The organism is Telluribacter roseus (assembly GCF_017355915.2).
Classification (GTDB): Bacteria; Bacteroidota; Bacteroidia; order Cytophagales; family Spirosomataceae; genus Telluribacter.
In genome coordinates, this window is record NZ_JAFEUV020000001.1 from 288,358 (window position 1) to 346,028 (window position 57,671).

The window sequence follows — 57,671 nt, forward strand, 5'->3', positions numbered from 1 at the left end:
AAACCTGCTCCTGCGGGATGGCAGCGGACACATCGATGATCCGTACTCGGGCTTCGTGGATGTACTCCTTATTGCGGAGACCCTGTGAGGCAGGCGTATCGGGTTCGGGCTATTAACCTGCCTGATGTAGTAAAATATTCATCAGCCATACTGATCCACACCAACTATGAACGCTATATCCACATCTGCTCCCGAATCCTGCGTACATATCGGGGGCTATACACTCGTAGCAACCGACGAAATCATCTTCTGCCAGGCCGACTGCAACTACACCCAGGTGCATCTTCTTAAAAAGAAGAGAATTACGGTAGCTACTACGCTGGGGATACTGGAAGGACGACTCAGCCCGAAGGGCTTTGTCCGGGTAAGCCGGTCGGAACTGATCAACAGGTCATACATCGAAAGCTACGATGGCTACTACATCACGCTGGTCAATGGTACTACGTTGCCGATTTCGCGGAGAAGGCGTAAGGAAGTGCAGCGGTGCCTGGGTACCTACCCTGACCCATATAGGGAGCAGGAGGTACAGTACGCTTAATCAGGTGGCAGATGAGGAGCCAAACGGAGATCTGCGGCAGGAAATAAAAATAATTCCGAAAAAAAGCAGATCAGGCGTTTCCCGACGAAGCCGAACAGACGACTAACAGGTAGTTAACTAATCACACAGCATCTATTAGCCATTTCATTCTATGCAACGTGACTTACCCATTGTACCTGGTAGCGGCGGTTGTTAAATCCGCCCCCAGACCTACCCACAAGTTCCGCGCCGGACTCTCCGCCTTCTAACGTGCCACAGTCAGTACCTTCACCCACGAGCTGGTAAGATAAGTAAGCAGCTACTGCCTGGTATTCAACGAATCGTCTCCGTGTTTTTGCCTTTGGTCGGCTGGGTTACACCTGCCGAAGCAGACTTCTACTGCCCCATCATAGTACCACTACCTATAATCCACCAGAAGTATCCAAACCATGAGAAAGCCACAAACTTACCCGCTAGCGCTACTCCCTTTACTAGCAGTAGCCCTTGTCAACTGCGACAAGACAACCGAACCCGAGCCTGGTACTGCCAGCGGTATCACAATTACGGCCATCACTCCGGCCGCAGGAAATACCGGAGATCGGGTAATGATTACAGGATCTGGTTTCTCGGCAAACCTGGCCGACAATACCATTCGATTTGGAGATGTAGATGCCTACCTGGACTCGGCTTCGGCTACCTGCCTGGTTACCCGGGTACCCAAAGATGCCGAAAACTGCCAACTGGGCGTAAGTGTGAAAGGCAAGCGAGTACTTTCGACAGCGTACTTCAATGTACATCAGATTGCTCCGGCTTTTAATACGACCGGTACCAGTGCCAACGAAATGGATAATCTTACTTCAAGCTTTGTCAGAGTAGCCTCTACGCTGGATATAGTGGGAAGCAGAACTATCGTGGAGCATGGTCATGTATGGAGCAATATTGTGTCGCAACCACTCATCAACCAAAGAGGAGATCTGTCAATGGAGCATCCTGACTATAATGCCTATGATGGCCAGACGGAGAATGGTATCGTGTCGGCCAGTGATGGACATCCGTACCGGTTTGCTTCCTACATCCAGAATCTGAAACCAGATACCGAGTACACGATACGTGCCTACGTAACCACCAAGTCAGGAATGACGTACTATGGTCCGGCCAGTACGTTCAGAACCAAGAGGAGAAACTAGTACCGTGTATCTAACGTAAAGGGCCAGGCTCCCAACAGTAGTTTTTAAACTTCTGCTGGGAGCCTGGCCTGTTTATTCTTCTCTATATCTATACAGTGCGTAAATCCTTTTATTTTCGCTGCTTCTCCCGGATGGCTCTAAACTCCGATCCCTCTTTCCAGCCTGGCCATTTTTCTTCGTAGGCCAGACGCTTACCGATCTGGAAGAGTAGCTTGAGCTCACTAATGGCTCCGGCCATGGTCCAGGTGGCGGCATCGTACTCGTCGGAAGGCTTATGGTAGTCTTTCTCGGTGTACTCATCCTGTAATCGTTGACCGTACTCTTTGCCTTTGCCTACTACATCAATACCTGACTCGAGGTACAGGGCCGGAATACCTACCTTGGCAAAGTTGAAGTGGTCGGAGCGGTAGTAGTAGCCGGCTTCGGGATGTGTCTCGGCTGAGATATAGCCTCCCATCTTCTCGACTACCTCTTTGGCGTATTCTTCAAGTTCCGACTGTCCTTCGCCTACCAGTACCATGTCTTTAGTAGGTTCAAAGCGGTTAAGGCCGTCCATGTTGATATTAGCTACGGTCCTATTGACCGGGTAAATCGGGTTCTGAGCATAGTAGGCTGACCCCCACAGCCCCTGCTCCTCGGCGGTCACGGCCAGGAACACAACAGTACGCTCGGGTTGCTTGCTCAGGCTCTTAAAGGCGCGGGCCAGTTCGATGAGGGCGGCGGTGCCGGAGGCATTGTCGAGGGCGCCGTTATAAATGGAGTCGCCCGTGGCGTCGGGCGTACCGATACCCAGGTGGTCCCAGTGGGCAGTGTAGATTACTACCTCATCCGGGCGCTCAGTACCGGTGATCTTGCCGATGACGTTGTGGGTCTTGTTGTAGGTAGTCTTCACCTGCATGGTAGTACTCAGCTTCAGACCCAGCGGTACAGCCTTGAATCCGCGCTGATCCGCTTTGGTCAGCAGGTCGGTTCCCTGGCCCGCTTCCTGCATCAGGCGGGTAGCTACTGCTTCCGGCATCCAGCCGATCACGTCACAGTTCGGGATAGTCTTGCCGCGGTTGTCCAGCTGCAGACGGGAGGTGTTGAAGTTGTTCTGCTGCACGGCGAAGGGGTACCCGGCGGCCTCGGTGCGGTGGATAATGAGGCAGCCTTTGGCACCCTGGCGAGCGGCTTCTTCAAACTTATAGGTCCAGCGGCCGTAGTAGGTCATCTCCTTGCCCTTAAACAAGGTAGTATCGCCCGACCAGAAGCCCGGGTCATTGACCATTACCATTACTACCTTGCCTTTTACGTCCAGGCCAGCGTAGTCGTTCCAGTTGTATTCGGGAGCCACTACGCCGTAGCCCGCAAATACCAGCTCGCTGTTGTCGAGGCTGAGGGTAGGCTCGGTACGGTCGGTCCAGATCACGTAGTCGGTAGGGGCATTGAGGGTAATAGTACCCTTGGGCGAAGTAACCTGCATGGTAGGTGCGGCGGTGGCCTGGATATTGACCATGGGTACTTCCTGCAGGTAGCTGGTGCCGTTGCCGGGCTCCAGCCCCACGGCGCGGTACTGCTGCTGCAGGTAGTTAATGGTTTTGGTTTCGCCTTCGGTAAAGGGCTTTCGGCCCATAAAAGCATCTGAGGCCAGTATGGCTACGTGCTTTTTGAGGCTGTCGGCGCTGAAGGCGGATAATCCTTCATTGTCGTCAAGGACGCTTTCGCTGGTACTACAGGCTGTTACAAAGGCCAGAAGTAATAGGGAGTACGCTTTGGTAAGATGATGCATATAATGGAATGGTAATGGGGTAGGGTTGGTTACGAACAACACGATTGGGTTAACTGCTGAAATATAATGAATAATCCGAAATCAGCGCTCCAGTACCGGATAGGGGTAGGATCATAAGAAGTACTTGTGGTACTATTCGCCCGACTTAGTTAACGGTATTACCTCAATGTTAAATTATGCCGGAAAGAACGGTGAAAATGGCATTGTTGACTGCCAGTACCTTAGTGGTTACAATTCCTGATTAAATACAATTGAAGGTATGACTCCTGCCCAAAAACCGCCTCCGGCAGAGTCAGTACCCTTATTTTGTGTACCTGATGGTAACAGTTTGGTAACGAAAGCTCCCCCTGATCCTGCCTAATTTTGTGGTAAACACAAACTATTTTTTATGCATCAACATGTACGAATTTTTTACAGGCTACTACTGAGCTTGTTGCTGCTCGTTCCACTGGGAAGGGCATGGGCGCAGACAGCAACTGACGTTGTTATCAGCCAGATCTATGGTGGAGGAGGTAATTCCGGAGCTACTTACAGGAATGACTTTATTGAACTCTACAACCGCGGCAGCATGGCCGTTAGCCTTGAGGGCTGGAGTGTACAGTATGCCAGCGCAACGGGTACCAGCTGGCAGGTCACGCCACTGACCGGCTCCATACTAGCCGGAGGCTATTACCTGATCAAGCAGGCACAGGGTACAGGTGGTACTGTAGACTTACCTACGCCCAATGCAACGGGTACTATCCCGATGTCAGGAACGGCCGGTAAAGTAGCGCTGATGAGCTCTACAACTGCTCTTACCGTTTCATGTCCACGCGACATTTCCGTAGATTTTGTTGGGTTTGGTACGACAGCCAACTGCTACGAAGGAACAGCTCCAACGGCAGCTCCCAGTAACACCACCGCCGTACTGCGTAGGTCGAACGGCAGCGTGGATACGAACGACAACCGGGCTGACTTCGAAACAGGTGCACCCAATCCGCGCAACTCCGTTGTAACACAGGCTACTCTCGCGGTGGCTCCTGCTACGTTATCCGGCTTCACTACTACACCGGGTGTAGCCTCGGCCAGCCAAAGCTATACTCTGACGGCCACAGAATTGTCAGGTACTATCGCTGTTTTGGCTCCGGCGGGAGTGGTGGTAAGTACTGACAATGCTACTTTTAGCTCTACATTAACTTTACCACAGTCCACTACTTCGGCTACACTGTATGCCCGCCTGACGGGTGCTACTGCCGGACCTGTGAGCGGAACCATCACGCATACCAGCGGCAATCTTTCGGCCCATGTGGAGGTAAGCGGTACCGTAACGGCTCCTACACCCATTACCAGTACAGTGGTGATTAGTCAGGTGTACGGTGGAGGCGGTAACTCCGGTGCTACGTATAAAAATGATTTTATTGAATTATATAACCCGGGTACTGCGGCCGTGGACCTGTCGGGCTGGAGCGTACAGTATGCTTCCGCTACGGGAACCAGCTGGCAGCGGACTAACCTGAGCGGTACTATACCGGCTGGTGGTTATTATCTAATCCAACAAGCCGCCGGATCGGCAGGTACTACGGATCTTCCTGCTCCTGATGCCATAGGTACTATTGCAATGGCGGCAGCATCAGGTAAAGTAGCGTTGGTAAAGTCCACAACGGCTTTGTCAGGTGCTTGTCCTACGGATGAACTTATAGTTGACCTCGTTGGATTTGGCTCGGCCAACTGCTTTGAGGGGACCGGTGCTACTCCTACACTGAGCAGCACTATCGCCGCTCTGCGTAAGTCGAACGGCAGTGTTGATACGGATGATAACCGGGCTGACTTTGAAACAGGTGCGCCCAATCCGCGTAACTCTACTCCGGTAGGGCCTTCTATTGAGACAAATCCTGCCGCTCTGACCGGAACAAATGCCCTGTACTACGTGGAAGGATGTGGCCCCGCCAGCAAAACCTTCACGGTTACAGGCAGGAACTTCTCTGTTGAATCAGGTAGCATCACTATCGCTTCTTCCAATCCGCTGTTTACGGTATCCACCACTACTATTCCTTTCAGTGGTTCAGGCGTTTCGGGGGCTGAGGTAACGGTACAACTGGCCGCCGGCTCATCCGAAGGTACTTATTCGGGAACCATCACCCTGACGGGCGGCGGGGCTACCCTGGAAGTACCCGTAAGTGGTATTGTCAATTCAAACAGCCCTTTTACAGCTATCAATATTGCCCGCGCTGGCGTTGGGCAGACCTTCACCATTGCCGGCCGCGTAACAGTAACTAACCAGCTTGGTGCCCGGCAGATCTACATCCAAGACAGAACGGGTGGTATAGTCGTGTACAGCGGCCCCTCTGGTCCCGACTTTACTACGCTGGTTGAGCTGGGTGACTCCGTGCAGGTGACAGGACCCATCTCAGTGTACAACGGCTTTACCGAAATAACCGGTACCAATAACTTTACCGTAGTGGACGGAGTACCTAACCGAATACCCGCTCCCAAAACCATTACGCTTGATCAATTGTCCAGCCACCAGGGGCAACTCGTTACCGTTACTGACGCTACCATTACACCGGCCGGAGCTACCTTTACGGGTAATACCAGCTATACCATCACCGCCAGCAATCAGTCGGCTACGCTGCGTATCAATGCCAATTCACCACTGGCTGGTGCCGGCCGTCCGGCCAATCCGGTAACCGTAACCGGTATCGCCGACCGCTTTGTGTCGGGTTCGACTACTTCGGGTACCAATGGACTGCAGCTGCAACCGCGTATTCTGGAAGATATTCCCGGTTCAACGGCTGCGCAGGACCTGGTATGTGAAGTGGGCGGTAGTACTACCACACTGACGCGTGACCAGACGCTGGACATCTCGACCTGGAACATGGAGTTTTTTGGTGCCGATGCGGGTACGATCAATTGTCCCAGAGGCCCTCTGAACTACAACGACATGGGGCCGCTCAATGAAGACCTGCAGCAGGCTAACGTTATCAAGGTACTCGAGAAGCTGAATGCCGATATTATCGCGGTGCAGGAAATGAGCAGCATTGAGCGTCTGTCGGCTACCGTAGCCGCCATACCCGGTGGTAGCTACAGCTACATCTGCTCGGACCGATTCTCCTATTACTTCCAGGATGAGTGCGATCAGGTACCTACGGGCAATCCGCCTACCGTATTTGGTCCTACGTCGCTGGCCCAGAAGGTATGTGTGATCTACAATACCGCTACGGTGACGCCGGTACTATCCGAAACCAAGCCTCTGCTGGATGGTAAGTACAACTATCCTTCGGGCAATGGCTGGTCGTCGGGACGTTTGCCCTTTATGTTTGTGGCTGACGTAACTCTACAAGGGGTAACGCGTCGTGTACACGTGGTCAATATCCACGCCAAGTCCGGTAGCGCTACTACTGATTACAATCGCCGCAAGCAGGACATTCAGGACCTCAAAACTGCGCTGGATGCTGAATATCCTGATGCTAACATCATCCTACTGGGTGACTACAATGACAAGCTGAATGGCTCTATCGCGGCCAACCAGCCCTCGTCGTACCTGCCGTTTGTATCGGATGCGTCTAACTATTCAGCCATTACATTGCCGCTCGAAAATCAAGGCTGTTCTACCTTCAATTCATCGGCCAGCTTCATTGATCATATGATCGTGTCCAGTGAACTGTCTTCGGCGTACCTTGATAAGTCGGCCTATGTACTGCAGCCATTCAGCATTCCGAACTATGGCAATACTACATCGGATCACAATCCGCTGGTGGCTCGTTTTGACATTACCAAACTGGCTGCTCCGGTTACGCCACTGGCTATAACGGTAGCTGCCAATCCAACGGCGATTCTTTCTAACGAATCTACTACCCTGACGGCAACTGTCTCAGGTGGTACAGAGCCATACACCTACGAGTGGAGCGGTGCAGGTACCATCACCAACGGTACCAGCGCTACGGCTACGGTATCCAACCTACCGGCTGGTGAGCACGTATTTACCGTAAAAGTAACGGACGCCACTGCCCCCGAGAAGCAGACCATCACCGCAACGGTTACGGTGCAGGTGACTCAGGCCAATCTGGCTCCGGTAGCTTCGACCATAGCGGATCAGTCGGCTACGGCTGGTATTGCTTTTGAATTGGATGTTACGACTGCCTTCCAGGATCCGGAGAACGAGCCGCTTATCTACACAGCTACCGGCCTACCGGCAGGACTGACCTTGACCAATGGAACCATCAGTGGTATGCCAGCGGTTACCGGTAGCTTTGTGGTAACCGTTACGGCTACCGACCCCGCAGGTCTTTCGGCTAATGCCAGCTTTACACTGACCGTAGGAGCCGGACCGCTGAAGATGCTGTCGCCTGACTATGACTGCAGCACCGGTCGCCTGACCATCCGCACCATCGCGGGTAACGGCAATGCGGTAGAGTACCAGGTACCCTCAGTGACTACCGGCTGGACTACCCAGCCTACTCATATCCTGGAAGCCAAGCACATCAACCGCGACCTCAAGCTACGCGCCCGCCAGCGCCGCAGCGACAATAAGGGCTATGATGAAGTAGAGGTAGCCTTTACGCCAACGGCTTGTGGTAGTGCCGCCGCCCGTATCGGAGTAGCCGAGCCGGAAGCCGCCGCTGAGCTAAGCCTGCAGGTACTGGGTAACCCGGTAGCGGATATGTTGACGGTGGATGTTCGTGGTGCCGCAGGTCAGGCGCTGCAGTTGCACCTGATCGACCTGAAAGGACGCATCATTGAAGCGCGCCGCATCGAGTCAGCCGGTGAGGTAGAGCATCATGCGTTTGATGTACGTCGTCAGCCAGCGGGTATTCTGCTGTTGCAGGTGTCAACGATCACTCAGCAGAAGGTAGTTAAGATCGTGAAGAACTAAGTAGCATCTGTTTCTATATACACTGCCCCCTCCAGTCCGCTTGTCGGTCAGGAGGGGGCAGTTTTTTATTCCCAGTACTTTTTCATCAACTGGTAGCCCTCGGGGTCAAACTCCCGCAACTGTTCCCGGTTAAAGGGATAGTAGTCGTTTTGGCCCAGGTAGGCTTCGCTCAGCTCCGCAAAGTACTCATCCACCGAGTTGAGGGCGTAAGCCCGGCGGGTACCTCCCAGGTTATAGGCTACTTCGTCGTATTTCCTGCTTTTTACCGCATTGTGGTACACTTTATCCACCTCGTTGGTTTGGGGATGAATGGTCAGGTCAAAATAGGCGTGCGCCAGCTCGTGCAGCACCATGTAGGGCTGATTCAACTTCTGCCAGTCCACAAAATTCCGGATATTACTTACCTCTACGCTTTTGGCTTTCTCAGGCATGTACCCATTGGCCTTCAGCCAGTCCCCCGACCGATGGTACCACATGGCTCCTTTGGGTAGTAGCTCCCACTCCATCCAGATAGGTACCTGTTTCAGGAGTTTGAGTTGAGCGGGCTTCACCAATTGGTTTACTTCAACCAGCTTAGCGTCCAGCATAGCTAAGGCTTCCTGCGTTTCCGGGTGGGCAAATGCCTCCTCCCTGACCAGTACCTTATAGCCCTGTATGTGCAGGGTGCGGTAGGTGGAGTCGGCTGCGGAGTAGGTATGAGTCAGCTCCTGAGCCGTAGCCGGTGACGAGGGTGCAACTGTGGGATACAGATAGGTAATCAGGTATAAGAGGGGGTAGATCATGAGGAGTAGGGGAGAGCGCTTTAACAACAGGGGATCAATACACAGAACCAAGGGGGAAATTACTTCTTTTTATCCTCCTCATCCGGGGGCAGCAGCGGGTCAATGCTGGCTTCGGTGTCGCGGTAGTGGCTGTATGAGTCCAGCATCTTGCGGTTAGCCTCGGTTAGCTGCATATCAATTTTCCAGTTCATCAGGCCGGCCAGCTGGTAGATCATAAATTGTACCTGGTTGTTGGCGATGCGGGGGAGGTCGCTTTGCAGTGCCTTTTCGTTCATGGTCTGCTTGGCCTCGGTCAGGATATTGGTGTAGTCGTCGCTCTGGAAGCGGTTGATCCATCCCTGCTCTATGTCGTAAAACTTGTAGTCGGTATCCATGGACAGGATTTCCGGCTCGGGAAAGTACTCGATGATCATCCGGCGGTCGTCTTCGGAGAGGCGAAACCGCATTTTCCGGAAGTCGTAGCCGACCAGTACCTTCGCCTTGGCTATGACCAGCGCTTTTTTCTTGTCATTGAACAGGTGCCAGTAGTCTTTGTTCTGCTGGTAGTTGTAGATTTCGGTAAAGTACCCTTCGGCCATCACCACCTTAAATACCTTCTCGATCCGTTCCAGCAGAATGGTAGCCTCGCGGGTGGGCTCGGAAGATTTGCGGTGCCTGCCCGACCAGAAGTAGTACACACCGGCTCCGACCATTCCTCCCAGCAGGAGGGTCAGCAGAAAAAAAACCAGACTATTGCTGTCCATGATGTCTATTTTTGCGGTTCTAATATGCGTATATAAACTGAATAATACCAAAAGTGGCTGATAAGTACCTCATTGTGATAGCCGGCCCCACGGCAGTTGGAAAAACAAATCTGTGCCTGCGGCTGGCCGAAGGGTTGCAGACCGTGATCGTTTCCGCCGATTCGCGGCAGGTATTCCGGGAGCTTAACATTGGTACGGCCAAGCCCAGTCCGGCCGAACTGGCCCGGGTACCTCACTACTTTATCAATTCTCATTCCATCGCCGAGCCCTACAGCGCCGGGGACTTTGAGCGGGATGCACTGGCCCTGCTGGATGAGCTTTTTCAGGAAAGAGATGTGGTCATTATGACGGGAGGATCGGGACTATACATCAAGGCGGTCTGCGAAGGACTGGACGACCTGCCCCAACCCCTGCCGGGCCTCCGCGAAGAGCTAACCCTGCGCCTGCAGGAGGAAGGGCTCGAAGTACTACAGGTAGATGCCCTGCACGTAGACCCGGAGTTTGCGGCTACGCCCGAAATCCAGAATCCGCAGCGGGTCATCCGGGCGCTGGAGGTATTTTATACTACCGGCAATACCATTTCTTCATTTCAGAAAAAGCAGGTGGCCCAACGCCCCTTCCGGCAGGTACTCATAGCCCTGGACCGGGACCGGGACGAACTGTACCAGCGGATCAACATCCGGATGGATGCCATGCTGGCTGCCGGACTGGTAGAGGAGGCGCGCTCCGTGGCCCAGTACCGTCACCACCACGCCCTGCAGACCGTAGGGTACAAGGAAGTATACGGGTATCTGGATGGGGAGTACGGGGAGGAAGAAATGGTACGCCTGCTCAAACAGAACTCCCGCCGCTACGCCAAGCGTCAGTTGACGTGGTTCCGGCACCAGGGCGACTTTAAGTGGTTTCACGCGGAGGATTACGAGGGGGTACTGGATTATTTTCGCTCTGTTGAAGTGGACTGAATAAGTTTATTGACCTATTGGAGGATAATTAGAAATTCGTGCTTCAAAATAGTGGCTGGGTAGAGTTATTTAGAAAGTATTAGAAAATCAAAGTTTGTCTTTTTACCAATGGCAGAGGAACAACAGTCATTGGTTTGCTGTCCATTCTCGTATACTAAAAATTCTGTCTGATATTTATTCCTGTGCCTTTCAACTGAATAGTAGCTTATTGATGTATCTATAAAACTGTATCCCGTTGGCACCTCCACAACTAGCTCATAGTTACCGTCTTTATCAGTATAAGTTTTGCCTATCGCAGCACCTACAGTTGCAAAACGAGCTGGGCTAATAACAACCAATACGCTATCTACAGGTTGACGTGCTTCGTTTATGACTCGTCCATAAATAGTAGTCATACGATCCAACTTGCGGATACATCCGGTAGTGTTAGAGAGGACGAAGAATAAGATGAAGAATGAAAGAAGCCCTGACCAGGGAATCCATTGCTGTTTCATAAAATATTTAACTTCAGAGGATAGGTAACTACAACTATGCCTCAAAACAGCAGAATAGCCCTATCATTTGCAAATAATCTTATGCAGCGGTAGGTTATAAAGCAACAGAGCCTTAGCTAATGGTAGCTAAGGCTCTGTTTTTGATATTGTTTCACTACTACCCTTCCTGCTCTTCCATTTCGCGGTAGGCCAGGATGCCACCCGTTACGTTACGGACATTGGTAAATCCGTTGGCTTCCAAAAATTGCTGAGCCTTACCCGAGCGGGCACCGGAGCGGCAGTGGATAATGATCTCCTCGTCTTTCAGAGGCTCCAGCTCATCGAGGTGGTCGGGTAGCTCGCCCAGCGGGATCAGTTGCGCACCCAGGTTATCCGCTTCGTATTCATATTCTTCCCGAACGTCAAAGAAGTTTAGCTCTTCGCCCTTATCCAGACGCTCTTTTAGTTCTTGTACCGTAATATCTGCCATGAGTAGCTATGGTTTAGTGTAAGAATGAACAATGCTTTAGAAAGGCAAAAATAGCGGATTGAGTTCAAAGATGTACGTCAGAAGCAGTGGAGGTCGGAGCCTGCGGTGTCCTTACTTCCTGATGACCAGCTTCTGTACGGCCGTCCGCTGACCATCTGTAATCCGTAGTACATACATACCCTCGGGCAGGTGACTGAGCGAAGCCTCCCGCACCCCGTCGCTGGGTACTATCACCCGCACCGGTATCCCCTGCGCCGAATACACCTCTATCTGCCGAATCAGGTCGCTGTCCCACTGGATGGTACCGCTGGTCGGATTGGGGTATACCCTGACCTGCAGAGCGGGCAGGGGCTCGGAGCCGGTTATGAGGCCATCGTCTTTACCTCCTACGTAGGGGCGTATCATCACACTCCCTTTCAGATCCAGGTTGCCGGCCCATTCGTTGGAAAGATTGGTATAAAGCTGACTGGCTCCTAACTGGGAGTTGCGGTCAAAGCCTACCGTCAGGGGATCTTCGCCAATCTGCAGCCAGCCTACGTAGAAGGTATCCGTCACGGCCACTCCGTTGGCAAAAGGGAAGTCCACGTAGCCATTGCGCGTAGTACCGTACGAGGCGCGTACCGACTGCTGGTGTACCACGCGGTCGGGCCGTCCGTTGGAGCTGTTCCACACCTGGATGGTAAAGGCTTGTCCCGTCTGGTTCCGGCGGAAGGGGACCAAGGCCATCCGCACTCCGCCGAGGGTATCGGGGCGGTTCAGCACGAAGCGTACTACTGTGCGTCCCAGGCGCTGATTCATCCGCACCCCAAATTCCGCCGAGCCGTCGTCATAGGCGTAGTAGTCGGCCAGTTCGGTGATGGTACTGATGGTATCGTTGCGGCGCAGGTTTACCGACGGGATGGTGGGGTTCTGGTCGTCCGTGGTGAGCAGGTCAAATTTCAGTTTGAGACGAAGCCGTTCTACTCCCGACTGCCGGGCTATGGGAGTGAGCCTTACGGCTTTCTTCTGCGTCTGTCCCGGACCTATGAACACCGAAAGGGGCTCCTGATACCGCTGGATCTCGCGCCCCGTCAGCTGATCACGAATGGTAAAGGTATAAGAGGTAAAGTTAAAGTTGTTGAACAGGTTGACGATGTCCGTCCGGATGGAGTCGGCCGTTTCAGCAGCGGGATTCAGCCAGTACTGGTCCAGCGGCATGGCCGTGTACCGTTTCAGAAATGACGTGAGCGGTTGTCTGACGGCTACGTCCTTAATAAAACGGTCATTGATGGATCGGTTCCTGTTCAGGTAGATGTAGTCGAGGTGCCAGCTGTCAAAAGCCCCGGACGAGCGGCCGTGGCCCCGGAAACGAAACCGGAAGCCCGCGTGCAGATAGGAGGCGTCGCGTACCGGTATAAATGTATGCTTGTAAAGCGTATCAAAAACGGCGCCTGATTGCTTCCAGACGCTGATCCAGTCGCCTTTCTGGTTCAGGAATTCCAGCCGGAAGGTATCTACGTCGTCAGGTAGTTCGCCGAGTCCGCGGGCCTGCCAGTAAAAGCTCAGGTACACCGAGTCAGCAGCCGTAAGGCCACCGAGATCTATGGGCTGGGTGGTAAGGGTATCCGTGTCACCCTGGGCCTGCTCATTGACGAAGTTATAGGGTACACCGGCGGCATTAAGCCCGTCGAAGGTAGCGATATTGATCGAAGGGTGCGTGGTGGTGAGGACGTTGTTGATATACACGCCACTACCGGGCATCCAGAGGGTCGGATCAGGAAATGTGTTCGAGGTCGAGAAGTCGTCAAATACCGGTAGTCTCAGAGCCTGCGTACGGGCTGACTGTTTAGTACTTCCGGTAGTTTGTACAGACTCACCTGCCGGTGGTATGATAGGCACCAGTTCGAGCTGTGCCCAGGCTGGTACGGCCCATAGCCATACCAGCAGCGCAAGACAAGTACCTCTTTTGAGGTTGTGAGTCAATAGATTATTCCTGCGGAAGTTCTTCATTCGGATCGGACGAGGCGGCATTGAGCGGGCCCACTACCCATAGGTCAATTACGTCACCAATACGTATTTTATTGCCTGATTCGGGATTCTGACGTACTATAGTCCCCGGCTCTTTGGTATCATCGGTCACTTCTATGATCTGACCTACCTTCAGCCCCGCGCCCACGATCTGGAACTTAGCCTCGTCGAGTGGCATGTTGAGTACCGATGGCACCGGGAACGAAGTACTTCCCAGTCCGTCGCCCACCTCCAGATCTATCTTGGAGCCCTTGGCTACGGGTTGCCCCGGCAGGATCTCCTGCCCGTTGTAGTACTGCTTCAGTACGGCACCGTGAGCCAGGTCGGGTACGTAACGCAGGGTACCCAGGTTGAGCCCCATGCTCTTGATCAGCATCTGGGCACTGCGCAGGGTCATGTCGGTCAGCTTGGGCATCTTGATCAGCGGAGCCGTACGCGACACCACCGTGATATAGATCTTGCGGCCTTCCTTCACCTTGGAGTTGGGCTGGGGATACTGCGATATAATGGTCAGAGGGGCGATATTAGCCACAAAGGTACAGTCACTTACTTCGTAGCGCAGGTCACGTTCGTCCAGGAAGTCCTCCAGCTCCTCGACATTCATCTTACGCAGATCAGGGACTGTAATAGACTCACCATGATTGGTAGTTAATGGTAAGTAGATAAAGAAGAAACTGAGGAATAAGGCGGCTATCAGCGCTATAATAATTCCAATATGAATAAAGAGGTCTTTACGGGACTGCGTGCTAATCTTAACCATGGGTCTGGTATGTACTGGGCATTTCGTTTCTAAACGGTAAAAATAGAAGGAATATTTCAGGCCGCCAACTGCAGACTACCGCTGCATTCCCATAATCCGCTGAATGTACTTACCCAGTATATCAAATTCCAGGTTTACAACGTCGCCTTCCTGCAACTGGTGGAAGTTGGTATGCTCGTAGGTGTAGGGGATAATGGTGACCCTGAAAGAGTCGGTCTGGGAGTTAAAAACGGTGAGGCTGACGCCATTGATACAGATCGAGCCTTTCTCGACGGTAATGTTCCCCAGCGCAGGGTCGTAGCTGAAGTCATATAGCCAGCTGCCATCCAGTTCCTGCACGCGGGTACATACGGCGGTCTGGTCTACGTGGCCCTGTACGATATGCCCGTCAAACCGGCCGTTGGCCGACATACAGCGCTCCAGATTCACCTTACTACCCGTTTTCAACTGCCCGAGGTTGGTTTTCTTTAGGGTTTCGTCAACGGCTGTTACATAATACGTATCCTCTTCAATGGCCGTAACGGTGAGGCAGACCCCATTGTGACTCAGACTTTGATCTACTTTTAATTCGGGAGCCAGCGCCGAGCGAAGCTTAAAGGTCAGGTTGGTGCCTTCGGCCTGCAGATCAACGACTTCTCCTACTGTTTCTATGATTCCGGTAAACATACGTCTGGATTTTATGATTAACTACTTGGCAGCTTGTTTTACTCAGCTCACACGCATTTATGCTTTTTTGTTTGCTACTGACACTTGAACATCGGATTTTTGCCAAAATAAACGCAATATATCATGTTCAAAAATAAAATCATCCGGTGGAGTACCATAGTGATGGTAATGGCCATTCTGGCTTATTTCTTTATTGAGACTTTTAGTTCAGGTCCCGAGCGTAAGTCTTTCGACGCCATTGCCGCCGTAGATCCCGAAGAGTACGTCGCTCAGATCAATCAACAACGTGCCGAAAAAGACGAAACGTTCCGTACCTCGGCTGATTCACCCATTGAGCACAAGAACCACTTCAAGGCCCTCAGTTACTTCGCTCCGGATCTGGACTACCGCGTAACGGCCTCACTCACACCCTACGACGGAGAGGATAAGGAACTGAAAATTACCTATACCGATGGTACTTCAGACACGTACGAACGCTACGCCTGGGCCAACTTCAACATAGAGGGACTACAGCAACGACTGCTCCTGCTCAAGCACGAAGGTACCATATCGCTGCTGTACCGGGATGGTACTACCGGGGACGAAACCTACGGTGGTGGACGCTACCTGGACTTTACATTAGATGATGTAAAAGGTGATTCGCTCCTGATTGACTTCAACTTAGCGTACAATCCCTACTGTGCCTATAACCCTACGTATGCCTGTCCGTTGCCTCCGGCCGAGAATACATTAAAGGTGCCAATCCGGGCAGGTGAAAAATATAATGCAGAAATACATTAAATTTGCGGATTACTATAAAAGCAAAGAGGGCATTCTTTGCTACATTGACTAACTTGTAAGAACCTCCATGAAAATTTCATATAAATGGCTTAGGGACCTGATTGACATCCCGGAAAGTCCGGAAGAGATAGGTAAGCTATTGACAGCCACCGGCCTGGAAGTTGAAGGAATAGAAGAAGTAGAAACAGTAAAGGGAGGTTTGAGGGGAGTAGTAATCGGCGAAGTACTTACCTGCGAGAAGCATCCGGATGCCGACCGCCTGAGCCTTACCACCGTTGAGGTGGGGCAGGCGGAGCCACTTTCTATCGTATGCGGTGCTCCTAACGTAGCCGCCGGTCAGAAAGTACTGGTAGCCACGGTAGGTACTACGCTGTACCCAACCGGCAGTGAGCAGCCGCTGGTCATGAAAAAGTCCAAGATCCGGGGCGCGGTATCCGAAGGAATGATCTGCGCCGAGGACGAACTGGGCCTGGGTACCTCACACGCCGGTATACTGGTACTGGATACCGACCTGCCCAATGGTACACCGGCGGCCGAGTACTTCAACATTGAGTCGGAGCACGTGATCGAGATCGGCCTTACTCCCAACCGGGCCGATGCCGCTTCGCACTACGGGGTAGCCCGTGACCTGAAAGCCGTACTGGAGCGCGACATCAGGCTGCCCCAGGTAGAGGCGTTCAGGGTAGATAACCACGACCTGCCCATCGAGGTCATTGTAGAGAATACTGAGGCCTGCCCCCGGTACTGCGGCGTTACTATTACCGGACTGCAGGTAGGGGAGTCGCCGGAATGGCTCAAAGCACGACTGGAGGCCATCGGTGTGCGTCCGATCAATAACGTGGTGGATGTAACCAACTACATCCTGCACGAGCTGGGACAGCCCCTGCACGCGTTTGATGCTGCACAGATTGCGGGAAACAAAGTAGTTGTTAAAACTCTCCCGGCGGGTACTCCATTTACCACGCTGGATGAGCAGGAGCGTAAGCTGGCCGACTATGATCTGATGATCTGCAATGCCAGCGAGCCTATGTGTATTGCCGGAGTGTTTGGGGGTATCAAATCGGGAGTGACCGAAAGTACTACCTCTATCTTCCTGGAGTCGGCTTACTTTGCGCCGGCCTGGGTACGCCGTACGGCTCAGAATCACAGCCTCAAGACCGATGCCTCGTTCCGTTTCGAGCGGGGTACCGACCCTAATATGCCGCTGTACGCGCTTAAGCGGGCCGTACTGCTCCTACAGGAGGTAGCAGGAGGTCAGGTGTCTTCAGAGGTGGCAGATGTATACCCCGCACCTATTGCTGATTTCAGGGTACCGGTTAAGTACCGTAACATAGACCGGCTGATCGGTAAAGTACTGGACCGGGAGCTTATCAAAACTATCCTGCAGAGCCTGGACATCCGGCTGGAAGAAGAGCACGAGGGAGGCTTCACGGCCGTAGTACCTCCCTACCGGGTCGATGTACAGCGTGAGGCAGATGTGGTCGAGGAGATCCTGAGAATTTACGGGTTTGACAATGTGGAGTTGTCAGATCACCTCAGTTCAGACTATCTCTCCGACTTCCCCGTCAATGATCCGGACCGGCTGCGTCTGCGCCTGGCGGAGTTGCTCGCCGCCAGCGGCTTCAACGAGATGATCAACAACTCGCTGACTAAGCCCGCTCCGCAGGCTGCCATAGCCGAAAGCCTGCTGGGCGAGAGTGTACCTGTGCTCAACTACCTGAGCGAGGATCTGTCGGCCATGCGTCAGACGATGTTGTTCACCGGCCTGGAAACGGTCGCCTACAACATCAACCGCCGTCAGCGCGACCTGAAGTTGTTTGAATTTGGTAAGACGTACCACAAGGTCAACAGTAAGTACGTTGAGAGGGGCCACCTGGTGCTGTTCATGACGGGAAGCATCCAGCCCGAAACCTGGTTTGAAAAGGCCCGCGAAGTACAATTCCACGACCTGGCCGGGGTAGTAGGTAAGGTACTTACGGCCATGCGTGTCAAAAACATAGAATCTGCTGAGGCCGACAAAGCCCTATTCCAGCAGGGGATCACCTATACCATCAATCGTAAGCCCGTAGTAACGCTGGGGCTGGTACGGCCGCAACTGGCTAAGAAAGCAGATATAAAAGTACCGGTACTGTACGCCGACTTTGACTGGGACTACCTGCTCCGTCAGTATAGCTCTGCCGTGGCTTACCAGGAGGTGTCGCGCTTCCCCGAAGTACGCCGTGACCTGTCGCTGGTACTGGACCGTTCGGTAAGCTTTGATCAGCTGAAGCAGCTGGCCTACAAGACTGAGCGTCAATTACTTCGTGATGTCAATGTATTTGACGTGTACGAAGGAGAGAATCTGGGCGGTAAAAAAGCCTATGCCCTTAGCTTTATCCTGCAGGACTACCAGCAGACGCTTACTGATAAAGTGATCGATAAGACGATGCAGCGACTGATGTCGTCATTTGAAAAAGAATTTGGTGCAGTTATCAGAAAGTAGGAAAGGAACCAAGGCATGGCTACTCAACCCACAAGGAGTATAAACAGAAAACTGATTGATGTTGAAGAGAAGCTGAAAGTCCTTATTTCCACGAAGCAGCAGCTCATGTGGAAGCTTAATGAACTACAGCGGGAGAATAAAGAGTTGAAGGAAGTCAATGCCGCTTTAACAGAAGAATTAAAAGAAGTTAGGAAAAAACACATTTCTTTACAGAAGGACTTTAATAAATCCAAAAATTTTGCTAAGATTGTCACTAATAAGCTGACACCAACAGGCGGTTTGTCCGAACTGAGAGAATCGGTTGAGCGATATATAGAAGAGATAGATAAGTGTATTGAATTGCTTGAAGAAACCCTATGAAAGGTAGTATGAAGCCAAATCCGGATACGGCGGTTTTTATTAGACTGCTTGACAGAGGGTTTAATCTGAGTGTACCTGCTGACCAGGAGAAGTACTACCGGGATGGCTATGAGGTATTCATGCATAGAGTAGAGGAACATAAAACTAAAGGGAAAGGATACGACGATATTGAGGCAATAGCCCTTACTTCAATAGAATGTATGGTTGCCTTGCAGCGGAGCCAGGACCGGCTCGAAAGTCTGATTGCTGCTTTAGAAGAAAAAGTGGATGATCTGGACTCTGCCCTGACCAAAGCCCTCGAAAAATAAATCTATCTATACTAGTATCCACATCTTGATGCATAGTTCGGCGTAGCTATCGCCTGTCAGATCAGCGGGATCAACCCCAGTTGTAAACAGGAATATACTATGTCAGAGTTTTTAATCATGTTTCTATCCGATGTCATAGCGCTTGGCGTCGGTATATTCGTAGGAAAAATCATTTTCCAGCGATCATCAGAGAAGAAAGAGCAGGAGGCTCAGCAACGCGCTAATGAGATCATTAAGAATGCTGAGATCACAGCCGAAAATATCAAGAAGGACCGTATCCTTGAAGCCAAGGAGAAGTACCTGAAACTCAAATCAGAGTTTGAAGAGGAAGCGAACAAGAAGCGCAACATACTTCAGACCAACGAACAAAAACTCAAGCAGCGCGAGCAGCAGATCGCCCAGACCATCGAGCAGAACAAGCGTCGGGAAAATGAACTCGAAGCGCTTAAAACCAACCTGAACCAGCAGGTAGACCTGGCAACAAAGCGCCGTGAAGAAGCTGATAAACTGCTTCAGCAGCAGGTAACTCAGCTCGAAAAAATTGCTAATCTGACGGCTGAGCAAGCTCGTGAGCAATTGATAGACGCCCTGAAAGCCGAAGCTGACTCCAAAGCCGGCTCGTACGTGAAGCACGTCATGGAGGAGGCTCGCCTGTCGGCTACCAAGGAAGCCAAAAAGATCGTTATCGAAACCATCCAGCGCACGGCGGCCGAACATGCCATCGAGAACTGCGTTTCGGTATTCAATATCGAGAACGACGATATCAAAGGTAAGATCATCGGTCGCGAAGGTCGTAATATACGGGCACTCGAAGCGGCTACCGGTGTAGAGATCATCGTAGACGATACCCCCGAAGCCATTGTTATTTCAGGCTTTGATCCGGTTCGTCGTGAGATTGCCCGCCTGTCACTCCACCGTCTGGTGCAGGATGGTCGTATTCACCCCGCCCGTATCGAAGAGGTAGTAGGCAAAACCCGCAAGAATATCGAAGATGAGATCGTCGAGATCGGTGAGCGTACGGTGATTGACCTGGGTATCCATGGTCTGCACCCTGAGCTCGTCAAGATGATCGGACGGATGCGTTTCCGCTCGTCGTACGGTCAGAACCTGCTGCAGCACTCCCGCGAGGTAGCCAAGTTGTGTGCTACCATGGCTTCTGAGCTGGGTCTGAATGCCAAACTGGCTAAGCGTGCCGGTCTGCTCCACGATATTGGTAAAGTGTGGCCCGAAGAGTCAGAGATGCCGCACGCCATCCTGGGTATGGAGCTTGCCAAGAAGTACAAAGAGCACCCGGAGGTATGTAACGCCATCGGTGCCCACCACGACGAAATCGAAATGACCAGCATCATTTCACCTATCATTCAGGTATGTGACGCTATCTCAGGTTCACGTCCGGGAGCACGCCGCGAAATGATGGAGTCGTACATCCAGCGTCTGCGCGACCTTGAGAATATGGCTATGGCCTTTGATGGGGTAGAGAAGTGCTACGCTATCCAGGCGGGTCGTGAACTACGGGTGATCGTGGATGCCGAAAATGTAACGGATGAAAAAGCCAGCATGCTGTCATTCGATATCTCACAGAAGATCGAGAAAGAGATGCAGTACCCCGGTCAGATCAAGATTACGGTGATCCGCGAAATGCGCTCCGTAGCCTACGCACGGTAGACCATTGGATATTTCAAAATACAGAAAAAGGCCTGCGCTTGCAGGCCTTTTTGTATGTACAATGGTACCTACAACTGAAAACAAGCCACCAGGCTTTTGACCTTGTACAAGTACCTGCTTACTTTAGCGGCCTGATCTAAATGTAACTAATGTCTCCTCAATCAAAGGTTGTTCTTATTACCGGAGCTTCTTCCGGAATTGGCCGTAGTACGGCTGACTATTTGACCGGTAAAGGCTATCGTGTATTTGGCGGAAGCCGGAGCCAGCCCGACGGCGTACTTTTCGAGTGGGTCCGGATGGATGTCACAGACGAAGCCTCCGTACAGGCGGCGCTGGCTGACGTATGGCAGCGGGCTGGCGGGCTGGATGTGGTCATTAATAATGCCGGGTTGGGTATAGTAGGGCCTCTGGAAGAAACCTCCGATGAGCTGATCCAGAAAGTATTCCAGACCAATGTATTCGGGCTGCTGCGCGTATGCCGGGCTAGCCTGCCTTACCTGCGCCGACGGGGAGACGGGGTGATTATTAATGTCAGCTCTATTGCCGGTGCTATGGGGTTACCATTCCGGGGTATATACAGCGCCAGCAAATCGGCCGTAGAAGTACTGACAGAGTCCTTGAGTATGGAGGTGAAGGAGCAGAATATACGTGTGTGCAGCGTACTGCCCGGCGATATAGCGACCAGCATCAACCAGAACCGCCTGGTAGCTGCTCTACAGCCCGGCTCGGTGTACAAGACTACCTTTGACCGCATCCACCAGCAGATCAACCACGAGGTAAGCAGTGCGTCCGATCCCATCATTATTGCCAAAGCCATTGCTGAAATTATTGAGGACAACCAGCCTAACCTTCACTATAAGGTGGGACCGTTTATGCAGAAAGTATCGGTGGGCCTGAAGGCCGTTTTACCGCAGCGAATCTTTGAGCGAATATTGCTTCGCTTTTATGGAATGTAGTTCAAAACCATTTCTGAGGCTGGCTTGTTAGAGATTGGTACACTACTTTTTTGATCCGATCTTCCCTCATGAACTACACTGACCTTAGTACTAACCAACTCCTGCAGATCAAGACATTAGGCGAGCTGAAAGCGACGGGATACCGTTCCCGTACCATTAAGCAGGAGTTGCGTGATAACCTTATCAGCAAATTACAGAAAAAGGAAGAGGTGTTCCCGGGCATCTGGGGGTACGAAGATACCGTACTTCCCGATGTAGAGCGAGCTATCCTCTCCATGCATAATATTAACCTGCTGGGGCTCCGCGGTCAGGCCAAAACGCGAATAGCCCGTATGATGGTGAACCTGCTCGACGAGTACGTACCTATGGTAGCCGGTACCGACCTGAACGACGATCCCCTGCATCCGCTCTCGCGCCATGCCCGGGATATTATAGCCGAGCAGGGCGATGATACGCCTATTGAGTGGCTGCACCGCGATGACCGCTACACCGAAAAACTAGCTACCCCCGACGTATCCGTAGCTGACCTCATTGGCGACGTAGACCCTATCAAGGCTGCTACCCTGAAGTTGCCTTATTCAGACGAGCGCGTTATCCACTTTGGCCTTATTCCGCGCTCGCACCGGGGTATTTTTGTTATCAACGAGCTTCCTGACCTGCAGGCGCGTATCCAGGTAGCCCTGTTTAATATACTGCAGGAAGGCGACATCCAGATCCGGGGTTTTAAGCTCCGACTGCCCCTGGACATCCAGTTTGTATTTACGGCTAATCCCGAGGATTATACCAACCGGGGAAGCATCGTGACGCCTCTGAAAGACCGTATCGACAGCCAGATCGTAACGCACTATCCAAAGACTATCGAAGTAGGTAAGAAGATCACGCAGCAGGAAGCTGTCATCAAGACTGAGCAGAAAGGCATGGTCCTGACCAATGAATTAATCAAAGACCTGATTGAGCAGATTGCGATGGAGGCCCGTGAAAGCGAGTATGTCGACAGCAAAAGTGGCGTGTCGGCCCGTATGACCATTTCGGCCTACGAAAGCCTGATCAGCGCCGCCGAGCGGCGTTGCCTGCTCAATGGAGAGAAGTCTACCTACATCCGTATTTCGGACCTGTATGGCGTAGTACCGGCCATCTGCGGTAAAGTAGAGCTGGTGTACGAAGGTGAGGTAGAGGGGCCGGTTATTGTAGCGCAGAACCTGATCGGCAAGGCCATTCGTACGCAATTCCTGAACTACTTCCCCAATCCGGAGAAAGCTAAGAAGACTAAGCGGAACCCGTTCGGAAAGGTAATTGAGTGGTTTGGCGCGGGTCATGAGATGGACCTGATGAGCGATATGACTGACCGGGAGTACCAGGCCCGCCTGGGTACCATCGAAGGACTCGATGACTTTGTGGATGAGTATGCCTCCCGACTAGGCAAAGAAGAGAAGCTGTTTATGATGGAGTTTGCCCTGCACGGCATGGCCGAATACTCTCTGATTGGCAAGCAGGCCCTGGATCGGGGAACGCACTTCAAGGATCTGGTCAGCAGCATGTTTTCGGGACCGGGTCGCGATGATGACGATGATTTCGGCGACTTCGACGATGACGACAACGACGACAGGTACTAAGCAGTAGCTTTGTTAGTATATATCTTTGGCCACCTGAGCACCAACTGCTCAGGTGGCTTTTTTATGAGGTATCTTAAAAATACAGGAAGCTGTAAAATAGTACCCCAGCCAGGCAAAGCAGCGCCACCAGGCCGTAGGAGGACGAAAGAAGAAAGAACTTTGACAGAGTTGTCATTCTGGACTGGCCGTACACCCGCCGCATGGATTTGTACAGATAAAAGAACAGCAGGAGCGTCGTCAGTACCAGAAAGTAGTCTTTGCCAGCCAGAGAGTCGAGCAGGATTGCCAGCGTGTAGGCTATAAACACGATGGTATGAAAATGTACCGAAAAGATCAGGTGCTCGTAGTAGTAGTGTTTGCGGCCGTAAAGAGCAAGCAGAAGCAGCGCCACCACGGGCATAAGGATAAACATCACCACCGAAAGGCTCTTGAGTACCTTTCGTACAAATTCCTTGACATTGAACTCAAAAGCATACTTGGGCGACTGCTTTAGCAGCCGGCGGTAGAGGAAGTTGTCCGACGATCCATGGGCTTTGAGGTAGGCTCCCAGCTCTTCATCCGACATGGTACTGAACTTCTGTACATCCTTTGGCGTCTGGAGCGTACTGTCACCCGTAATCTCCATCAACAGATTTCCCGAATCATCACCCGATGTACTATCCAGCCGGGTAATCATGGCGTTGAGCTTCTGCCGCTGGGTACTGTCCGCTGTCGGAGCAAAGGTACTAATCAGCGAGTCCTGCTGGGCCTCACTCATGTACTGGTAGGCCAGTATGTCATTGCGGTTTACGTTATAGGTCGTGCTATCTACTTGTACAGCAACGGAGCGGAAGTCGATGGTCCTGCCGTCCTGGATGCTGCTATCAAAGACCGTATTCAGAAGCAGAAAGAACACAAAGCTGACAAAGACGTACATACGGGCAGGAGGTACATAGCGCGCCCGCTTGCCATCCAGGAAGTCTTTGGTAATCTTACCCGGTTTGGTAAAAATAGCTTTGCTTGTTTCCCAAAGTTTGGTATCGAAGTGGGTGATGCTCTCTACGAACTCATAGAGCAGGTGCCCCAGGGGGATTTTCAGGTCGTGGTTCTCCTGGCCGCAACTGGGACAGTAGTTATCCTCCGGATGGAGTAGGTGATTACAATTCGGACAGACGGAATGCTTGCGCCGATGCTTATGCGTTGCGAACATGAGGAGGTACAGAAATAGGCGTAGTAACAGGATACAAAAAAAAGGAGAAACCCGAAAGTTTCCCCTTTTTTAGCTCTGAATTTTCAGACTAGCTTCTATATTATTCAGGTGAGCCGTCATCTACCAGGTTAGGCTCGGCTGTGTCAACAAGTGCTTCCGAGTCAGTACCTACCCTTGCGCGGATCTTTTTCTCCACCTCTTCCATCAGCTCAGGATTATCTTTAATCAGCTGCTTCACGGCATCGCGACCCTGACCGAGACGGTTGCCTTCGTAGCTGAACCATGAGCCTGACTTCTTGATGATATCCAGCTCTACGGCCAGGTCAATCACTTCACCAGCCTTAGAGATACCCTCACCGTACATGATGTCGAACTCAATCACCTTAAATGGAGGCGCCAGTTTGTTCTTTACCACCTTCACGCGGGTACGGTTACCCAGGATGTTGTCGGCGCTCTCTTTGATCTGACCTACACGACGAATATCCAGACGTACCGAAGCGTAGTACTTAAGGGCGTTACCACCCGTGGTAGTTTCGGGGTTACCAAACATCACACCGATCTTCTCACGAAGTTGGTTGATGAAGATACAGCAGCAGCCGGTCTTGTTGATCACACCGGTGAGCTTACGCAGCGCCTGTGACATCAGACGTGCCTGCAGACCCATCTTGCTGTCACCCATTTCGCCTTCGAGCTCAGCACGGGGTACAAGGGCCGCCACGGAGTCAATCACGATAATATCAATTGCTCCACTGCTGATCAGGTGCTCAGCAATTTCGAGTGCCTGCTCACCGCTGTCGGGCTGTGAGATGAGGAGGTTTTTAGTATCGATACCGAGTTTCTCGGCGTAAGAACGGTCAAAAGCGTGCTCAGCATCCACGATAGCTGCGAGGCCACCGTTCTTCTGAGCTTCGGCGATGCAGTGCATAGCCAGGGTAGTTTTACCTGATGATTCAGGACCGTATACTTCTACGATACGGCCACGGGGTACTCCACCGATACCCAATGCCAGGTCCAGTCCTAATGAACCGGTAGAAATAATGGGAATATCCAGCACCTTACTGTCGCTGAGGCGCATGACGGTGCCTTTACCGAAGGTTTTGTCTAGTTTTTCGAGCGTAGTTTGCAAGGCTTTAAGCTTGCTGTCCTTATCTACGGATTGTGCCATAAAGGATGTGTGAAAAGATTTGTTTGTTGCATAAAAAAAGCGGCTACGGGTACTTCCAGAACCGCCTCTTACTCTTACTGTTTCTGATGTAAATTTACTTTTTTTTGATGAGAAAACCAACGGTTTTGCCAGTACTTCCCGCACAATTTCAGCCTTTTTTTATTGGTTGTTTATCAGCCTCTTTCAGCCCTTTACAACCCAGGCTAAACTTCCACAGGTAGCTATGTAAGTAGCTTATACACAGTGTGCTTTTTGAGGAGGCGTGTGTGGAGGAGAAACAGGTTTTCTGCCCTCTGACCAGTCCCTCACTCTATTGATTCAGGAGAGCTCCGATGGTTGGTCCGGTTACCCCTGCAGGTACCGGGCAAAGTACTCGCAGTGGCCCCTATGTACTACCAATAAAAACCAAAAAAAGTTGCAGGAACTGACATTCCTCATCTTTTGCCGAAAGGGGTACCGCTACATTTGTCGGGTATTCATTTAAATTATCTTTTTGTAAGAACCTCCTATGGAAATACTGATCTTCTTCATTGCGCACTGGTACCTGTCTCTACTCATGCAAACCTTCTTCCTGCACCGCTACGCGGCTCACAAGATCTTTACGATGAGCCCGGGCTGGGAGAAGTTTTTCTATACGCTAACTTGGATTTTCCAGGGATCGTCTTTTCTGAGCCCCTACGCCTACGGGGTCATGCACCGGCTGCACCACGCCCACGCCGACACCGAGGACGATCCGCACTCGCCTGAGTTCTCCAAAAACATCTTTGATATGATGCTGAAGACCAAAAACTACTACAACAACATCGTACACCGGCGCGACACTATTGCGGCCAAGTTTAAGAAGGGAGTACCTCACTGGGCGTTTATGGAGCGTATTGGTGACTCCTGGCTATCCCGAATCAGTTGGGGCGTGGTATACACGCAGTTTTATATCCAGTTTGCTACCGAGTGGTGGATGTTCCTGCTGCTGCCTATCCACTTCCTGATGGGGCCTGTACACGGTGTTATTATCAACTGGTACGCGCACCGCTACGGCTATGTCAACTTCAAGGTCAATGATACCGCCAAAAACCTGCTGCCTTTCGACTTCCTGATGATGGGTGAGTCGTACCACAACAACCACCACAAGTACGGTGGTAGGGCCAACTTTGGGTTTAAGTGGCATGAGTTTGACCCGACCTATCCGTTTATCCTGTTGCTGAATGCCCTGAAAATCATCAAGCTCAAACCCAACAATGACCTGAACTACATGTAGCGGGGAATAGAAGCAATCACTTTAGAGCTGGCTTCGTTACTACCAGGAGGCCAGGCAGAAGGTCCGGATTTAGAACCGGACCTTCTTTTTTTGGTTGTTAAGCTAGTATTTACAAATTTTGGGAAACGCACTCTTGATTTCTGCATGTTCAAAAAAATAGTTCTGGCCCTTGTACTGATACTTCTAGCCCTTGGAATTTACTACCGTGATCTGGTCAGCTACGGCTGGATGCAGGCCAAGGGGCAGCTCAGTATACTGGCCAATGTACGGGATGTGTCGGACGTACTCAGCGATCCAGCTTTCCCGGATTCACTCAAAGCCCGCATACGTCTTATTCAGGAGATAAAGCAGTTTGGCGTGGATTCGCTGGGGCTCAATCCTTCCAAAAACTACACTACCTTTTACGACCAGGGCGGAAAGCCTATTTTGTGGGTAATCACGGCTTCGGATCGCTATAAGCTCAACGCCCGCGAGTGGAGCTTCCCGATCATTGGTTCATTTGCCTACAAGGGCTACTTTGACTCTACCCGCGCCGCCCGCGAGGAAGCCGAGCTGATCAGGGAGGGGCTGGATACGGATATAGGAGAGGTATCGGCCTGGTCGACGCTGGGGTACCTGAAAGACCCAATTCTTTCCAGCATGCTTTACCGAACCGAAGGGAGCCTGGCCAGCCTTATTCTGCACGAGCTGACGCACGGTACCCTGTTTGTGAAAAATAATCTTGAACTGAATGAAAACCTGGCCTCCTTTGTAGGAGACGTGGGAGCCGTGCGCTTCCTGAACCACAAGTACGGCCCGGATTCGCCGCAACTAAAGCGGTACCAGTACTCCAAGCGGTACAACGATGCCTATTCGCAGCATATACTCCGGGGAGGCAACCGGCTGGATAGCCTGTACGCTACTTTTCCGGATCAGCAGCCTACTGCGCAGAAGGATACGCTCAAGTACCGGCTGATCAGAGACATTGTATATGACCTGGATACACTACTCGGAGGGCAACGTTCGTTGACTAAAAAAAGGCGTTGGGATGAAACTAAACTACCTAACAACGCGTACTTTATTGGGTTCCAGACATATAAATCCCAGCAGAATGCCTTCCAGGAGGAGTTTGAGAAGAGGTTTGGTGGAGATTTCAAAAGGTATTTAGCTTATCTGAAAGAGAAGTACCCGTCGTTGTGAACAACTGAAATGTAGCCATGAACAAACTGAAGATTATTGTACTGCTTACCATAGTTTCCCTAGCCACAGTAGCTTTTGCCCCTTTCGAAGGATACCGTACCGTCCGGAACGAGAGCTTTGTAAAAGGCGAACGGATAGAGTATCGGGTCCACTACGGCATCATCAATGCCGCCGAGGCCAGAGTAGAGGTGTCCCGTTCGTTAGTATCTGTCAATAACCGGCCCTGCTACCGCGTCAACGTAAGTGGCAAGACTGTAGGAGCCTTCGACATGATCACGCGGGTACGGGATCAGTGGCGCTCGTATATAGATACATCGGCGATCCTGCCCCATATGTTCTACCGCAATATCCAGGAGAACAACTTCCGTAAAGAGGAAACGGTCATATTCAATCACGGCGCCAATACGGCCTACGACAAAGACCTGCAAAAGACGTATAAAGTACCTAACAATATCCATGATATCATCAGTGGCTATTTCTTCCTGCGTACGCTGGATTTTGGCCGGATCGGTGTAGGTGAAGTAGTGGAGGTACCTACTTTTTTTGATGGAGAGGTATATAAGCTGCGGATACGCTACGGCGGAAAGAGTGAAATAAAGACCAAGTTTGGTAGAATAAAGGTCCTAAAGCTTACTCCCTTCATACCAGACAACAAGCTGTTCAAAGGAGAGAATCCTATGACGCTCTGGGTATCCGACGATGATAATAAGATACCCGTGAAGGCGGAGGTAGAACTGGTGATCGGCTCCCTGGACATGGATATAAAGGGCTACAGAGGCCTCCGGACCGAACCTAACTGGATAAAGTAGCCTGCCTGATACGCCATTCCTGGATCTCCCGCAGGGGAAAAGGCAGGCTGTTTTTTCGGATGCTGTAAAAAGCCTTTTTCTCCGCTCCAAAGCTCCGGTAATAGTCCACAATACTGGGAACTTCGGGACTTTCAAAATCAAATACACTATCTAGGTTGGAATGGCTCCGCAGGTACTGATCCAGCAGGTACGTACGGGCGTTTTGTTTTCTTCCCGTCTGATCCGCTGCATTGAACAGGTAGATCACCCTTTTCCCTTCTTCGACCAGCATTACTCCCGCATGGGGCTCGCTTCCTAATCCGGCATAAAGTACCTGCACCAGGCCTCTTTTACGAAGTTCTCTGTACAGGGCTTTTAGTAGTTCGTAGGCCTTTTCACTGACGCCACCCTGTATGCCCTGCGCGTGGTAGGTACGGAACATGTCAATTAAAGGTACTATATCCTCCTGCTCCCTTATTGTCCAGCCTGCCTTACTAGCGCGTTTCAGATTCTTTTTCCGATCCTGACTATATCTTCCTTCTATACCCGCGTACGGTTGGTTGAGTGGCAGCCAGTGCGTATGGAGCCTTTGGTACTGTATACTGGGGTAGGTAGGGAGTAAATCAGCTAGCAGAGGCGTATTGTCCGGATGGAAAGTATAGCTGCTGATGTAGCGGAAGTGCCGGTCAAGTACCCGCAGAAAAGCGTCAGCGATATCTTTAGTTAGAGGAATGGCTGAAAACAGTCCCAGGTACTGACAGAAGAAGGGCTGCTGAATGACGGGCAGACCCCATTTTTTACGGATGGGCAGAGGCATCACTACCTGGTATTCCTCGGCCGAAGGCCACACCAGCGCCGACCAGCCGGGCGATACCACATCGAGGTACCAGCTATACCCGTACACGACCCGTTGTTGGGATTGCTGTATGAGCTGATCCCAGCGCTGTGCATCAATCTGTGAGCGGCAAAGTAGTAGGGGAGTAGTCACCGGTTGAGGTTTCTACTTGAAGTAGCTGCGTAGTTTCTGAACGGTTTCCTCCACGTCAGGGTCGTTGCCCATGAGTTCGTGGATACTCTGGATGGAGTGGATCACGGTACTATGGTCGCGACCGCCAAAGTGGTAGCCGATAGACTTGAGGGGGAGGTCGGTGTACTCCTTGGCCAGGAACATCGCCAGCTGGCGGGGGTACACATTTTCTTTTTTGCGGCTCTTGCTCTTCAGGTCGGCGATACTGATCTCAAAGTAGTCGGCTACGATCTCCTGAATGGTGTCGATGGTTACTTCCTTCTCCTCGTCCATCACGATATTCCGGAGCGTATTCTTGGCCAGCTCTACGTCTATTTCGCGGCGGGTCAGGGAGGCCTGCGCCATCAGCGATATTATCACGCCTTCCAGCTCACGTACGTTGGAGTTAACACTATGAGCTACGTACTCAATTACATCGTAATCGATATTTATACCTTCCGACTGAAGCTTCTTCTGGATAATGGCAATACGCGTCTCGAAGTCGGGGGTCTGCAGGTCGGCGGTAAGTCCCCACTTAAACCGCGACAGCAGGCGGTCCTGTAATCCCTGCAGCTCGCGCGGCGGACGGTCACTCGTCATGACGATCTGCTTGCCCATCTGGTGCAGGTGGTTGAATATATGGAAGAACGTATCCTGCGTTTTTTCTTTACCCGACAGGAACTGCACGTCATCAATCACCAGCACGTCTACCTTCATGTAGAAGTCCGTAAAATCCTGCAGGGTGTTGTTCTTGATGGAGTTGATAAACTGGTTCGTAAACTTCTCCGACGAAACATACAGTACCAGCTTCTCGTTGAAATGATTCCGGATGTAGTTACCGATGGCCTGTACCAGGTGGGTCTTCCCCAGTCCTACGCCTCCGTACACCATCAGGGGGTTGAAGGATGTAAGGCCGGGGCGCTGGGCTACCGCGAAGCCCGCCGAACGGGCCAGACGGTTACAGTCTCCCTCGATGAAGTTATCGAAGGAGTAGTTGGCGTTGAGGTACGTATCCAGCTGGAGCGAATCCTGATCCTTGACCTGGTTGTTAGCATTGCGCAGATCGGTACCAAAGTTATCCGGACGGGCGGTCTGAGGTGTCTTGACCGTCGGGACGTTCATCGTCAGTGGCTGGTGCTTTTCGTTACCGGTATCAACGATGATAGAGTACTCAAGCATTCCATCCCGACCGATGGAGTAGTCCAGTGCTTTGCGGAGCAGGTGTACGTAATTATCTTCCAGCCATTCGTAAAAAAATTGACTGGGAACCTGTATCGTAAGTACTTTACCATGGAGACGTAGGGGACGGATAGGCTCAAACCAGGTCTTATAGCTCTGGTCCGGGATATTCTCCTGAATAACCCGTAGGCACTTATCCCATACCATATCTACATCTCTATGTGAGGTGACTTTTTCCAAAGTAAAGCTTACGTAATCAGGTGTCATATTTTTTCGGGAGGGCAAAGATAAAAAAATAGATACAGCTGGAAGTATAAAGCGAGATGAATTTACAATTAGTAAATAGCTTAAACAAGCAGCGATTTGAAACTAAAGGAATAATCCTACCCCAGGGAAGCGCGCTTTACTTCTGTGTATTAAGTTGTTAAAAAAATGTAATCTCTAAATAGTAGCTTTGCTAAACTAACATTTCGTAGGGTACATATTTTATCCCTACCCAACAGCATGAAAGAATCTTTATTTTCATCATTCAAACCAACCAGTAAAGAAGACTGGCTCAGTCAGGTAGAGAAAGACCTGGGAGGCACTCCCTACGCTGATTTGCAGTGGAAAGTGACCGGCTCTATAGCCATGGAGCCGTACTACACCGCCCCCGAGGTCGCCGATCCACGGGTTGCGGACATACAGCGTTGTCAGAAGCGTCAGCCCGGTTGGCTAACGCAGCCAGTCGTTTATTTTACTACACCCAAAGATACCAATACTCAGATCCATAAAGCCCTGTCGGCCGGGGCTGATGCCGTGTGGCTGCAGGTAAGGGGCCAGCAGCGGGTTGGTACCGATCTGCACAAGACCCTGCACAATATCCGCCTGACGGATACACCGGTTGTTTTTGAGGTAGAGGGCAACGTGGCTGACCTGACCCATGAGCTGCTGCAGGTGTCGGGCTACCACCTCAAAGGCGGTATGGCTGCGGATGCGGTGGCAAGCTGGATGCTAACGGGACAGGACTACCGGCCGGCGGTGGATCAACTGGCCGCGGTCGTAGCCCGAACCAACGATATGCCGGCCTTTCGTCCCCTCATGGTGAGCGGCCACGCCTACCACGAGGCGGGAGCCCATGTGGTGCAGGAGCTGGCCTGTACGCTGGCTTCGGCCGTATGGTACCTGGATCAACTGACGGAGGCGGGCCTATCAGCGCGGCAGGTGGTGAGCAAGCTGTATTTCTCCCTCTCGATCGGCTCCGACTACCTCACCGAAATAGCCAAGTTGCGGGCCCTACGATACCTGTACCGACGCGTCACGGATGCCTACGGGCTTCCGGCGGAGGCAGCTCCGGCTTACATCCACGCCCGTAACTCAGCCTTCTACGATGCTCCCGTAACGCCCCATACCAACATGCTGCGGGCCACTTCAGAAGCCATGAGTGCGACCGTGGGAGGATGTGATGCCCTTACCATTCATGCGTATGACGCTACCTATCGCCAATCCAGTAGTTTCTCGGAGCGGATTGCCCGCAATGTATCGCTTATTTTGAAAGAAGAGGGATATATGGATAAAGTAGCCGATCCGGCGGCAGGCGCGCATTTTATCGAAACATTGACCTTACAACTGGCTGACGAAGCCTGGACGCTGTTCCAGCGGATAGAGCAAGATGGTGGAATTGTAGCCGCCTTTGAGAAGGGGTGGATACAAAGCGAAATAGAGAAGGAGTGGAACGCTAAGACCGAGGCTTTGACAAACGGGAAGGTAATGGTAGGGGTAAACAGGTACCGGGTAGAGGAGCCGGGTGAACGAGCGGAAGTACCTGTCCCGGTGGCTAGCACCCAGACCTTAGCGGAACTTCCAGCGGGATTCCCCCTTTTAGTCAAACGTCAACTGGCTGCTGCTATCGCCTAGTGCGGATGTGACCTACTTAACAAGCTTAAGAATGAAACCTGATTTTTCGGATATACCACTTCATCAACAACAAACTACCGCCGGAAGCCAGCCGGCTGCTCCCGGTAAGCCTTTCCCTACGGCCGAAGGTATTAGGCTACAACCGGCGTATACTCCGGATGACCTGGCCGAAGCCGAACACCTGCACTTTGCGGCCGGTATTCCTCCCTTCCTGCGCGGACCGTACAGTACCATGTACGTCCAGAAACCCTGGACCATCCGGCAATATGCGGGATTCTCGACGGCGGAGGAGTCCAATGCCTTCTACCGACGTAACCTGGCGGCCGGTCAGAAAGGACTTTCCGTAGCCTTTGACCTGGCTACGCACCGGGGCTACGACTCCGATCATCCGCGGGTAGTGGGCGATGTCGGCAAAGCCGGGGTGGCTATCGATAGCGTGGAGGATATGAAGATCCTTTTCGACCAGATCCCGCTGGATCAGATGTCGGTATCCATGACCATGAACGGAGCGGTACTACCCATTATGGCCTTCTATATCGTGGCGGCCGAGGAGCAGGGCGTACCGGCGGAGAAGCTGTCGGGTACCATCCAGAATGATATCCTGAAGGAGTTCATGGTGCGTAATACCTATATCTATCCGCCCACTCCATCCATGCGTATTGTGGGAGATATATTTGCCTACTCCTCACGGCTGATGCCCCGGTTCAACTCCATTAGTATCAGTGGGTACCACATGCACGAGGCAGGCGCTCCGGCGCATATCGAGCTAGCCTATACCCTGGCCGATGGGCTCGAGTACATCCGTACGGGATTAGACGCGGGAATGGATATTGACGATTTTGCCCCGCGCCTTTCCTTCTTCTGGGGCATCGGCATGAACCACTTTATGGAAATAGCGAAGCTCCGCGCCGGACGACTCCTCTGGGCCAAGATTGTGCAGCAGTTTGCACCTAAGAAAAGCAAATCTATGGCGCTACGGACCCACTGCCAGACCAGTGGTTACAGCCTCACCGAGCAGGACCCCTTCAATAACGTCACCCGTACCTGCGTGGAGGCGATGGCGGCAGTACTGGGGCATACCCAATCGCTGCATACCAATTCACTGGACGAGGCCATTGCACTTCCTACCGATTTTTCGGCCCGTATCGCCCGTAACACCCAGCTCTTTCTGCAGCACGAGACGGACATTACCCGCGCGGTGGATCCCTGGGGAGGCTCATACTACGTAGAGTACCTGACCAAAGAACTGGCCGAGCGGGCCTGGGCCCTTATCGAAGAAGTAGAGCAACTGGGCGGTATGACGAAGGCCATCGAAACGGGACTGCCCAAAATGCGGATCGAAGAGGCAGCGGCCCGGAAGCAGGCACGTATTGACTCAGGAAAAGATGTGATCGTAGGCGTAAACAAGTACCGGCCGGAGTCGGAAGAGACTATTGATATTCTGGAAATTGACAATCAGGCGGTACGGTTATCCCAGATAGCCCGGCTGGAAAAGGTAAGAGCCGAGCGAAACCAGCAGGAGGTAGAGGTTGCTCTGTCGGCCATCACCCAGGCCTGTACGGGGCAGGGAGGTACCGATATGGGGAGTAACCTGCTGGCGCTGGCCGTTGAGGCGGCTCGCAAGCGAGCTACGCTGGGAGAGATATCAGATGCTATGGAGAAAGTATTTGGACGCTATAAAGCAGTAATCAGATCTGTGTCAGGAGTATATAAAGCGGAAGTGTCAGATGACGAAAACTTCCGCATGGCCAAAGAGATGGCCGACCGCTTTGCCAAACTGGAAGGTCGCCGTCCGCGTATTATGGTAGCCAAAATGGGTCAGGACGGGCACGACCGGGGAGCAAAGGTCATCGCGACCAGCTTTGCCGACCTGGGTTTTGACGTGGACATGGGGCCCCTATTCCAGACGCCGGAAGAGGTAGCACGTCAGGCTGCCGAAAATGACGTACACGTAGTAGGAGCCTCCAGTCTGGCGGCCGGCCATAAGACCCTCGTACCGCAGTTGATCGAAGAGCTCAGAAAGCTGGGTCGGGAGGATATCATGGTCATAGCCGGGGGCGTCATACCGGCGCAGGACTACCAGTACCTGTACGATGCCGGAGTAAAAGGCGTGTTCGGGCCGGGTACTATTATATCCATCGCTGCGCAGAAGATCCTGAAAGAACTCATGGAAGAACAGTAGCCCTGCTATACAGTAGCTTCCTGAATAAATAGAGTTAACTGGGCAGCGTAGGTATCAGCCATACGCTGCCTGGTTGCTACAGACCAGCCCAGCGCGGAAGCCATCAGGTCCGCTACTACGGGCAGACACGCCAGCGTATCCTCCCAGCTCAGGATTTCAAGGCGCATACGCCGGGCCAGTACATCACGTGGCGTCACGGCCATTTCGTACTGCGTAGCGTATACTACCTCCGCCCTGATGAACGGGTAGCGAGGTACCAGTCGTTTACCCAGGGTAGGGTTTGACTGTACCAGCTCTGTTACTTTTTCGGCGCGGCTTCCGTAGGTCTTGGACAGGTGCCGGCAAATATCCTCCGGTAGCTGAGTTTCTTTTTGCAGCTTTTTCCAGCCGTCTGGCTGATAGCCATCTCCTCCGGTCAGGACGTATTCATCCGTACGGCACGGATGCTCCTGACCCAGTAGTTTGTCTACTTCGTCGAGGGTGTCCTTCGCCATCAGCCGATAGGTAGTCCATTTGCCACCCAGCAGGCTCACCAAGTTTGATGCCGGGTCATGCTCTACCTCGTGGTCACGAGTGAGGCGCTTGGTGGCCTTACGAGGATCGGCCGCCAGAAGTGGCCGCAGCCCCCCAAACCCGGATCGGATCTGCTCGGGGCGGGGCGTAGTAGACAGGTAAGGATTTAAAGTACTTAGCAGAAAATCTACTTCCCTCTTATTCAGAAGCGGCTCTTCCTCCAACTGGTTGTACTCCGTGTCCGTAGTACCTACGAGCAGCTCATCACCAAAGGGTATGGCAAATACGACCCGGCCGTCGCTGGTCTTGGGAATCAGCATGGCATCCTCACTCTGGAGTACCTCTCTGGGAAGCACGATATGTACTCCCTTGCTGGGGCGGATGCGCCTGGGCAGGTCCGGGTTGGCTAGCAGACGAATATGATCGGAGTAGGGACCCGTACAGTTGACAAATACGTTGGCTTTAACCGTATAAGTGCTACCACCAATTTCATCCTTAATGTGCGCTGCCGTAAGCCGGCCTCCTGGTTCTTTTTCAAATTCCACCACCGACGCATGATTGACTACCGTGGCTCCCGCCTCCTGTGCCGACTGCGCCAGGGCCAGGCAGTAGCGGGCGTCGTCCAGCTGACCGTCGTAGTAGAGCACCGCGCTGTGGAGTTTGTTCGGGTCCAGAGTAGGCATACGCCGAAGTACTTCCTGCTTGCTCAGCCATTTGCTTTTAGGCAGCGAGTCCTGCTGGGCAAAGAGGTCATACAGCCACAGGCCAATGCTGAAATAGACACCGTCAAACCAGGATGAGACGGGGGTAAGCAAGGCCAACGGACGGGCCAGATGGGGAGCATTTTTCAGTACGATGTGGCGCTCTTCCAGCCCGTGACGGACTTGCTTAAGCTGGGCCAGATCCAGGTTACGGAATGCCTGCTCAAGGTACCGGACCCCGCCGTGGATCAGCTTGGTAGAGCGGGATGAGGTTTCGGATGCAAAATCGGTTTTTTCGATCAAAGCTACCTTGTAGCCGCGCAACGCGGCATCCAGAGCGCAACCCGTACCGCTGGCTCCACCGCCAATTATACAAATATCGTACTGGTCTTCTTGTAAGCGGTGCAGGTTATGGGAGCGGTTCATGGGTAGGTAGTTGCTGATACTAGGGGGAATACACCCTGCACAAAACTACCATTTTTTGCCTCTTCTTAAAAGTTCTCCTCAAAGTACATAGTAGTCTCGGGTGGCAGAGGGGCCTCTGCTGTCGTTAGTCAAGTATGGAGCTGGGTATCTGGGAGCGAATCTTGACCAGGGCGCGCTGCATCAGGTTTCGTACGGTTTGCTCCCGGATGGAGAGTAATTCACCTACCTCGCGTACCGACTTGTTCTGGAAGAACCGGAGCTGAATAACCTCCAGCTCCCGCTTGGACAGCAGGCAGAGAGCGGCGGTAAGGAACTGGCTCTGTCTCTCCGAAACCTCACGACTGATAATTTCGGATTCGTGACACATCGAGAACAACGAAGGCTCGTGCTGGTCGTCCACGGTCGCCATGGCTCCCTTCTGCTGTACATGCAGCCGGCGCCGGAGCGAGCGGCACAGGTAGTAAGGTACGGCTACTTCTTCGGCCAGGTTCTTACGCATTTTCCACAGATCCACAAACAGGTCGTGGATCGCATCCTGCACAACCATGCTGTCGGCTCCGAGTCGTTTGCCGTACTGTAATAAGGTGTAGTTGTATTGATCGTAAATTAATCCAAATGCTTTTCGGTCACTGTTTTTAAACTCTTTCCACAGGTACACATCATCCAGAGTATCCTTATAGCTTATCATGTCCGAACTATATAAAATTTTTTGTGGTAGGGGTACTTTTTTAAGCTTATATAGAAGGCTCCCGCATGCACAGAAGCCTTCTGGGGATCATCAATTAACCAACCTATCAAACCGTATATGATATGATATGATAATGTACTTATAAGAGTAAAAGCTACTTTTTATAATAAGGGTCAGGTCAACTTTTTTTAATTTTTTTCTAATAAAGTTGAAATCAGGGAAGAATAAGACCCTAAAAAAGCGCCCTGCCGCTTCGGAGAGGGCAGGGCGCAGGCTACCCGATCAGTGTCGGGTATATCACCGGGACTGGCTTACAGGTAGAAGTTGTTCAGCCGGGCTGTGTACTTCTCGCTGTCGAGCTGGTAGAAGTACGCCCCCTTTTTGGAGCTGGTTTTGTCTTTTTCTTTGAGGCGTACCAGCAGACCGGTAGCGAGCATCATCCGGCGGAAGTTGCCTTTGTCCAGCTGGGTTTCGTAGATGGCATCGTACAGCTTGCGAAGCTGGGTGAATGTAAATCGCTCGGGAAGTAGCTCGAATCCGATGGGATGCAGGTTAGCCTTGTATTTTAATTGCTGCTTGGCGAATCGTACCATTTCGTTATGATCAAAGATAAGATCAGGAAGGTTGGAAGCAGGAAACCACCGGGCTTCAAACTCGTTGGTAATCTGGTGCTCGTAGTTATGAATATTGACCAGGGCCGTATACGTTACCGAAATGGTACGCTCCACGGGGTCGCGGTCACAGTGGCTGAATACTTTAAGCTCTTCCAGGTATACGTTGGTCATGCCGGTCAGGCAGTACAAAATGCGCTTAGCGGCCTGGTCCAGATTCTCATGATCGTCCAGCAAACCTCCCATTAGTGCCCATTTACCTTTTTCGGGATCGAGGTGGCGTTTCACAAGCAGTATCTGTAAACCCACTTCTTCATCATACCCAAATACAATACAGTCAATAGCAACGAGCGGACGATGGGTGTGTTTGTACTGGCTGCCGTCTGAAACTGTCGGGAGGGGAGCGTTAAGAGCCGAGATCATTCTGACTATGAATAAATTATAAAATTTTTAACATATGGGGGTGGTATTATTACAATAAAAAGTATAAATGCACATTTTACTACCCTTTGTATACTAAAAACAAACAATTCATCCAGACTATGCACAGCTATTCACAACTCTCGAGGTGGTTTTACAGGAGGGCTACACTACCTGCTATAGGCGTATTCCTGGTGCTGTTGATTGTATTTAGAGCGTGGATTTTTCCGAGTCTACAGGCGCGTATGCGACTAAGTACTCCACTCGAGCAGCTGGATGCCCGGATTGGATTTGCAGCCAACGAGGCTCATGAGTACCTGATTGCTCTGGGGGAAGGCGGAAGAGAAGTATACTGGTGGACCGAGCTGGTAGTAGACAGTCTGTTCCCGATCGTGTATACTGTGAGCTCGATCCTGCTTATCTCGTACCTGTTTGATAAGGCTTTTGCAGAGGGTAGCATCTGGCGCAGGCTGAACCTGCTACCCTTACTGGTGATGCTCGCCGACTACCTCGAAAACACCGCTATTCTTGCTTTGCTATCCAGCTTTCCGGTGCAGAATGGTGTTTTGGCTCAGCTGGCTTCGATCGCCAATGGGCTCAAATGGGGGCTTGCGCCGATGATATTCATCCTGTTGTTGATCGGGGCCGGAGGCTGGATAGCTGGCGAGCGTAGCCGTTCAAAACGGCACTAAACCCTTATCAGCGTGTTGGCATCAATGTAGGTACCCTCTTCAAAAGCCGTCAGATTAGCTATGGTAGTCTGAGCTATCTGAGTGAGCGCCTCGTCTGTAAAGAATCCCTGGTGGGAGGTAATAAGTACATTGGGGAACGTAAGCAGGCGCATGAGCAGGTCATCGTCAATAATAGAGTCGGAGAGATCGCGGAAGAAGAAGTCAGCCTCCTGCTCGTACACATCTATCCCCAGGTAGCCCAGCTGCTTGCTTTTGAGCGCATGCACCACGGCCTGTGTATCTATGAGTCCACCGCGGCTGGTGTTGATCAGCATCATGCCCGGCTTTATTAGCTTCAGTGCCTCCTCATTAATAAAATGGTGCGTCTCGGGCGTAAGCGGGCAGTGGAGCGAAATAATATCAGATTGATCTAAAAGTACTTCTTTGGATACGTACTCGATACCCTCACTAATGAGCTGCTCGTTGGGGTAGGGGTCAAACGCCAGTATCTTACAGCCAAAGCCCCGTATGATCTGTATAAATACCTGCCCGATCTTACCGGTACCTACTACTCCTACCGTCTTCTGATAGAGATCAAAACCTTCCAGTCTTTCGAGTGAAAAATTCGCTTCCCGTACCCGATTGTAGGCTTTGTGCGTTTTGCGGTTGAGGGTCAGGATCAGGGCTACGGCGTGCTCAGCTACCGCATGGGGCGAATAAGCCGGTACCCGCACCACCGCTATACCCAAACGCTGCGCCGTATCCAGATCAACGTTATTAAATCCGGCTGATCGCATCGCCACTATCCGGACTCCGTGCCCGGCGAGTATCTCGAGTACAGCACGATCCAGCGTATCATTCACAAAGGCGCATACGGCCTCTGAGCCGGCTACCAGTGAAGCCGAGCGGGCGTCCAGCTTATTGTCATAGTAGGTAAACTGGTGAGTCGTGTTGTAACGATCAAAGTACGTACGGTCGTAGTTTTTGGTACTGAATACAGCTACTTTCATAAAAAGTGATTTATATCAATACGGGTACTTGATTAGGGTCATAGGCTGGGGCAGCTGGTGTCATTACGTTTGTGGCATACCCTGTTAACCCAGCCAAACTTATGAAAAAAATACTAGTACTCACTGATTTTTCGGAAGCTTCAGCTCATGCCTTTGCCTATGTATCATCGCTCTATAGCTCTGACTTCTGCGAATTTACCCTTTTACATTGCTTCTTACCCCCACCGGACACACTTTATCATATCATTCAGGAAGATGCTTTGGAGAAGGCCCACGAGCGGATGCAGCAATTCATACTTCCATTATTGAATACCTGCCGGCGCCTTACTCATACCTATGAGCTGAGGGTACTGCCCGGACCGGTAGTAGCTATAGTAGAGCTTACCTGCGAACTCGAGCATTTCGATCTGGTAGTACTGGGTACATCCGGAGCAGGCAAAAGCAGACTAGTGGGCAGCATAGCTACGGCGCTGATCCGTAAGCTGTCCAACCATGTACTTTCGGTGCCTCTTCATGCCTCGCTGCGCCCGCTCAAAGAGATCGTCATCGCTATGGATTATAGTGAGTCCAGCCCTGGGGCAGTGTACAAGCTGGTTACGGAGCTGGCACATAGAACCCCTGCCCGCCTTACCTGCCTTACTGTAATTGATCAGGACCAGTCGCCGGCTGGTGTTGAGGTAGATAAAACCGAGGTGTATACCTGTCACTTCCGGGACGAGCAGATCCGGCAGTGCTTTACTACCAACCGTAGCAAAGCGGCAGGTATCCAGCATTACCTAAAAGAGTACCCGTCGGATATGCTGGTGATGATTTCGCACCATAAAGCCACTCTGGATATACTACTGGATCGTAGCCTCACCCGCAGGTTTGTGTATCAGGGGCAGATACCGGTACTGGCGCTGGCGGAAGATGCAATGGAGGGAGTGGATCTGGTGCAACAGGCACGACATTTTTATACATACTAACTCAGTAGTCTGTTTGCTGTTCTGAAAGCTAACCGGCTCATTCACTTAAATTTCCACTTAACTACAAAACTGTTGCTATGGGACTTTTTTCATTTCTTAAAGGAGGGGGTAAAAAAGTATTAAAAAATGAACACGTTGCCGCTCCAACACCCGAAAAGGCCAAAGAGGTAGAGCCTTTGCGCGCCACCGAACTACTTAACTACGTAAAGCAGCTTGGCCTGAACTACAATAAGCTAACTGTAAAGACGTCGGGTGATACCGTGATCCTGGAAGGTGAAGTAGCCAAGCAGGAAGATATGGAAAAAATAGCCCTGGCTCTCGGTAATGTAGAGGGAGTAGCTACCGTGGATAACCGCATGAATATTGTGGAGCCCAAAGAACAGTCAAAGTTTCATACCGTACAAAAGGGGGACACCTTATCGAAAATAGCCAAGGAGTACTACGGAGATATGATGAAGTACCCCGTGATATTCGAGGCAAACAAACCGATGCTCAAAGACCCCGATGAGATATACCCGGGACAGGTACTACGGATACCTTCCCTATAATAGTATTTGTGCCTAACTAATCAATAAAACTAGCCGGAACCACAGGTGTTCCGGCTGTTTTGTATTATAAAAATACAAGTTGAATCTACATACAGACTACATCAGTCTGTATGACCTTGTTAAACCAATCGGCAATGCGAAAGAGGGAGCATATAAATAAGTTTCTTAGTGGGATAAGATCCAGCATTGGACTTTATCCTGCCTTGATCAGTCTGGCTTATTTTATACTTGCGGTTGTACTGGTCAACTCCAGACAGTCGGCCATATCACAATGGCTGGCCGAGCGCCCCTGGTTGTCGTTTGAAACTCTGGATACCCCTACCGCTATTCTTACTACCCTGATTGGTAGTATCATATCACTTATGGTGCTCAGCTTCTCCATGGTTATGGTGGTACTAAGTCAGGCATCCAGTAGTTTCTCCCCAAAGATACTCAGAGGGTTAGTCAGTGAAAAGAGCCACCAGGTAGTACTGGGTAATTACTTGGGAGCCATCCTCTTCTGTATGGTTTGCCTGGGTAACTTCAACAAGGACGAAGATATACCTCTGCTGAGTGCCGAAGTACTAATCAGTATCATATTTGGCTTATGGTGTCTGGTGCTGTTTGTATTTTTTATTCATAATGCCTCGCTGGCCATACAGGCCAATGAAGTAATCATCCGGCTGTATAAGAAAACGCTCCACTACATGCAGGTATTTGTGGACGAGAATCGTCGGGAAGCAGGTCAGGAGAAAAAATGGCCGGATGAGGGAGAGGGGCAGATGATCCTTTCTGTTCAATCAGGCTATTTACAGCGGTTCAACAAAAAAGAGCTGATAAAACTGGCTCAGAAGGAAGATATCAAAATACGGCTTCTGGTAGAAGTGGGCGATTTTATTCCTACAGGTATTCCCATTGTAGAAATATGCGGTTCAAAAAATGGAATTTCAAAGGAGTCTGAGGAAGTACTGTTGAGCTATCTGCACTACTACCACGGCGAAAATATTGATGAGAATTATGCCTATGGTTTTACCCAGCTAATGGAAATTGCCATCAAGGCTCTAAGCCCTGGTATTAATGATCCGGGTACAGCCCGAATCTGTATTCATTACCTGACGGACTTGTTTCGCCTGCGCATGCAGTGGGATGATGTGGGGCAGGCGTGTCTGGAAAATGGAGGGGCAGTACTCAAATGGAAAGTTACTTCCTTTGAATCACTGCTTTATAAATCCTTTGAGCCGATCAAGATCTACGGAAGAGAAGACATCATGATACTACTTAGCCTTAGTCAGGCTATCAAGACTCTGGCCTACTATGATGCTGAGCGGCAGGCTCATCGTAAGATACTACAGGCTTTCTATGATCAGTTACTGGACCTTATATCCAAAAGCCATTCCTATAAGGTAGATAAAATGTTTGTAAAGCCCCGTCTGGAAAACAGCATTGATACCTACCTAACCTTAAAGGAGCAGTATTGATCGTAGCGTAGCTCTTACTTCATGTTTTTACGGCGGTTGCGCTGGAAGTCTTCCAGTACAAAGCCACCCAATCCCTGTAGGTTGCTGTAGTAAGCCCGGCCGTTGTTGACCTTGGTGAAGTCCTGCACAAACTGCTTCAGATAAGGATCAGAGGCAATCATGAACGTAGTAACGGGTATATCGAGGCGACGGCATTGGGCAGCCAGCGTCAGCGTTTTGCTGATGATCTTACGGTCCAGTCCGAAGCTGTTCTTGTAGTAGCGGATACCTTCCTTAAGGCAGGTAGGCTTTCCGTCCGTAATCATGAATATCTGCTTGTTGCGCGTCTTGCGGCGGCGCAGCAGGTCCATCGCAAGCTCCAGGCCGGCTACGGTGTTGGTATGGTAGGGGCCTACCTCGAGGTAGGGAAGATCCTTGATCTGGATCTGCCAGGCGTCGTTGCCGAATACAATAATATCCAGTGAGTCCTTGGGGTACTTGGTACGGATCAGCTCCGCCAGGGCCAGGGCTACCTTTTTGGCGGGTGTAATGCGGTCTTCCCCGTACAGGATCATGGAGTGGCTGATGTCAATCATCATGACGGTGGAGGTAGTGGTCTTCTGCTCCTTCTCGACCACTTCCAGGTCATTTTCCATCAGCCTGAAATCACCAATGCCGTGGTTGACCTGGGCGTTCTTGATCGATTCGGTCATGGAGATCTGCTCCAGCGTATCTCCAAACTGGTAGGGACGGATATCACTGCTTAGCTCGTCGCCGGTGCCGGAGTAGGGGGTATGGTGGTTCCCGCCCGACTTGGAGCGCTTCAGTTTACCAAATATCTCTTCCAGCGCGCTCCTACGGATGCTTTGCTCGCTTTTGGGCGTCATCACTACGCGTCCTTCCTCGTTTTCCTCGGTAATGTACCCCTTCTTCTTGAGGTCTTCGAAGAAGTCACCAATCCCGTACTGGTCGCTGGTAAGACCGTACTGGCGGTCCAGCTCGCTCAGCCATGACATAGCCTGTGACACATCACCGGAGGTCATGAGCAGGAGTTGCTGAAATATGTTCAGGAGCTGGTCAAACTTACTGTTGCCACCTTGTTCCTGAGGGATATATTGAGAAAAACGATGTCCGTGCATAGCAAAAGAGATTTATACCTATCACAACGTCAATAGGAACAGGATAGTTTAACGAAAAAGTCCCTGCTGAATTAACTTTTCAGCAGGGACTCTGGGAAATTACCTTAAGCTTATGAGCTATTAAGCGTTCTCGCCGCAGAATTCCTCAAACGCCATTTGCAGGTGCTGAGCAATCATTTCGGCCGAACGACCTTCGATGTGGTGACGCTCGATGAAGTGTACCAGTTCGTCATCCTTGAAGATAGCGATAGCAGGTGACGAAGGAGGATAAGGAAGCGTATACTCACGCATCTTTTCGGTAGCCTCTCTGTCAACACCAGCAAATACCGTTACCAGGTTATCAGGCTTTACTTCGCTGCGCTGAAGAGCAGCTTTCACACCCGGACGAGCAGCACCGGCGGCGCAGCCACATACGGAGTTGATCATAACCAGCGTAGTGCCTTTGGCAGTCTGCATGTAGTTGTCTACATCCTCAGCAGACAGCAATTCCTGAAATCCGACAGTAGTCAGATCGGCCTTCATGGGAGCTACTAATTGTGGGGGGTACATAGGTATATCAGTTTTTATGTTCAAAATGTATGTTTCAATCTCATCAGTACTATAAGTAGTCATCGCAGGCACAGCCTGAAGCAGTACCTGTTACTATACTTACATAAAGCCCAGCTCGAGCTTGGCTTCTTCGGACATCATCTCGGTAGTATACGGAGGGTCAAATGTAAGCTCTACGCTCACATCACTTACGCCTTCTACTTCCCGGATCCGCTGCTCGATCTCGGCGGGAATGGTACCAGCCGAGGGGCAGGAGGGGGAAGTAAGCGTCATCAGTACGTATACATTATTGACGGGGAATATTTTGAGGTCATAGATAAGCCCCAGTTCGTACACATCTACCGGTATTTCCGGGTCATATACGGTCTTAATGGCCTTTACGACTTCTTCTCTTAGTTCTGCTTCGGTCATGGTAGTAGCAATAGTATAGGTTATCCTTTCGGCTCAGATCTACTAATTATTTACAGCCTGATAGGCTATGGCGTACGCCTTCATCTGCTTCAGCATAGAGGCCAGTCCGTTAGAGCGGGTCTGGGCCAGGTGCTGGTGCAGACCAATGCGCTCCATGAAGTACAGGTCGCTCTTAGCAATCTCTTCGGGGGTATGGCCTGATAGTACTTTTACCAGCATACTCACCAGTCCACGCACAATGATGGCATCACTATCCGCCTCGAACATGAGCTTATTGTCCTGCATGTAGGCGTGCAGCCATACCTTGGACTGGCAACCTTTTATGATGTTCTCTTCGGTCTTGTACTGCTCTTCGAGCGGGGGAAACTGCTTGCCGAGGTCAATGATGTACTCGTACTTGCTCTCCCATTCGTCAAACAACTCAAAATCTTCGATGAGTTCGTCCTGTCTTTCGTTTATAGTCATACGTGTTAGCCTAGCATTTTCTTGACCTTATACAAACCCTGCACCAGGCGGTCTATTTCTTCGGTCGTATTATAAACCGCAAAAGAGGCCCGTGAGGTTCCGGGAATACCAAATCGGCGCATAAGGGGTTGAGTACAGTGGTGTCCGGTGCGGATGGCGATGCCCTGCTGATCCAGCAGTACGCCCGTATCCTGGTGATGTACTCCATCTATCACAAACGAAACTACACTGATCTTCTCTCTGGCAGTACCTATGATACGCAGGCCATCAATGCTCTGCAGGGCATCAGTGGCATAGGTAAGCAGGTCATGCTCGTACGTACCAATGGCATCCTTACCCAGTGAGGCTACGTAGTCAAGGGCATACTTGGAAGCTACTACATCAGCAATGTTAGGAGTACCTGCCTCAAACTTATAGGGAAGATCATTATAAGTACTCCTTTCAAAGGTTACCTCTTTGATCATCTCGCCACCACCGCGGAACGGAGGCATGGCTTCCAGAAGCTCCCTCTTACCATAAAGTGCCCCTATACCCGTTGGTCCGTACATCTTATGCAGGGAGAATGTAAAGAAGTCGCAGTCCAGAGCCTGAACGTCTATATGGAGGTGCGAGGTAGCCTGGGCTCCGTCGATAAGTACCCTGGCACCTACCTGATGGGCTTTTTCAATGATCTCAGCTACCGGGTTGATGGTACCCAAGGAGTTAGATACATGTACCACCGATACAAATTTAGTACGCTCCGAAAGCATCTTCTCGTACTCATCCATAAGCAGCTCACCCGCATCATTGATCGGGATGACCCTCAGGATACAACCCTTCTCCTCGCAGAGCATCTGCCAGGGGACGATGTTGGAGTGGTGCTCCATGGTACTGATGATGATCTCATCGCCTTCTTTCAGGAAGGCCCGGCCGTAGGTCTGGGCTACGAGGTTGATCCCATCGGTAGTACCGTAGGTAAAGATAATCTCTTCGTGCTGGCGGGCATTGATGTACTCCTGGATCCGGCGACGCGATGCTTCAAAAGCCGACGTAGCCTTCTCAGCCAGGTGGTGAATACCCCGGTGTATATTGGCGTTGTAGTGCTCGTAGTAGCCATTAAGGGCATCGAGTACTGCACGTGGTTTCTGGGTAGTGGCCGCATTGTCAAAATATACCAACGGCTTCCCGTTGACTACCTCACTGAGGATCGGGAAGTCACTGCGGATGGCCTCTATATTGAGATCTGTTTGAATAGTTTGCATTGTTGCGCGGATTTATAAAGAAATACCCAACCATATTCGCGGGTCGGGTAATACTAAGGAGTACCTGTCAAGGCACAGGCCAGACAGGTACCTGGATTATTTCTTCGCCAGCTTCTCGGTGATAACACCCTCGAGGTGCTCGCGGATAGCATCTATTTTGATCTGACTTACTACGTCTTCGCAGAAGGCATACATCAGTAGCGTCATAGCCTCATTCTTGGAGATACCTCTCGAACGCATGTAGAACAGAGCTTCCTCGTCCAGCTGCCCGGTAGTAGTACCGTGCGAACACTTCACGTCGTCAGCGTAGATCTCCAGCTGAGGCTTGGTGTTCATGGTAGCATCCGGTGAGAGTACCACGTTCTTACACGACTGGTAGGCGTTGGTCTTCTGTGCATCCTGACGCACGAATATTTTACCGTTGAATACACCCGTTGACCGGTCGCGCAGTATGCCTTTGTACAGCTCGTTGCTGTAGGAGTTGGGCTGGCGGTGATCAGCGAGGGTATGGTTATCGATATGCTGCTTTCCGTCGGGGAAGTACAGCCCGTACATGAAGGCTTCGCAGTGCTGGCCATCCAGTTCGATGGTCAGGTTGTTACGGATAAAGCCTCCGTTCAACGAAACAGTCGCCGAATAGAAGTGGCTGTTGTCCACGATACGTACGTGGGTAGTACCTACGTGGTAGGCCTTTTCCGCTTCGTTCTGTACTTTATAATATTCTACGTTGGCGCTTTCGGCTACGAAAATTTCGGTTACGGTATTGGTAAATGACCGCTCCTCACCAATCGTTCTGTATGATTCAGCGATCTTCACCTGTGCGTTCTGCTCTACTACGAATAGGTTGCGCGGATTAGAACCTACGTTCTCCGCACGGGCATCTGAAATAAAACGTATTACGATCGGGTGATCTACTACCTTACCCGCAGGTACGTGTATGAACACTCCATCGTGAGCAAAAGCGGTGTTAAGAGCAGTGAACGAATCTGACTCACTCTTGGCCAGCTGACCAAAATAGGTACTTACCAGCTCAGGTCTTTCTTTGATAGCCTCGTGCAGGGGCTTGATCTGAAGCTGGTCGGCTGGTGATACGATGGTAGACAGGCTGGCCTCGTAGCGACCGTTGACAATATATAGGATATTACCGGTAAGGTTAGCGATGCGAAGCGAATCAATCACTTCTTCGGTAACGGCGTGCTCGCCGGTAAACTGGTACTGGTGGCTGATCAGGTCCCGGACATTGCTGTACTTCCACTCCTCGTTGCGGGGAGTAGGGAAGCCCCTGTCCTCAAATATACCAAGCGCTTTACGCTTGGTCTGGTGAAATTCACTTTGTGCTTCCCCGTTCATCACCGCTTCACGAGCGTAAAAATCGGTGACTAGGCGGGTCTTCAGATCTATAGTTTCTGTACTCATTGCGTATGTTTGACTTTATTATGATGAAGAAAAACAGCGCTGTTACTGCGCGGTTTCAGCTTCTACTTCGGCCTTGATCCAGTCGTAACCTTTTTCTTCCAGTTCAAGAGCCAGCTCTTTCGGGCCTGACTTCACGATACGGCCTTTGTAAAGTACGTGTACGTAGTCAGGAACAATATAGTCAAGTAAGCGCTGGTAGTGAGTAACTACGATGGTAGCGCGCTCAGGAGTACGTAGCTTGTTTACACCTTCGGATACAATGCGAAGCGCATCAATGTCCAGTCCAGAGTCAGTTTCGTCCAGGATCGCCAGCTTTGGCTCCAGTACCGCCATCTGGAATATCTCATTACGCTTCTTTTCACCACCCGAGAAGCCTTCGTTCAGGGCACGCTTAAGCAGTGAGTCGTTCATGTTAACCAGTTTGGCTTTTTCACGAACCATCTTCAGGAACTGAGCAGCATCCAGTGGGTCGAGGCCCTGGTACTTACGGATCTCATTAACTGCGGTTTTCAGGAAGTTAATGGTCGTAACGCCGGGTATCTCTACCGGGTACTGAAACGCCAGGAATATACCTTCGGCAGCACGCTCTTCGGGAGCCATTTCCAGCAAATCTTTTCCACTAAATTCCACTGCTCCACCGGTAACTTCGTATTCCTCACGTCCGGCCAGAACCGAAGCTAAAGTACTTTTTCCGGAACCGTTGGGCCCCATGATAGCATGTACTTCACCGGGCTTCACTTCCAGATTTATTCCTTTTAATATCTCTTTGCCTTCAATGGAGGCTCGCAAGTCATTGATTTTGAGCATAACAGATTTACGCAGTTAATTAGTAATTATTAAATCGCAAAGGTAGTAAGCTTTGGCGTTTAAAGAAAATAGGACTAGAATGTTTCTAAACAACATCCGGTTGTATCTATAACCCCTAACGAAGCGTGCTTGTTCCTTAACGGCAGGTTTTTTAGAACCAATTGTGAATGTGCAGGTTACCTCTATTTCTTTGGGTTAAATAGGGGGCTGGAATACGCAGCTACGGACTAAAATCATATGGTGCGGAACAGGTACCTGTTAAAAAGCTGTTGTCCAGGTAAATACTCCATGACCGTTTTTTGTCTCCCGAAATGGTTGGTGCCCGGGCCCGGGCGGGTGGTGACAGCGGTAGGCTTTACGGCTGCTTTTTATTCAGAAATAATCGACTTACTTTGCGTTCAGAAGCATTTCATCAACATATGAAGAATAGTAAACCTCTCGCTACTACCATAAAAGTCTCGTCAGAAGTAGGTCGCCTGCGAAAACTGCTCATCCATAGCCCCGACAGAGGGCTGGGTAAAGTGATACCCTCCAAAGCCCAGGACTGGCTGTTTGAAGATATTGTACACCTGGATACCATGCGCCGCAACGAGTATGACTACTACGTGAAGCTGCTGCTCTACTTCCTGGACCCCGACAAGATCAAAGGCAAGATCAGTACCATTGACAGTGATCCGGAGCGGAATTTTTATAAGCCCGGCGTAGAGGGCTATTTCAATTCTGACCGGGTTATTGATCTCCAGCGGCTGCTGTGTGAGATCCTGGAAGATGAGGTAGTACGTTGCCAGCTTATCGCTTCCATTTGTGGTGTAGAGCGGTGTTCGTTCAAGACTCAGCAGGACCTGAGAGCCTACGATCCCAACGAACTGGCCAAGATATTTATATCCGGGTCACTGCCCGATGGTACTGAGCGTATGCTGTTTGCTCCGCTGCCCAACCTGATATTTACCCGGGATATTGGTATTGTCATCAACGATCACATCCTGCTCAATAAGCCCGCTAAGGCGGCTCGTACCCGCGAATCGCTGCTGGCGCAGTATATATTCTTCCACCATCCAATGTTTGAGAGGTACCGGGAGAATATCATTGAAATACCCAACAACGATCACCACTTCCTGCTGCCGGACGATGAGCAGCAAAACGACTTCAACCGCTCCACGCTGGAGGGAGGGGATGTTATGATGGTAGCCCCCCGGCACCTGCTGATTGGCTGCAGTGAGCGTACCTCCCTGTATGCGGCTCAGCAGGTTATGCGGTTGCTCTTTGACAGGAATGTAGTAGATACCATTACCATTGTGCAGATCCCCAAGAAGCGGGACTACATGCACATTGACACGGTATTTACCCAGGTAAAAAAGAACGTGTGGGTACTGCTGGGATCGCTGGCCCGGCAGGGAGACGAATCTCGAAAGAAGGATGTACTGCACTTCTTCGCCCCGAAGGACATGATCGAGAAGAAAATGAAGATCATGCAGTTCTATAAGGGACTTGAGCATAAACCCATCGAGATCGAGAACCTGGAAGACCTGCTGACGGATATCAGCCAGAACGACCTTGGTGCCAAGGAAGAGGTGAAGTTTATCTACTCGGGTAATAACGAGTTTCCGTTTGGTGAGCGGGAGCAGTGGACCGACTCCTGCAATCTGCTGGCGCTGAAAGACGGTGTGGTGATCGGTTACGACCGCAACGACAAGACGCTCGAGGCATTCAAACGGGCTGGATTTAATGTCATCAAAGCGGCTGATCTGCTTGATAAATTCGAAAATGATGAGCTCTCACCCGATACTCTCACAGATACGTATATTATGCTTCCATCGTCCGAACTTTCGCGGGCTCGTGGGGGTTCGCACTGTATGAGCATGCCTATTCTGAGAGATGAACTATAATTAGGGTTCGTGCAGCTCAGTTAGGTATTCTTCTTGCTATCAGTCCATTTCATGACTAAATTCGCAAATTCCGAATCAATGAATCAACCCCGTATGCGTACTATCCGTACATCTACACAGGTACAACCACAATCTACCTCTCACATCCTGATGGTGCGTCCGGTACAGTTTGGCTTTAACGAGCAGACTGCCGGCAGTAACGAGTTTCAGGACCGGGACTTTGCCAATGAAAGCCGTCACCTTGCTCAGGAGCAGGCCCTGCAGGAGTTTGAGCAGATGACCTCTCAGCTAACGGCGGCGGGGGTAGAACTGGTAGTCTACGATGATACGGCCAGTCCCTATACACCTGACTCCATATTCCCGAACAACTGGGTTTCCTTCCATCAGAGTGGAAAGGTAGTGCTGTACCCTATGATGGCACCTAACCGGCGGGCCGAGCGGCGCATGGAGATCATAGAAGACCTGAGTAAGTCCTTTCATGTGGAAGAAATCATAGATCTGACCCACTTTGAAAACGAAGGAAAGTATCTGGAAGGTACCGGTAGTATGGTACTGGACCGGCGCTACAAGATCGCTTACGCCTGTCTATCGCCTCGTACTCATCCCGATGTACTGGATGCCTTTGCCGAAGCTACCGGCTACGAAATTGTAAAGTTTGAAGCCTCCGATGAGAACGATGTACCTGTATACCATACCAACGTACTGATGTGTGTAGGGGATGTATTTGCGGTGATCTGTCTGGAAGCGATCAAGGATCCGGATCAGCGGCATCAGGTACGCTCCATCCTGGAAGAGACCGACAAGTACATCATCGAGATTACGCTGGAGCAGGTGCGGCAGTTTGCCGGTAATATGCTGATGGTGCGTAACAAGAAAGATGAAAAAATGCTGGTGATGTCGACCAGTGCGTACGAGTCACTGACTCCTCAGCAAATAGACGCTCTGGATGACTACGCATCGCTTGTACATGCCGACTTATCCATGATAGAAGGCAATGGTGGCGGCTCGGCCCGTTGTATGATGGCTGAGGTACATCTGCCCCTGAAGTAGCCCCTGCTTATTAAATTTTATTATAGTTATAGAGTGTCTGTGCGCCCTGCGTACAGACACTTTTTTTGTAGAAAAGCCTATACAAACACTGTTACTGCTATATAGGCTCCAGCGTCCTATTTTCCCCAGGATAGGAAGGTAGGAACAGGAGGGAAGGCTGGCAAAGTTTTTTCTCGAATGGTAGGGTATTGATTTACATATCATTAAAAACTTACACTCATGGAAAACAGCGTTGAAAAAGCTCAGAAAGAGTTGAGGAACCTTATCAAGCTACACTATGACCGGATTGAAGGTTACGAGCGGGCCAAAGACGATACCAAAGATGCAGATCTTAAATCGTTATTTACAACGTATGCTAATCAAAGCCGGGAGTTCAAAACTGAACTTAGCAGTGAAATGGTGAAATACGGCGGAGAGGTTCCCGAAGACAACAAACTACTGGGTGACTTGCACAAAGCCTGGATGGATCTGAAAGCGGCCATTACGAACAATGATCGCGAGTCGGTACTTAGCTCTTGTGAATTTGGAGAGCAGACCATCGTCGGAGCGTACGAAGATGTGCTCAAGTATGACAATGATGACGATCGCATCCCGATGTCCCTGCGTACTATACTGCAAAGACAGTATGAAACAGTGAAGTCAGCTTACTCGCGTATTCGGCAGTTGCACTCCATTGCTGACTAATAATGATATAGCTATATATAAAGGGAGGGACGGTTATGGAGACTGTCCCTCCTTTGTTTACTTCTGAATTCGGGTCTGCCCAGGGGAGCCCGGTACTTACTTCAAAATACTATCTAAAATTCTTAACAACTTACGATCATGGCTAATTACGATGAGAAGATTCAAAATGCGCTGCAGTCGCTGGTAAAACTACACATTGACCGTATCAAAGGGTATGAGCATGCCAAGGAGGATACCGAAGACCGTGACCTGATCATGCTCTTTGACAACTACGTATCACAAAGCAAGAAGTTCAAGTCAGAGCTGAACAGTGAGCTGATCAACTATGGCGGAGAGATACCTGATGACAATACCTTTGCCGGTAAGCTCCACAAGGTATGGATGGATATGAAAGCAGCCCTGACTGATCATGACCGTGAGGCGGTGCTCAACGAATGTGAGCGTGGCGACAACTCCCTGAAAGAAGGCTATGAGGCGGTGCTGAATACCCAGGAGATGGTAATTCCGAGAGAACTACAGTCCCTCCTGCAAAATCAGTACGAAGAGATTCTGGCTGCTTACGAGCGGATCAAAGTACTGCGGAATGCAGAGTCACACCTTTAGGAAGTACTGAATAGTATACACCAACAGGAGCGGGAATCATCAGATTTCCGCTTTTTTTATGCGAAAGGAGTCTAAAAAAACGCCGCCCTTAGTAAGAGCGGCGTTTTCAGTCTTAGTCAACCAGATGAGCCATTATTTTCTGTTATTTCTGTTGTTATTGTTGTTGTCGTCATCAAGTTCACGACGTATATCATCCATTGTATTGTTAACACCTTTCTTGAAATCCTGCCAGGTTTCTTTAGTTTCCTGACCTATACGGTCCAGTGTCTTGTTCAGATCACTACGCTCGTTTTCAAGTCTGCGCTTGCGCTCGCGCCATTGTGCTTTTTCGCTGGCAGTAGCTTTTTCCATATTCCGGTCGGTTTCTTCGATTTCTCTATCGATATCACCTATAGTCCGGTTGATCTCGTTCCGGGTTTCATCTCTTTCGCTTTCCCAGGTAGCGTCAGCATTATCCATGTTACGCTCCATATCGTCACCGGCTGATTCAGCGGTCTGCTCTGCGTTATTGCCCGTTTTTTCTGAACAGGCTGTAAAAGCAAATGTTCCCATAGTTAGCATTGCAGCTAACAGATATGATGTCTTTTTCATTTTTGTTGATGTTATGATTGAACAAACAGATTTCGGCCTCCTTGCAAGAAGGCTTGGATATGTGTACTACCTGAAAAACAAGTACCAGATTGCAGAAAGGCCTATGCAGCCAATGGATGGGGAATTTAGTGCCCGTAAATCAACGATGAAGAGAAAGGAAGTACTCAAATAATTAAATTTTTATTGAATATAGGCTTTACAGGGCTCCCTGCACTTGGCACAGCTTTTTTAACTTCCAAGGCAAGCAACACATTGGAGAGGCGTTAGATTACTCATGATACGATGTGGTGGTTTATGGTTAAGGAAGCAAAATAGTCGGGTCGCATGACCTGACTATTTTTTTTGCTGGTGCGGGTCAGTAGGGGTTGGGGAGTGGGATTTCCTAATGAGGAATATTGTACGCAAAAAAGAACACTTTGAAGAGATCAGGGGAGCCTAAATGGTACCGTAGCTTTCTGGCTTATGAATTGTAGGTATATAATCTATAGCCTATATAATGCTTAATTGTATAGGGCGGTTGAAGAGCTACGTTGATCGATCATACTAATGAATGTTGTAAAGCCATATCCTACAATCCTTCGAATAGCAGCTACAATGGTTGTGGTGACACTAGGTGTCTACTGGATGATATACTTGCGCGGGCTGCTTGTTCCTATCATAGTCGCTAGTTTGCTTTCAGTTCTTGTCTCACCCATTACCATACAGCTCGAAGAGAAAGGAGTACCACGCATAGGTGCTATTAGCCTCACAATTGTACTTTTCTTAGGATTGATCGCCGGGATACTTTACTTCGTTACTTTACAGATATCCGAGATGATCGCCATCTGGCCGGAGCTACTTCGTAAGGGAAGAGAATGGCTCTGGGAACTCCAGCTGATGGGGTACCGTACCTTTGGGTTTCAGCCTACCAGCCAGATGAACAAGCTGCAGGAGATGTCGGCCGCCGTGCTTAGTGATAGTGGGTCGGCCATGCTGCTTTCGACTACCGCTACGCTCGCCGATACTTTACTGGTACCTCTGTATATGTTCTTTATGCTGTACTACCGCAACTTCTTCTGTAGCTTCCTGTACAAGCTGCTGGGTAGGGAGGAGAAGCGACGCATCAACCGTATATTGCTGAGGATCTATGATGTAGTACACAACTACCTGGCTGGGCTATTCATCGTTATGGTCATCGTAGGATCTCTCAATACAATAAGCCTGCTGGTGCTGGATATTGAGTATGCTGTGTTCTTTGGCTTCTTTGCCGCTCTGCTGCTGCTCATTCCCTATATCGGTGTTATTATTGGCTCCTTACTGCCCATTACTATGGCACTCATCACCAAAGACTCCCCCATGTATGCCGTAGGAGTAGCGGGAGCCTTTATGGTTATACAGTTCATAGAAGGTAACTTCATTACACCCTGTATAGTAGGCTCCAAGATCAGCATCAACCCACTCATGGCTATTATAGCTCTGGTACTGGGGAGTATAGTCTGGGGTATCCCGGGTATGGTACTGGCGTTGCCTCTGATTGCCATTCTTAAAGTAGTATTTGACCACTCTGAGCGACTCAAGCCCTTCGGCTACATCCTGGGTGAGCCATCGGGAGCCGAAATGGCAGCCTGGACTGCTGATGATGACGATGCTCCTGCCCCAAAGAAACAGGTACGCAACAAAATAGCCACGCAGGTTATCGACGAGGTAGCCTGATCCGAAGTAGCATAAGGTAAGTAGTAGAGAGCTACTCTTATTGGAAAGAGTAGAAGGAGACAGTCGTCAATACATCAAAAGTACTTATAGCCTGGTGTAGATAGTAAAAGAGACCCTGATGGTTCGGGGTCTCTATTCGTTGGTGTGTAGTTGGTTATTGATGATCTTAGTGATCTCGACAAAGCTGATCGGCTTATCCAGAAAGTAATCGGCTCCTTTCTTCAATGCTTCTTCCCTCAGGTTGGACATGGCACTCATCATTACGATTCGAATGCCCAGCGCCTTGATATGCTCAATCTCATTAATGCCTTTACCGTCGGGTAGGTTATTGTCCAGAAACACCCATTGTGGCTTCAGCTCATTTACATAAGTCAGTCCGTCACTAATGGTAGTAGCCACTTTTACAGTAGTGTCAGGGGACTTGGCTTTTACCTGTCGAAGTAAAAATTTTTGAATCAATATGCCTAAATCTACTTCGTCTTCTATTATTACAATATTCATATGGGGCATATTAATTATCGAACTCCATTCTGCGGGTTGTTGTGTATAGGGTATCATTTGCAAATGTAACGACCAAAGTACTCAATTAAAATTGAGCATTAGAGAATGAGCTAAAATAATCTTGCCATCTGTACAGCCGGGGATTACTATAAGTGTTACACCTGTGCAGGAACATCATTCCACAACTTGTAGAAAGCTATTCTCGTAAAGATAGTGTATAATCATAAAACTATACTAAATAAGCTCTGATACCTTATGGAACGGGGTTTTTTAATGATAGTATCAGAATGAGCATCAACTAATAACACTAAACAAAAACAAAAACCATGACTAACGGCAAAGTATTTTGGGGAATTGTAGTGGCCGCTGCAGCCGGTACTGTAATCGGAATGCTGTTTGCACCTGAAGAAGGTACTAACACACGCAAAAGAATCAAACGTTCGGCTAACGACTGGGCTACCGACATGCTTGACAAGTTGGAACAGGGAAAGACTAAGGTACGTGATGCAGCATCACGCCTGAATACCCAAAGCCAGGAGTTGAGAGATCGGGCGTATAACACCGTTGAAGGCGGTCTGGATTCGGCTAGAGAGGCAGTTCATAAAACAAGAACTACTGAGACAGCAGGAACCACTGGGTCAACAGGTACTACCGGAACAACAGGAACCACTGGCTATACCGGAACTGGCACTACCGGAACAACCGGTACTGACACAGGTATCTAAGCCATTAGGATCAAAAAGAGGTAGTGCTTGTGGAAGCGCTGCATTACCTCTTATTCCTTTTACTTGTACATGGTTATACCAATACATATATCTACATCTGTACACACACTATTTAATGTACCTAAGCTGAGAATATTATGCTACTGCAAGATGCCAAAACTAAAGCTGAAGAAACCTTTGGTCATTTAATTGACTATGCAGAAGCTCGCTGGAATGTCATTGCTCTGCAGATATCTGAGAAGACCGCCAATGTGGCTTCGTCCATTATTACTGGACTTGCCCTGGCCGTAATTGGTCTTATATCTCTTGTATTTGTGAGCATTGCCCTTGCCATGTGGGTAGGAGATATGCTAAATAGTATTCCTGCTGGCTATTTGATTGTAGCTGTGATCTACGCTATCGTAGGAGGTGTGCTGTTCAGTAACCGTAAGAAGTGGATCTTTATACCACTTATGAATTCAATCCTTGAATCCCTATACCGAGAAAGAGATGACAATGATAAAAACAGTAGATGACCTGCGGGCGCAGCGAGCCTTGGCTCATAATGACCTGGAGGTAGCCAAATCCAAGCTTAAAGAAGATACAGATACCTGGCTTGGTGAAACGGAGCCCGTACGGCGAGTTACTTTCCTGATGGGTGATTTGTTTAAGAACCGTTACCAGGGAGTAATGGCTAAGGGAATTCAGGCTGGTGTAACAGCCATCATGGGTA

At 50.6% G+C, this 57,671-nt stretch carries 55 protein-coding genes (2 of these 55 only partly in view); 30 read left to right on the forward strand and 25 right to left on the reverse strand.

Going from position 1 to position 57,671, the window contains the following annotated elements:
- The 3 genes from JTN23_RS01200 to JTN23_RS01210 all read left to right on the forward strand — a co-directional run.
- A protein-coding gene (locus JTN23_RS01200; RefSeq protein WP_247231713.1) for a hypothetical protein crosses the window boundary here: on the forward strand, window positions 1-88 show its 3' end. It extends 221 nt beyond the left edge of the window; only the last 88 of its 309 coding nucleotides appear in the window; the start codon falls outside the window, past its left edge; the stop codon is at window positions 86-88.
- 78 nt (window positions 89-166) lie between these two features.
- Complete coding sequence (locus JTN23_RS01205; RefSeq protein WP_247231716.1) at window positions 167-538, forward strand: LytR/AlgR family response regulator transcription factor; 372 nt, start codon at window positions 167-169, stop codon at window positions 536-538.
- A gap of 428 nt (window positions 539-966) precedes the next feature.
- Entirely contained in the window at window positions 967-1,704 is a 738-nt protein-coding gene (locus JTN23_RS01210; protein ID WP_247231718.1) for an IPT/TIG domain-containing protein, read from the forward strand.
- Between the two features lie 109 nt (window positions 1,705-1,813).
- Here JTN23_RS01210 and JTN23_RS01215 read toward each other — a convergent pair whose 3' ends face one another.
- Window positions 1,814-3,472, reverse strand: coding sequence for a M28 family metallopeptidase (locus tag JTN23_RS01215; protein ID WP_247231720.1), 1,659 nt, complete (start codon window positions 3,470-3,472; stop codon window positions 1,814-1,816).
- Window positions 3,473-3,860: 388 nt separating this feature from the next.
- Here JTN23_RS01215 and JTN23_RS01220 point away from each other — a divergent pair, with 388 nt between their 5' ends.
- On the forward strand, window positions 3,861-8,324 hold the full coding sequence (locus JTN23_RS01220; RefSeq protein WP_247231722.1) for a lamin tail domain-containing protein: 4,464 nt from the start codon (window positions 3,861-3,863) through the stop codon (window positions 8,322-8,324).
- Window positions 8,325-8,389: 65 nt separating this feature from the next.
- Here the strand turns inward: JTN23_RS01220 and JTN23_RS01225 are convergent, their stop codons facing one another.
- Window positions 8,390-9,106: a hypothetical protein gene (locus tag JTN23_RS01225; protein ID WP_247231725.1), complete on the reverse strand. Its 717-nt coding sequence runs from the start codon at window positions 9,104-9,106 to the stop codon at window positions 8,390-8,392.
- Between the two features lie 59 nt (window positions 9,107-9,165).
- Window positions 9,166-9,849, reverse strand: a complete 684-nt coding sequence (locus tag JTN23_RS01230; protein ID WP_247231727.1) for a DUF4230 domain-containing protein — start codon at window positions 9,847-9,849, stop codon at window positions 9,166-9,168.
- 44 nt (window positions 9,850-9,893) lie between these two features.
- Here JTN23_RS01230 and miaA point away from each other — a divergent pair, with 44 nt between their 5' ends.
- On the forward strand, window positions 9,894-10,811 hold the full coding sequence (gene miaA / locus JTN23_RS01235; protein ID WP_409049423.1) for a tRNA (adenosine(37)-N6)-dimethylallyltransferase MiaA: 918 nt from the start codon (window positions 9,894-9,896) through the stop codon (window positions 10,809-10,811).
- 65 nt (window positions 10,812-10,876) lie between these two features.
- Here miaA and JTN23_RS01240 read toward each other — a convergent pair whose 3' ends face one another.
- The 5 genes from JTN23_RS01240 to JTN23_RS01260 form a co-directional block, all read right to left on the reverse strand.
- The gene (locus JTN23_RS01240) at window positions 10,877-11,305 is read right to left on the reverse strand and encodes a carboxypeptidase-like regulatory domain-containing protein (RefSeq protein WP_247231732.1); all 429 of its coding nucleotides are present in this window, start codon (window positions 11,303-11,305) and stop codon (window positions 10,877-10,879) included.
- A gap of 157 nt (window positions 11,306-11,462) precedes the next feature.
- Window positions 11,463-11,774, reverse strand: a complete 312-nt coding sequence (locus tag JTN23_RS01245; protein ID WP_247231734.1) for a rhodanese-like domain-containing protein — start codon at window positions 11,772-11,774, stop codon at window positions 11,463-11,465.
- A 111-nt stretch (window positions 11,775-11,885) separates the two neighbouring features.
- A complete protein-coding gene (locus JTN23_RS01250; protein ID WP_247231736.1) occupies window positions 11,886-13,763 on the reverse strand; it encodes a T9SS type A sorting domain-containing protein in 1,878 nt (625 codons plus the stop codon).
- Window positions 13,741-14,541, reverse strand: a complete 801-nt coding sequence (locus JTN23_RS01255; protein WP_247231738.1) for a PASTA domain-containing protein — start codon at window positions 14,539-14,541, stop codon at window positions 13,741-13,743. The genes JTN23_RS01250 and JTN23_RS01255 overlap by 23 nt, the downstream gene beginning before the upstream one ends.
- A 75-nt stretch (window positions 14,542-14,616) precedes the next feature.
- A complete protein-coding gene (locus tag JTN23_RS01260; protein WP_247231740.1) occupies window positions 14,617-15,207 on the reverse strand; it encodes a riboflavin synthase in 591 nt (196 codons plus the stop codon).
- 123 nt (window positions 15,208-15,330) lie between these two features.
- Between JTN23_RS01260 and JTN23_RS01265 the strand changes: the two genes are divergently transcribed.
- The 7 genes from JTN23_RS01265 (at window position 15,331) to JTN23_RS01295 (ending at window position 23,371) form a co-directional block, all read left to right on the forward strand.
- The gene (locus JTN23_RS01265) at window positions 15,331-15,987 is read left to right on the forward strand and encodes a DUF1684 domain-containing protein (protein WP_247231742.1); all 657 of its coding nucleotides are present in this window, start codon (window positions 15,331-15,333) and stop codon (window positions 15,985-15,987) included.
- A gap of 67 nt (window positions 15,988-16,054) precedes the next feature.
- On the forward strand, window positions 16,055-18,469 hold the full coding sequence (gene pheT / locus JTN23_RS01270) for a phenylalanine--tRNA ligase subunit beta (protein WP_247231744.1): 2,415 nt from the start codon (window positions 16,055-16,057) through the stop codon (window positions 18,467-18,469).
- A 15-nt stretch (window positions 18,470-18,484) separates the two neighbouring features.
- Entirely contained in the window at window positions 18,485-18,829 is a 345-nt protein-coding gene (locus JTN23_RS01275; RefSeq protein WP_247231746.1) for a hypothetical protein, read from the forward strand.
- An 8-nt stretch (window positions 18,830-18,837) separates the two neighbouring features.
- Window positions 18,838-19,137: a cell division protein ZapA gene (locus JTN23_RS01280; RefSeq protein ID WP_247231748.1), complete on the forward strand. Its 300-nt coding sequence runs from the start codon at window positions 18,838-18,840 to the stop codon at window positions 19,135-19,137.
- A gap of 99 nt (window positions 19,138-19,236) precedes the next feature.
- Entirely contained in the window at window positions 19,237-20,802 is a 1,566-nt protein-coding gene (gene rny / locus JTN23_RS01285) for a ribonuclease Y (protein WP_247231750.1), read from the forward strand.
- 149 nt (window positions 20,803-20,951) lie between these two features.
- Window positions 20,952-21,758, forward strand: coding sequence for an SDR family oxidoreductase (locus JTN23_RS01290; protein ID WP_247231752.1), 807 nt, complete (start codon window positions 20,952-20,954; stop codon window positions 21,756-21,758).
- A 68-nt stretch (window positions 21,759-21,826) separates the two neighbouring features.
- The gene (locus tag JTN23_RS01295) at window positions 21,827-23,371 is read left to right on the forward strand and encodes a magnesium chelatase ATPase subunit I (RefSeq protein ID WP_247231755.1); all 1,545 of its coding nucleotides are present in this window, start codon (window positions 21,827-21,829) and stop codon (window positions 23,369-23,371) included.
- A gap of 73 nt (window positions 23,372-23,444) precedes the next feature.
- On the opposite strand, the gene JTN23_RS01300 is transcribed toward JTN23_RS01295, so the two are convergent.
- Both JTN23_RS01300 and recA read right to left on the reverse strand, forming a co-directional pair.
- On the reverse strand, window positions 23,445-24,560 hold the full coding sequence (locus JTN23_RS01300) for a DUF3667 domain-containing protein (protein ID WP_247231757.1): 1,116 nt from the start codon (window positions 24,558-24,560) through the stop codon (window positions 23,445-23,447).
- 100 nt (window positions 24,561-24,660) lie between these two features.
- Window positions 24,661-25,725, reverse strand: a complete 1,065-nt coding sequence (recA, locus tag JTN23_RS01305) for a recombinase RecA (RefSeq protein ID WP_247231758.1) — start codon at window positions 25,723-25,725, stop codon at window positions 24,661-24,663.
- 508 nt (window positions 25,726-26,233) lie between these two features.
- On the opposite strand from recA, the gene JTN23_RS01310 reads away from it, so the two are divergent.
- The 3 genes from JTN23_RS01310 (at window position 26,234) to JTN23_RS01320 (ending at window position 28,968) form a co-directional block, all read left to right on the forward strand.
- Complete coding sequence (locus JTN23_RS01310; protein ID WP_247231760.1) at window positions 26,234-26,980, forward strand: acyl-CoA desaturase; 747 nt, start codon at window positions 26,234-26,236, stop codon at window positions 26,978-26,980.
- A 144-nt stretch (window positions 26,981-27,124) separates the two neighbouring features.
- Window positions 27,125-28,159, forward strand: a complete 1,035-nt coding sequence (locus JTN23_RS01315) for an aminopeptidase (RefSeq protein WP_247231762.1) — start codon at window positions 27,125-27,127, stop codon at window positions 28,157-28,159.
- 17 nt (window positions 28,160-28,176) lie between these two features.
- Complete coding sequence (locus JTN23_RS01320) at window positions 28,177-28,968, forward strand: DUF3108 domain-containing protein (RefSeq protein WP_247231764.1); 792 nt, start codon at window positions 28,177-28,179, stop codon at window positions 28,966-28,968.
- Here the strand turns inward: JTN23_RS01320 and JTN23_RS01325 are convergent.
- Together JTN23_RS01325 and dnaA are read right to left on the reverse strand one after the other, a co-directional pair.
- Window positions 28,952-29,935 (reverse strand): GNAT family N-acetyltransferase, encoded by a 984-nt coding sequence (locus tag JTN23_RS01325; protein WP_247231765.1) that lies wholly within the window; start codon window positions 29,933-29,935, stop codon window positions 28,952-28,954. The genes JTN23_RS01320 and JTN23_RS01325 overlap by 17 nt on opposite strands.
- Before the next feature lie 12 nt (window positions 29,936-29,947).
- Entirely contained in the window at window positions 29,948-31,339 is a 1,392-nt protein-coding gene (gene dnaA / locus JTN23_RS01330; protein ID WP_247232331.1) for a chromosomal replication initiator protein DnaA, read from the reverse strand.
- 297 nt (window positions 31,340-31,636) lie between these two features.
- On the opposite strand from dnaA, the gene JTN23_RS01335 reads away from it, so the two are divergent.
- Together JTN23_RS01335 and scpA are read left to right on the forward strand one after the other, a co-directional pair.
- Window positions 31,637-33,028 (forward strand): methylmalonyl-CoA mutase family protein, encoded by a 1,392-nt coding sequence (locus JTN23_RS01335; protein WP_247231766.1) that lies wholly within the window; start codon window positions 31,637-31,639, stop codon window positions 33,026-33,028.
- A 31-nt stretch (window positions 33,029-33,059) separates the two neighbouring features.
- Window positions 33,060-35,210, forward strand: a complete 2,151-nt coding sequence (gene scpA / locus JTN23_RS01340) for a methylmalonyl-CoA mutase (protein WP_247231767.1) — start codon at window positions 33,060-33,062, stop codon at window positions 35,208-35,210.
- Between the two features lie 5 nt (window positions 35,211-35,215).
- On the opposite strand, the gene JTN23_RS01345 is transcribed toward scpA, so the two are convergent.
- The 3 genes from JTN23_RS01345 to JTN23_RS01355 form a co-directional block, all read right to left on the reverse strand.
- Entirely contained in the window at window positions 35,216-36,850 is a 1,635-nt protein-coding gene (locus JTN23_RS01345; protein ID WP_247231768.1) for a glycerol-3-phosphate dehydrogenase/oxidase, read from the reverse strand.
- Window positions 36,851-36,974: 124 nt separating this feature from the next.
- The gene (locus JTN23_RS01350) at window positions 36,975-37,538 is read right to left on the reverse strand and encodes an RNA polymerase sigma factor (protein WP_247231769.1); all 564 of its coding nucleotides are present in this window, start codon (window positions 37,536-37,538) and stop codon (window positions 36,975-36,977) included.
- Window positions 37,539-37,849: 311 nt separating this feature from the next.
- The gene (locus JTN23_RS01355) at window positions 37,850-38,572 is read right to left on the reverse strand and encodes an NUDIX hydrolase (protein WP_247231770.1); all 723 of its coding nucleotides are present in this window, start codon (window positions 38,570-38,572) and stop codon (window positions 37,850-37,852) included.
- Between the two features lie 119 nt (window positions 38,573-38,691).
- On the opposite strand from JTN23_RS01355, the gene JTN23_RS01360 reads away from it, so the two are divergent.
- The gene (locus tag JTN23_RS01360) at window positions 38,692-39,261 is read left to right on the forward strand and encodes a hypothetical protein (RefSeq protein ID WP_247231771.1); all 570 of its coding nucleotides are present in this window, start codon (window positions 38,692-38,694) and stop codon (window positions 39,259-39,261) included.
- Here JTN23_RS01360 and JTN23_RS01365 read toward each other — a convergent pair.
- Entirely contained in the window at window positions 39,258-40,250 is a 993-nt protein-coding gene (locus tag JTN23_RS01365) for a 2-hydroxyacid dehydrogenase (protein WP_247231772.1), read from the reverse strand. The genes JTN23_RS01360 and JTN23_RS01365 overlap by 4 nt on opposite strands.
- Before the next feature lie 101 nt (window positions 40,251-40,351).
- Between JTN23_RS01365 and JTN23_RS01370 the strand changes: the two genes are divergently transcribed.
- From JTN23_RS01370 to JTN23_RS01380, 3 genes are all read left to right on the forward strand, one after another.
- Window positions 40,352-41,215, forward strand: coding sequence for a universal stress protein (locus tag JTN23_RS01370; protein WP_247231773.1), 864 nt, complete (start codon window positions 40,352-40,354; stop codon window positions 41,213-41,215).
- A gap of 77 nt (window positions 41,216-41,292) precedes the next feature.
- Complete coding sequence (lysM, locus tag JTN23_RS01375; RefSeq protein WP_247231774.1) at window positions 41,293-41,763, forward strand: peptidoglycan-binding protein LysM; 471 nt, start codon at window positions 41,293-41,295, stop codon at window positions 41,761-41,763.
- Window positions 41,764-41,897: 134 nt separating this feature from the next.
- Window positions 41,898-43,220, forward strand: a complete 1,323-nt coding sequence (locus JTN23_RS01380) for a DUF2254 domain-containing protein (protein ID WP_262918392.1) — start codon at window positions 41,898-41,900, stop codon at window positions 43,218-43,220.
- Window positions 43,221-43,234: 14 nt separating this feature from the next.
- Here JTN23_RS01380 and JTN23_RS01385 read toward each other — a convergent pair whose 3' ends face one another.
- The 7 genes from JTN23_RS01385 to sufC form a co-directional block, all read right to left on the reverse strand.
- Entirely contained in the window at window positions 43,235-44,338 is a 1,104-nt protein-coding gene (locus JTN23_RS01385) for a vWA domain-containing protein (RefSeq protein WP_247231776.1), read from the reverse strand.
- 120 nt (window positions 44,339-44,458) lie between these two features.
- Window positions 44,459-44,887, reverse strand: a complete 429-nt coding sequence (locus JTN23_RS01390) for a BrxA/BrxB family bacilliredoxin (protein ID WP_247231777.1) — start codon at window positions 44,885-44,887, stop codon at window positions 44,459-44,461.
- A 99-nt stretch (window positions 44,888-44,986) separates the two neighbouring features.
- Window positions 44,987-45,298 carry an SUF system Fe-S cluster assembly protein gene (locus JTN23_RS01395; protein WP_247231778.1) on the reverse strand — a complete coding sequence of 104 codons (312 nt, stop codon included), beginning with the start codon at window positions 45,296-45,298 and terminating at the stop codon, window positions 44,987-44,989.
- Window positions 45,299-45,340: 42 nt separating this feature from the next.
- A complete protein-coding gene (locus JTN23_RS01400) occupies window positions 45,341-45,763 on the reverse strand; it encodes a SufE family protein (RefSeq protein ID WP_247231779.1) in 423 nt (140 codons plus the stop codon).
- A 5-nt stretch (window positions 45,764-45,768) separates the two neighbouring features.
- Complete coding sequence (locus JTN23_RS01405) at window positions 45,769-47,004, reverse strand: cysteine desulfurase (RefSeq protein ID WP_247231780.1); 1,236 nt, start codon at window positions 47,002-47,004, stop codon at window positions 45,769-45,771.
- 96 nt (window positions 47,005-47,100) lie between these two features.
- Window positions 47,101-48,420, reverse strand: coding sequence for a Fe-S cluster assembly protein SufD (gene sufD / locus JTN23_RS01410; RefSeq protein WP_247231781.1), 1,320 nt, complete (start codon window positions 48,418-48,420; stop codon window positions 47,101-47,103).
- A 42-nt stretch (window positions 48,421-48,462) separates the two neighbouring features.
- A complete protein-coding gene (gene sufC / locus JTN23_RS01415; protein WP_247231783.1) occupies window positions 48,463-49,227 on the reverse strand; it encodes a Fe-S cluster assembly ATPase SufC in 765 nt (254 codons plus the stop codon).
- 419 nt (window positions 49,228-49,646) lie between these two features.
- Between sufC and JTN23_RS01420 the strand changes: the two genes are divergently transcribed.
- From JTN23_RS01420 to JTN23_RS01435, 4 genes are all read left to right on the forward strand, one after another.
- Complete coding sequence (locus JTN23_RS01420) at window positions 49,647-51,113, forward strand: arginine deiminase family protein (protein WP_247231785.1); 1,467 nt, start codon at window positions 49,647-49,649, stop codon at window positions 51,111-51,113.
- A 93-nt stretch (window positions 51,114-51,206) separates the two neighbouring features.
- A complete protein-coding gene (gene ctlX / locus JTN23_RS01425) occupies window positions 51,207-52,163 on the forward strand; it encodes a citrulline utilization hydrolase CtlX (RefSeq protein WP_247231787.1) in 957 nt (318 codons plus the stop codon).
- A gap of 219 nt (window positions 52,164-52,382) precedes the next feature.
- Complete coding sequence (locus JTN23_RS01430; protein WP_247231789.1) at window positions 52,383-52,847, forward strand: ferritin-like domain-containing protein; 465 nt, start codon at window positions 52,383-52,385, stop codon at window positions 52,845-52,847.
- Between the two features lie 138 nt (window positions 52,848-52,985).
- Window positions 52,986-53,450 (forward strand): ferritin-like domain-containing protein, encoded by a 465-nt coding sequence (locus JTN23_RS01435; RefSeq protein ID WP_247231791.1) that lies wholly within the window; start codon window positions 52,986-52,988, stop codon window positions 53,448-53,450.
- Window positions 53,451-53,582: 132 nt separating this feature from the next.
- Here JTN23_RS01435 and JTN23_RS01440 read toward each other — a convergent pair whose 3' ends face one another.
- On the reverse strand, window positions 53,583-54,002 hold the full coding sequence (locus JTN23_RS01440) for a sll1863 family stress response protein (protein ID WP_247231793.1): 420 nt from the start codon (window positions 54,000-54,002) through the stop codon (window positions 53,583-53,585).
- Window positions 54,003-54,054: 52 nt separating this feature from the next.
- Between JTN23_RS01440 and JTN23_RS01445 the strand changes: the two genes are divergently transcribed.
- Both JTN23_RS01445 and JTN23_RS01450 read left to right on the forward strand, forming a co-directional pair.
- A complete protein-coding gene (locus JTN23_RS01445) occupies window positions 54,055-54,213 on the forward strand; it encodes a hypothetical protein (protein WP_247231795.1) in 159 nt (52 codons plus the stop codon).
- A gap of 422 nt (window positions 54,214-54,635) precedes the next feature.
- Window positions 54,636-55,733: an AI-2E family transporter gene (locus JTN23_RS01450; RefSeq protein ID WP_262918393.1), complete on the forward strand. Its 1,098-nt coding sequence runs from the start codon at window positions 54,636-54,638 to the stop codon at window positions 55,731-55,733.
- Window positions 55,734-55,865: 132 nt separating this feature from the next.
- On the opposite strand, the gene JTN23_RS01455 is transcribed toward JTN23_RS01450, so the two are convergent.
- Complete coding sequence (locus JTN23_RS01455) at window positions 55,866-56,234, reverse strand: response regulator (RefSeq protein ID WP_247231799.1); 369 nt, start codon at window positions 56,232-56,234, stop codon at window positions 55,866-55,868.
- A 326-nt stretch (window positions 56,235-56,560) separates the two neighbouring features.
- Here JTN23_RS01455 and JTN23_RS01460 point away from each other — a divergent pair, with 326 nt between their 5' ends.
- From JTN23_RS01460 to JTN23_RS01470, 3 genes are all read left to right on the forward strand, one after another.
- Window positions 56,561-56,959: a YtxH domain-containing protein gene (locus tag JTN23_RS01460; protein WP_247231801.1), complete on the forward strand. Its 399-nt coding sequence runs from the start codon at window positions 56,561-56,563 to the stop codon at window positions 56,957-56,959.
- A gap of 137 nt (window positions 56,960-57,096) precedes the next feature.
- Window positions 57,097-57,474: a phage holin family protein gene (locus JTN23_RS01465; RefSeq protein WP_247231803.1), complete on the forward strand. Its 378-nt coding sequence runs from the start codon at window positions 57,097-57,099 to the stop codon at window positions 57,472-57,474.
- On the forward strand, window positions 57,449-57,671 hold the beginning of the coding sequence (locus JTN23_RS01470) for a hypothetical protein (protein ID WP_247231805.1). 284 nt of this gene lie beyond the right edge of the window; only the first 223 of its 507 coding nucleotides appear in the window; the start codon lies at window positions 57,449-57,451; the stop codon falls past the right edge of the window. Before JTN23_RS01465 ends, JTN23_RS01470 begins: the two co-directional genes overlap by 26 nt.

Excerpts from the sequence above, each read along its gene's own strand:
- JTN23_RS01205 (WP_247231716.1), top strand. The coding sequence starts at position 167 with ATGAACGCTATATCCACATCTGCTCCCGAATCCTGCGTACATATCGGG.
- JTN23_RS01210 (WP_247231718.1), top strand. The coding sequence starts at position 967 with ATGAGAAAGCCACAAACTTACCCGCTAGCGCTACTCCCTTTACTAGCA.
- JTN23_RS01215 (WP_247231720.1), bottom strand. The coding sequence starts at position 3,472 with ATGCATCATCTTACCAAAGCGTACTCCCTATTACTTCTGGCCTTTGTA.
- JTN23_RS01220 (WP_247231722.1), top strand. The coding sequence starts at position 3,861 with ATGCATCAACATGTACGAATTTTTTACAGGCTACTACTGAGCTTGTTG.
- JTN23_RS01225 (WP_247231725.1), bottom strand. The coding sequence starts at position 9,106 with ATGATCTACCCCCTCTTATACCTGATTACCTATCTGTATCCCACAGTT.
- JTN23_RS01230 (WP_247231727.1), bottom strand. The coding sequence starts at position 9,849 with ATGGACAGCAATAGTCTGGTTTTTTTTCTGCTGACCCTCCTGCTGGGA.
- JTN23_RS01240 (WP_247231732.1), bottom strand. The coding sequence starts at position 11,305 with ATGAAACAGCAATGGATTCCCTGGTCAGGGCTTCTTTCATTCTTCATC.
- JTN23_RS01245 (WP_247231734.1), bottom strand. The coding sequence starts at position 11,774 with ATGGCAGATATTACGGTACAAGAACTAAAAGAGCGTCTGGATAAGGGC.
- JTN23_RS01250 (WP_247231736.1), bottom strand. The coding sequence starts at position 13,763 with ATGAAGAACTTCCGCAGGAATAATCTATTGACTCACAACCTCAAAAGA.
- JTN23_RS01255 (WP_247231738.1), bottom strand. The coding sequence starts at position 14,541 with ATGGTTAAGATTAGCACGCAGTCCCGTAAAGACCTCTTTATTCATATT.
- JTN23_RS01260 (WP_247231740.1), bottom strand. The coding sequence starts at position 15,207 with ATGTTTACCGGAATCATAGAAACAGTAGGAGAAGTCGTTGATCTGCAG.
- JTN23_RS01265 (WP_247231742.1), top strand. The coding sequence starts at position 15,331 with ATGTTCAAAAATAAAATCATCCGGTGGAGTACCATAGTGATGGTAATG.
- pheT (WP_247231744.1), top strand. The coding sequence starts at position 16,055 with ATGAAAATTTCATATAAATGGCTTAGGGACCTGATTGACATCCCGGAA.
- JTN23_RS01275 (WP_247231746.1), top strand. The coding sequence starts at position 18,485 with ATGGCTACTCAACCCACAAGGAGTATAAACAGAAAACTGATTGATGTT.
- JTN23_RS01280 (WP_247231748.1), top strand. The coding sequence starts at position 18,838 with ATGAAGCCAAATCCGGATACGGCGGTTTTTATTAGACTGCTTGACAGA.
- rny (WP_247231750.1), top strand. The coding sequence starts at position 19,237 with ATGTCAGAGTTTTTAATCATGTTTCTATCCGATGTCATAGCGCTTGGC.
- JTN23_RS01290 (WP_247231752.1), top strand. The coding sequence starts at position 20,952 with ATGTCTCCTCAATCAAAGGTTGTTCTTATTACCGGAGCTTCTTCCGGA.
- JTN23_RS01295 (WP_247231755.1), top strand. The coding sequence starts at position 21,827 with ATGAACTACACTGACCTTAGTACTAACCAACTCCTGCAGATCAAGACA.
- JTN23_RS01300 (WP_247231757.1), bottom strand. The coding sequence starts at position 24,560 with ATGTTCGCAACGCATAAGCATCGGCGCAAGCATTCCGTCTGTCCGAAT.
- recA (WP_247231758.1), bottom strand. The coding sequence starts at position 25,725 with ATGGCACAATCCGTAGATAAGGACAGCAAGCTTAAAGCCTTGCAAACT.
- JTN23_RS01310 (WP_247231760.1), top strand. The coding sequence starts at position 26,234 with ATGGAAATACTGATCTTCTTCATTGCGCACTGGTACCTGTCTCTACTC.
- JTN23_RS01315 (WP_247231762.1), top strand. The coding sequence starts at position 27,125 with ATGTTCAAAAAAATAGTTCTGGCCCTTGTACTGATACTTCTAGCCCTT.
- JTN23_RS01320 (WP_247231764.1), top strand. The coding sequence starts at position 28,177 with ATGAACAAACTGAAGATTATTGTACTGCTTACCATAGTTTCCCTAGCC.
- dnaA (WP_247232331.1), bottom strand. The coding sequence starts at position 31,339 with ATGGTATGGGATAAGTGCCTACGGGTTATTCAGGAGAATATCCCGGAC.
- JTN23_RS01335 (WP_247231766.1), top strand. The coding sequence starts at position 31,637 with ATGAAAGAATCTTTATTTTCATCATTCAAACCAACCAGTAAAGAAGAC.
- scpA (WP_247231767.1), top strand. The coding sequence starts at position 33,060 with ATGAAACCTGATTTTTCGGATATACCACTTCATCAACAACAAACTACC.
- JTN23_RS01345 (WP_247231768.1), bottom strand. The coding sequence starts at position 36,850 with ATGAACCGCTCCCATAACCTGCACCGCTTACAAGAAGACCAGTACGAT.
- JTN23_RS01350 (WP_247231769.1), bottom strand. The coding sequence starts at position 37,538 with ATGATAAGCTATAAGGATACTCTGGATGATGTGTACCTGTGGAAAGAG.
- JTN23_RS01355 (WP_247231770.1), bottom strand. The coding sequence starts at position 38,572 with ATGATCTCGGCTCTTAACGCTCCCCTCCCGACAGTTTCAGACGGCAGC.
- JTN23_RS01360 (WP_247231771.1), top strand. The coding sequence starts at position 38,692 with ATGCACAGCTATTCACAACTCTCGAGGTGGTTTTACAGGAGGGCTACA.
- JTN23_RS01365 (WP_247231772.1), bottom strand. The coding sequence starts at position 40,250 with ATGAAAGTAGCTGTATTCAGTACCAAAAACTACGACCGTACGTACTTT.
- JTN23_RS01370 (WP_247231773.1), top strand. The coding sequence starts at position 40,352 with ATGAAAAAAATACTAGTACTCACTGATTTTTCGGAAGCTTCAGCTCAT.
- lysM (WP_247231774.1), top strand. The coding sequence starts at position 41,293 with ATGGGACTTTTTTCATTTCTTAAAGGAGGGGGTAAAAAAGTATTAAAA.
- JTN23_RS01380 (WP_262918392.1), top strand. The coding sequence starts at position 41,898 with ATGCGAAAGAGGGAGCATATAAATAAGTTTCTTAGTGGGATAAGATCC.
- JTN23_RS01385 (WP_247231776.1), bottom strand. The coding sequence starts at position 44,338 with ATGCACGGACATCGTTTTTCTCAATATATCCCTCAGGAACAAGGTGGC.
- JTN23_RS01390 (WP_247231777.1), bottom strand. The coding sequence starts at position 44,887 with ATGTACCCCCCACAATTAGTAGCTCCCATGAAGGCCGATCTGACTACT.
- JTN23_RS01395 (WP_247231778.1), bottom strand. The coding sequence starts at position 45,298 with ATGACCGAAGCAGAACTAAGAGAAGAAGTCGTAAAGGCCATTAAGACC.
- JTN23_RS01400 (WP_247231779.1), bottom strand. The coding sequence starts at position 45,763 with ATGACTATAAACGAAAGACAGGACGAACTCATCGAAGATTTTGAGTTG.
- JTN23_RS01405 (WP_247231780.1), bottom strand. The coding sequence starts at position 47,004 with ATGCAAACTATTCAAACAGATCTCAATATAGAGGCCATCCGCAGTGAC.
- sufD (WP_247231781.1), bottom strand. The coding sequence starts at position 48,420 with ATGAGTACAGAAACTATAGATCTGAAGACCCGCCTAGTCACCGATTTT.
- sufC (WP_247231783.1), bottom strand. The coding sequence starts at position 49,227 with ATGCTCAAAATCAATGACTTGCGAGCCTCCATTGAAGGCAAAGAGATA.
- JTN23_RS01420 (WP_247231785.1), top strand. The coding sequence starts at position 49,647 with ATGAAGAATAGTAAACCTCTCGCTACTACCATAAAAGTCTCGTCAGAA.
- ctlX (WP_247231787.1), top strand. The coding sequence starts at position 51,207 with ATGCGTACTATCCGTACATCTACACAGGTACAACCACAATCTACCTCT.
- JTN23_RS01430 (WP_247231789.1), top strand. The coding sequence starts at position 52,383 with ATGGAAAACAGCGTTGAAAAAGCTCAGAAAGAGTTGAGGAACCTTATC.
- JTN23_RS01435 (WP_247231791.1), top strand. The coding sequence starts at position 52,986 with ATGGCTAATTACGATGAGAAGATTCAAAATGCGCTGCAGTCGCTGGTA.
- JTN23_RS01440 (WP_247231793.1), bottom strand. The coding sequence starts at position 54,002 with ATGGGAACATTTGCTTTTACAGCCTGTTCAGAAAAAACGGGCAATAAC.
- JTN23_RS01445 (WP_247231795.1), top strand. The coding sequence starts at position 54,055 with ATGATTGAACAAACAGATTTCGGCCTCCTTGCAAGAAGGCTTGGATAT.
- JTN23_RS01450 (WP_262918393.1), top strand. The coding sequence starts at position 54,636 with ATGGTTGTGGTGACACTAGGTGTCTACTGGATGATATACTTGCGCGGG.
- JTN23_RS01455 (WP_247231799.1), bottom strand. The coding sequence starts at position 56,234 with ATGAATATTGTAATAATAGAAGACGAAGTAGATTTAGGCATATTGATT.
- JTN23_RS01460 (WP_247231801.1), top strand. The coding sequence starts at position 56,561 with ATGACTAACGGCAAAGTATTTTGGGGAATTGTAGTGGCCGCTGCAGCC.
- JTN23_RS01465 (WP_247231803.1), top strand. The coding sequence starts at position 57,097 with ATGCTACTGCAAGATGCCAAAACTAAAGCTGAAGAAACCTTTGGTCAT.